This window comes from Vibrio barjaei (assembly GCF_001639065.2).
GTDB lineage: Bacteria > Pseudomonadota > Gammaproteobacteria > Enterobacterales > Vibrionaceae > Vibrio > Vibrio barjaei.
The window spans coordinates 1-57,671 of record NZ_LQXO02000013.1 but is presented as its reverse complement, the minus strand read 5'-3'; the positions used below and the strand labels follow the sequence as shown (position 1 = coordinate 57,671).

Genomic DNA, 57,671 nt, shown 5'->3' with positions numbered 1-57,671 from the left:
TACAAAACTCACTATCACTGCCCTTCTTTGCTAAATCTTTGAGTCAGTTTCTTTTTCTTCGCTAATTGGCCAAATTTTATATAGGAATCACGCTTTACCAATAGAAAGCTCCTCGCCATAAAAGGAGCGCAATGACTATCAAAAGGAAACCTACATGAGCATCAATTTTAACCCTCTCGGTACCGACGGATTTGAGTTTGTGGAATACACCGCAGCAGACGACAACGGCATCAACGACCTCAAACGTCTATTTGACTCCTTGGGGTTTGCAGAAATTGCTAAGCATCGTTCCAAGGAAGCTTGGCTATACCGCCAAGGTGACGTTAACTTTATCGTCAATGCACAACCTCACAGCCAAGCAGAGGGATTCGCTAGAGTGCATGGTCCTTCTGTGTGTGGAATGGCCTTTCGTGTAGAAGATGCAGGTAAAGCCATGGCTCACGCTTTGGAAAATGGTGGTCAACAATACGTGACCGAAATTGGTCCAATGGAACTCAGTATTCCCGCCATCTATGGTATCGGCGAAAGCTTACTGTATTTTGTCGATCGTTATGGCAGCAGCAGTATTTACGATGTTGATTTCAAATTCTATCCCGATGCCGACAAGCGATTGGCTGAACAAGACGTGGGGTTATATGAACTCGACCACCTGACCCATAATGTTAAGCAAGGACACATGGATGTGTGGTCAGGATTTTACGAGCGTATTGGTAACTTCAGAGAAATTCGTTACTTCGACATTGAAGGCAAACTGACGGGTCTTGTCAGCCGAGCTATGACCGCGCCTTGCGGAAAAATCCGAATTCCAATTAACGAGTCCTCTGACGATAAATCACAAATTGAAGAGTTCATTCGTGAGTACAACGGTGAAGGGATTCAGCACATCGCTCTGACAACCGATGATATCTACCAAACAGTGCAAACGCTTCGCGACCGTGGGATGGACTTTATGCCCACACCCGATACCTATTACGAAAAGGTTAACGATCGTGTGGTAGGCCATAGTGAAGATGTTGCTCGCCTCCAAGACTTGAGAATCCTCATCGATGGCGCTCCAATGAAAGATGGCATCTTGCTGCAAATTTTTACGCAAACCGTTATTGGTCCAGTGTTCTTTGAAATCATTCAGCGTAAAGGCAATGAAGGATTCGGCGAGGGCAACTTTAAAGCGCTGTTTGAGTCCATTGAAGAAGACCAAATTCGTCGCGGGGTACTAAATGATGCGTAAATGGCCAACGTTCCCTCATAGAGAGGGAACCTACTCCAAACAGGCGCACGCCGATTTACCTGAAGAAGCCATCTACGAGCGGGAGGCGGGTCGCGAGGGGTTCTTTGGTCCCGCAACCCACTTCCATCACCAACATGCTCCTACTGGCTGGACAGAATGGGAAGGCGAGCTCAAACCGCGTGCTTTTAACCTCAACAATATAGAGGGTGCGCAGCAGACATCGCCATGGTCGATACCCACCGTACTGGAAAATAACGAATGTAAAATTCGAGTCTGGCGGCTGCGAGAGAACATGCCCCACCTAGTTCGCAATGCTGACGGGGATGATCTGTTGTTCATCCATCAAGGCAGTGCCGACTTATATTGCGACTATGGTCATTTACAGGTGTCTGACGGGGATTACGTCATGATTCCCCGCTCCACCAATTGGCGCTTAGAACCCCACAGTCCCATGTTCTTGCTGATGATCGAAAACACAGGTTCAGCTTATGCTTTGCCTGACAAAGGCATCGTAGGTCAACACGCGGTGTTCGATCCGGCCGTCCTTGAGCCACCAGCAATTAATGACAAGTTCAAAGCTCAATACAGCGAAAATCAAACTCTAGTACAGCTAAAACGTGGTGGAAAAGTTAACGTCATCACCTACCCGTTCAACCCTCTGGATGCGATTGGTTGGCACGGTGATCTGTCGGTACTTAAACTCAACTGGCGAGATATCAGACCCTTGATGTCGCACCGTTATCACCTTCCTCCGTCAGCGCACACCACCTTTGTTGGAAACGGCTTTGTGGTCTGCACTTTTGTCCCTAGGCCGATTGAAAGCGATCCCGGCGCGCTGAAAGTACCGTTTTATCACAACAACGATGACTACGACGAAGTGCTGTTCTATCACGCGGGAGATTTCTTTAGCCGTGACAATATTGAAGCTGGGATGATGACGTTCCACCCAGCAGGCTTTACTCACGGGCCACACCCTAAAGCCTTTCAGGCAGGAAGAGAGGCCAAGAAAACCTTTACTGATGAAGTGGCAGTGATGATCGATACCCGCAACGCGCTGCATCATAGCCTCGAAGCGGCAAACGTTGAAAATAACCAGTACGTATATAGCTGGAAAACAGGAAAATAATATGAAGTTAGCCACATTAAAAGACGCCTCCCGTGATGGTCAGCTCGTGGTTGTGAGCCGTGACTTATCACAATGTATTGCGGTTCCTGACATCGCACACACACTGCAATTCGCACTCGACAACTGGCAACAAACCAAGCCTTTACTAGAAGAAGTGTACTTGGGACTCAATCAGGGGATATTGCTCCAAGCTATACCATTCGACCAAAACCAATGTGAATCACCATTGCCGAGAGCCTATCAATGGGCGGATGGTTCAGCCTATGTCAATCATGTCGAACTGGTTCGTAAAGCACGAGGCGCGGAAATACCAGACAGCTTTTGGACCGACCCGTTAATGTACCAAGGCGGTTCGGACACATTTCTCGCCCCAAGAGCTCCCATCGTCATGGCAAGCGAACAATGGGGCATAGACTTTGAAGGCGAAGTCGCAGTTGTGACCGGCGATGTACCAATGGGTTGCTCGACCGCACAAGCCTCTGACGCTATTCAATTGCTGATGCTGGTCAACGATGTTTCGCTTCGCGGCCTTATCCCACAAGAGCTCGCCAAAGGGTTTGGTTTCTTTCAATCGAAACCGTCATCGGCGTTCTCGCCCGTTGCGGTCACACCTGATGAATTAGCAGAGGCGTGGCAAGATAACAAAGTGCATTTACCGCTTGTTTCTGTCTACAACCGTGAACCTTTTGGACATCCTAATGCAGGGATCGACATGACATTCGACTTTGCCCAATTGGTCGCCCATGCAGCTAAGACTCGTCCTTTGTCAGCTGGCACTATCGTTGGCTCTGGCACAGTATCGAATAAACAAGGGACGGAATATGGTACCTCTATCGAAGAAGGCGGCGTCGGCTATTCATGCATCGCAGAGCGACGAATGATTGAGACCATAAGAGATGGTAAACCAAGCACGTCGTTTATGCATTTTGGTGACACCATTAAGTTGGAAATGTTCGATAAGAATGACCACTCCATCTTCGGTTCCATTGAGCAGGTGGTAGAAGCATACAAGGATTAACCATGACTCAATTTGTTCTGTATGAATATTGGCGTTCGTCCGCCTCTTATCGGGTAAGAATTGCTTTAAACTTGAAGCAGTTACCTTACCTATCTATGCCTATTCACCTGCTTAAAGATGGCGGAGAGCAACATCAAACCATGTATGCAGAGCTCAATGCCAATGAGTTAGTCCCAACTCTGGTCGATAATGATTTTGATGGGGAAAAACTGGTGCTTAATCAGTCTCTCACCATCATAGATTACCTAGACGAGCGCTTTCCTCAACCGCGATTAACGCCCATTTCAGGTCGCGAACGTTATCTCGTTACTGCATTGGCTCAAGATATCGCTATCGATTTGCATCCCATCAATAATCTGCGCGTTATCCAAAAGCTCAGTCGAGACTTTGATTTTAGTGAGGCCAGTAAAACCGAATGGATGCAATATTGGATTGAACTTGGTTTTCATGCACTAGAGAAAAAGCTCGTCGATGTGCATGGAGAGTATTGCGTCGGTGATAGCATCAGCTTAGTGGATGTTTGTCTCGTCCCTCAGTTCTACAACGCAGAGCGGTTTGGTGTAGACATGAGCCCGTTTCCAACCATTACGTCAATTTGCTCTAAACTTCGTGAACATCCTGCTTTTGTTGCCGCAGAGCCAGAAAGGCAACCGGATGCTAGTTAATGAAAAAGACCAGCTCTTGAGGCTGGTCTTTTAATTGCCATTCAATAAATTAGGCCAGATTAGATGGCGGCCAAGGGCGATGTTGCTCAGAGTCCACCCACTCCTGTACCCATTGCGGCGTCTCGTTGTCTGCTGGACTCACGCCAGCGGCATCCACTACATCAAGCGGTGCAACAATGCCTTGCTTTGATGTGACGCCTGCTCGAATCAAAACCGATGAGCAGGGCTCTCCTTTCACCCACATGGATTGCTCTAGGTAAAACCATTTGTCATCCGTAGCAACACACTGGGTCTTCATTGTGATTTTATCGAACATATGAATGCGCTTTCGATAACGTACTGAACTGCCTGCAACGACTAGCCCCCAACATTTTTTCTTTAACGTCGACATCAAGCCACATTTTACAGATAACGCCGTACGTCCAAGATCATACAAGGTTAGTATGCGGCCATTGTTGAGCTCAAGAAACAGGTCAATATCCCATGGATGGCAGCGAAATTGGATTTCATCTTGTTGTGTGTAGGAAAGTGTTGGCTGCTTTTTTGATTGAATAATGGTTTTTGCCAACCGGAAAAAAGGGTACATAGGGTTACTCATATTACTGATTGACCTATAAACATAGACCTAATTTGGGGGTTTTACTCTAATATTTATTATTTATGTGCACATAACATTAACTATAGAGATCAATCCCTGTAACATTAGCGTTTTACCACTCATGGATTGAACAATGTCGATATCGCCTATTGCAGTGCGCCTCACTCGCGGAGCTGATTTGAAACAAGCATTGCATAAGCTGGTTGCTGAACACCAGATCCAAGCGGGTTCCATTGCCTCATGCGTCGGTTGCCTGTCACAAATATCTATGCGTTTAGCAGGAGCAGAGCACACTCTTAAACGCTCTGAGCCGTTTGAAATTGTCTCTTTGATGGGAACACTAACGCCTGAGCATCAACATGTACACATTTCTGTCGCTGACAGCAAAGGCAATGTATTGGGAGGGCATCTCTTAGAGGAAAGCATCGTTGATACTACAGCAGAACTCATTGTGCATCATTATCCAGAGCTGGTGTTCGAACGTGAGATAGACAAATCAACGGGGTATACCGAACTTCACGTTATTTCAAAGGATTAACCGTAAAAGCTACATCCAACGTAATATCCATTGGTGGATTATACTAAGGCAAAGCTTTACTAAGATTGAGTCAAATATAAGGAACATTCATGATCGCTAAAATCATTATCACGCTACTGGTTGTACTCGTTGGATACATGTTTTACAAAAACAGTAATGCGCCCTCTTACCTCGGTATACACAATGGCAAATTCGCCCCTATGCCTTCCACACCTAATGCAGTCTCATCACAAACTGATGACCCTGAAAAATCAGTGGATGCACTGAGCTTCAAAGACCTAGGCTCAGCCAAACAAAAAGTAGTCTCGGTGCTAAGCACTATGGGCGGTAATAAGATCGAAGAAGACGACGGCAACTACCTGCATGTTGTTTTCACCACACCGACGATGAAGTACAACGACGACGTCGAACTGTATTTCGACACGAATAGTGGTCTTTTACATTACCGTTCTCAATCACGAACAGGATACAGCGACAAGGGATTGAATCGAGAGCGTTACAATCAGTTTAGTGCTCTCTACAACCAGTAGTCCTACTGTAAGGTAGCCTCTAGTAAAAGTTTGCTGCATCGCACAGCCGAATTTCTAAAATATGTTAGGATGCGATTACATTTAGATTTGGGGCATTAACAATTTGAACAATAAAGTAAAAGTCCTATTTGTCGCTCTCGCTTTAGGCGCAGGTTTTTTTATTCCTAACCTGCTAAAACACGAACCTTCTGCTGATGTTGATCTCACGGATTACTGCATGCTTTCACAACAAGTGTGCGAACAGCAGGGAGTCAAAATGAAAGTCGACGCACCGCGTGTCACACCTCTAACACCTATTACGGTCGAAGTATTTTGGCCAGAGTCTGAAGCGCCTAATTTGAACATCTCATTACAAGGAAAAGAGATGAACATGGGAGTGGTAAAGTTTCAGCTAGAAATGATCAAGCCTGATGTGTACCAAGGCGAAATCATCTTGCCCGTCTGTGCTGAAGATTCAATGACATGGTATGGCACCGTCTCCAACGGTGATAGCGATATTAAGGCAGCGGTAAGGATGACGGCACGATGAAAAAACTCTGGATTGGCGCACTAGTTGGGGCATTTGCTTTAGGTTTTGGTGCTAAATTACTGGTGGACAAGCATAATGAGTCATTACTGCATCAAGCTGAATTGGATCAGTTGGCGCAAGTGTCTGAGTCCGTACTTTTTGGAGAAGGTGGCAAACCTGTCGCCATCTTTGATCAAGCTGATCCTAGAACTCGCATTGTGTACTTTGGCTTTACTCGTTGTCCCGATGTATGCCCTACCTCGCTCGCCATGCTCGCTGGAGCGTTGAATCAAATCGACGATGAAACCAAACAAACACTCAGACCCATGTTTGTTTCCCTTGACCCGGAGCGGGATGCGGCAGAAGCCTCTGCTGAATATGCGCAGTATTTCCATCCGATGATTGAAGGGTTGTCAGCACCTTTAGAGGTCACTAAACCACTCGCTCACAAATATGGGGTCATCTTTCGCAAAACAGAGCTGGAAGATTCCAAACTAGGCTATACCCTCGACCATAGCTCATATTTCTATTTTCTAAGCCCAGACGGTACGCTTATTGAAAAAGTACCGCATACTTTAACTCCTGCTCCTATCGTTGAAGCCATCAAACGCATCAATGCTCAGGGATAAACTAACGACAACAATGGACTAAACCATGAAGCTCAACAAATTGATACTTCCTCTACTTGCTCTAGCACCGCTATCTATGGCTCACGCAGCTATTGACGTCAACAACGCATATGCACGTGCAACGCCACCAAACGCCACCACCAGCGCCGTGTTTGCTACCATCGAGAATACTGGCGATAAAGATCGCATTATTGTAGAAGCGGCGTCACAAGCTTCATCTGTCGTGGAACTGCACGATGTTATTATGGACGGCGACGTCATGAAGATGCGTCAAGTGAAGAGTATTACTGTACCTGCAAACGGTCAGACCATCCTTAAGCCAGGCAGCTTGCATATAATGCTGCTAGACGTTGAGAAACCAATGAAGGAAGGTGAGACCATTAATGTTGAGCTGACCTTTGCTAATGGTGAAGTTCAAGTATTAACCGTGCCAGTTAAGAAAGTCATGTCAGGCATGAAGAAACACGCCCATCACTAATAACTAAAAGGCCAACGCCACGAGAGGGTTGGCCTTCATTCTGATAAATTAATGCCCCTTCTTTGCGCTCACTAAACTAGACACCACTACAGCCATATAGAACACACCCGTAATCGCCTGTAAGTATACCGCGACCTCTGCAAGTGGACTGTTAGGGCTATAGTCGCCATAACCCAGTGTGGTTAATGTGACAAAGCTAAAGTAAGTCACTACTGAGAAGTTACTTCCCCATTTATCTGAGTGCTCAATCCCATTGATTGCTGTTGGGTTAAAATTAATCAGCAACAAATAAATCGCTGCCCAACCAAGCCCCATCACTAAGAACAAGGCAATGGAACCCACTAACTTATTGTTGTCAATCTCGGAAGAAAGCAAAATCTGATGAGCAGTCGACTGAAAAACACCATAGAAAAACGCCAACATCAGTACTAACATCGCAACATTTGCGTGTCCGCTATCAAAGAAGGTGTGAGTTAGGATCGCAATAAGCATCATGATACTGACGCTAACCAAGTATATATACCAACCTTTTGAAAACTTCATACTAATCAAACAAATAACAAAACTGTTTAACACTACAGGCTTCAACAAAAAGTCAAGATCATCGCCGGGGAGCTCACGCGAAAGAGCACCTATAATCAGAATAAGAATGAGAGAAAGAGTGAAGAAAATGAAGTTGTTAGATTCATTGATTGATCGCATGGCTACCCCAATATGATTGTCTAAATCGTCATCAGCACTATTCAGTGAATAGCAAGCTAATATTTTTTGTAAATAACTGAATATTGGTACTAATCTAAAGAATGTCCCCTAACAAATTAGAATAGTAATAAGCAAACGGAGTTGCCAATACGTCTACCAATTATATTGGTGTTAACAGCGCTTGTCGTTGGGTGTAGCAGCAGTCCCCACGACAGTACCATTCGTGTTAATGAATCAAACTATTTACAGGCGAAAATCGGCCCCAGAGATGAAGCCGTCAGCCTTATTAATGAACCATATCGCATTTGGGGAGACCAAATACCCAAAAACCTTAAAGTACTAAAGGAGAATTACGACGATAAAGGTAACCTCGACCTTTTGAAGAACGCACCAGATGCGCCAAAAGTGATTGGTGATCGTTTCAATGTTCTCGTACTTTCCGGTGGTGGTCCTAGAGGTGCCTATGGTGCTGGCGTGATTAATGGCTTGAAAGATAAAGGGGAACTACCTGAGTTTTCTCTGATTACGGGAGTTAGTGCTGGCGCCTTAATTGCTCCATTTGTTTTCGTTGGCGGTGACAAGTACGACGAACTCAAAACGGTCATGTTAGGCCTGAACGATGACATGATGTTAGGTGGAACCAGTATTTTTAAGATTCTGTTTGGAGACGCATTCTCTGAGGGAGACAACTTCTACAAAATGGTTCAGAAAACCTTTGATGATGAATTTATAGAGGAAATTGCAAAAGCGCACCAATCGGGCAAACGTATGTTGATTGGTACTACTCACTTTGACTCTGGCAGACAGATGATCTGGAACATAGGACGTATCGCTACCAGTGATCTACCCAATAAAAAAGACATTATTCATCAGGTTCTTGCTGCTAGTTCATCCATACCTGGAGTCTTTCCCCCACAGTTCATTCCTGTTAAGTACAACGGTCAGTCTTTAGAAGAGATGCATGTGGATGGTGGCTTATCCAGTCAACTATTCTTCGACCCAGTGGGCTTTGATTTCACCAAGGTGACCAAGGCACTCGGATATGCAAAACCTCCGCATATTTACATCATCCGTAACGGACGATTAAGAACTGAGTTCAAGTTCATCGAGGACGATACTGTCAGTTTGGCAGCTCGCAGTGTAGATAATTTAATACTCGCCCAAACTAGAGGTGATGTGTTTAGGGAAATGTACATCTCCAAAAAAATAGGCGCAAAGTTGTTCTTAACTTTTGTCGATGAGGATTACACTCAAAAGCCTCAGGACGGTAAGTTTTTCGACCCTGAATTTCTTAAATCTTTATACGACTATGGTTACGAAAAAGCGACCAGCGAAAACGTTTGGGTTAATGAAATCCCATTGATTCGCCAATCTCCTTAGTATTTTATCACTTAAAAAAAACCGCTCTTATCGAGCGGTTTTTTTGTTATTCCTCAGAAGCTTTAGTGTGGTTACGCTTATGAGTGTTATGGTGCGCCGTTTTATGATGGTGGTGCGTGGGTTTATGCACATTGTGGCCACCATGAAGATGACGATGCTCATTGCTTTCTTTATCTTGGAAAGCTAAATGATCTTTGTTGTGTTTGTGCTCGACTTCGTTTCCGTACTCGCGCATCATTTTTTCATGTGTCGCTGATTTTGTGTGTTGCATTGACATGGCTAACCTCTTCTAAAAATTATTTATATTCGACAACGCGAGCAACGTAATCTGTGATTTCAATGTCACCGATGCTGTTCTGATATAGGTCTACAGAAAAGAAATCAGGAGCATCTTTAGATACTTGACTCTCTACTTTTTTAATTAGGTTCTCAAAGTTTGCTTCGCTGTATACAGTGAATGTTTTTACTTTTTCTAAGTTGTTGGCTTTCGCTTGATCTGCCGTAATGTAGGTATCACGATACTTTGCAGAAAGTTCATCCACACTGTCAGTAATGGTAAAGCCATTCTGAGTATTACTTACAATATATACATCATCAGAAAGCTTAACTTCTTGGATGCCTTTCATTGCTGTCGCCATTTCTTGTTTGTTATGGTTCACATCAGACATGTGCTGAAGTGATTCTGCGTAGACGCCAGATGAAAAAACGACTAAAACAGGTAGTAGATATTTAAACATAATAAGTTCTCTTGTGGTCATGTTGTGCGATGAGATTAATTTCTCATGCTTTGTTCTCACTTAACAGTGAAGGTTCTTTAAACGTCAATTAAGCCTTGTTTAACTGAGTTTAAAAATAATGTCTCACCCCTAAGGTGAAGGCGATATCTGTAGAGTTATCCATATTAAACAAGTTCTCGGTGCCCGATATTTCTAATATGGTATTATCCCAATAATAACGATAACCTAGGGTCGCTTCATTGACGTTTTCTGAAAAAGCCGTCTGGTTTAACGCACCTTGATATAAATGATATTCTGCAATAATTTCATGGTTAGAAAGGAATCGATAACCATAACCAATTGCACCTTCCCAAGTGAATTCTTTGAAATACAGATCATCATCAATATTTTTATCGGCATGATGAACTACTCCTAACGTCGAATAAATAGAGTGTCCACTTTTTGCGTATGACCAATTCAATTGTAAGTTTTGTTCAAAGCCACCTGATGAGAATTCGTAATCACTTTTATTGTTGTAATATAGCGACCCACCGATTGCCAATGCCTGATGTTCAGATTCATAAAGTGAATACTGAAGATACAGCGACACGGCGCTTTCCAGCGTATCGCCTTCAAAGTTGTTGTTATGAACACCATAGGTATCACTATCGACGTTGAAGCTATCGTCTTCTACTTCGTCACGCCCATCAAGCTTCAGTCCAGCAGCATTATGGAATGACTTGACCAAACTATCTAAATGGTTGTTATGGGCCCAAGCAAACTGATAGCGTAGCTCAAGCTGTATCTTATCTGCGGGTGACCATTGCACTCCCGTCGTTATTCTATTTTGGTAGTAATCCATTTGGATATCATCACTGGTGATCCAGACGCTGCCGAAATTGTACGTTGCAAACAGTTCGGTTTTATCATTAGTAAAACCGCTACGAAGTTGTGTTGCTAGCCCTAATGACTGTACTGGAGCTTGAGCATCTACTTTTAATGGCGATGATTTAATATCTTCTGCCATTGCATAATTGGTACCTAATAATGTCCATATCACTAGGCCTATGAGAATATTTTTCATCATAACCTCTGATATATATAGTTCTCAGAAAATTAACTGAGAAATTAAAATGATAGTTAATTTATATTTTTGCTAATGACCTTGAGCTTTCAAAGCATTATATCTATCGCACAGAACGAACCAACGGTAATTGTGTTTTGCAGCTGTTGTCGCCTTATAGTCCATCAAGTTTGAGAATATTTGATTACTTCCCAGGTCGAAGAATTTTTTATCAATTGAGGAAAGAAGAATTTCTCGCTCTTCAGGTTCAAGCTCTTCATGGTTAATGACACTCTGTAGCGCTTTTAGATATAACAGTCTATTAATACTCACTAAATCTGAAATGCTAATTAAGTAAGCGTAGGATGCTAGGATCCAGTTACTTACATTCAAAGACTTTCTCTTTTCTATATCGGTCACTTTGAATTTATTAACAAATCGATTCAGTTCTTTCTTGATCACTGTGGCTGTCGTACGTGCAGGGATTAAATAGAACGCCCCCCACAAAATCAGCAATGCAGTGATATTACCGACGATAGAATTAAGAAAGTTCTCAAAATCGTAACTTGGGGCACTGGTTAACGGAACAAGGCTCGTCCATGAAAACAACGAAACCATACACACCACTTTCAGTAGTGACTTGCTCTGCCAAAACCAATAAGCCGCCAAATACACGCCAGTAAAGCCGACTACTGCAACTATCCAAGGCGAGCCAATTGGCATGGCCCCAAATGTCAGAATAAACGCAAAACCACCAGCTAAGAATTGTGCATATATATTTGGACTTTGTGCCTGCTCTGAACCTGGATTTGCAGCGTACACCGAGATGATCATTCCAGCCATGATCATTGCCGACATACCACTATCCCATTGCAGCTCAATCCACATAAATGAAAGCGTGAACAGCGTGATGGTTGCTCTCACCATATTGTTGAGCACTACGTAACCATCGGTAAAGCGTCCTATATCGTTGGCATAATCTTTATTGGTGTAGTCAAATACACTGTTTTCGCTCTTGTATAAATCCAGTTGTGTGGCAAATAAAGCGACCTGCTCATTAAACACCTCGACCAGGTCAATATCTTCAATTCCCCACCTTTCAATCCATGATTCATTGATATCAACGCGAAAATTAGCTTTACACAACTCCTCCCACGCCTCATTAGGAATGGCTATGGCCTCACCAAGCTTTTTTAACTCGATGGCTTTGATACCAATATTGATAGAGTCATAAAAAGCAGTACGACTGTTGAGTTTTTCTTCCTTAGCACTTCGGCTTCCATATATCTCATCATCAACCAACTGCCACTTTTTGCTCACAAATACCAAAAACGCACGTGTCAGTTTGGTAGCATTATCTTCATCAGTAACAAACAGATTGCTTAGGAAGTTCTCTGTATAACTTTTGACAGAAAACAACTCATGCTGGTCATCTTTATAAGGAATGATCATAGCCGCGACCATTGCCATTAAAATACCAAATGAGATACCAACACAACGAAGCTGTACGTGATCAAATAAATTGGTCATGTCAGGGTTCGCAGCCAATGGGAAACCCACTAGAGACAAGGTAATACCCATCACGGCAAACATGTATGACACACGTCCATGAAAATATGATGCGATACCTAAACTTGTTACCACTCCAAATATAATGAATGAGTTAAACAACCAAGAGTCAATAAGCGTAGCGCTGGCCACAAAAAGCACATATGCACCGCCAGTAAATGTCCCGATAAGACGTGCCGCCGCTTTTTTGATACTCGCTCCGCGACTGCCAGTGATTTGAATAATCGCGGCTGTTGCCATAGAAGTACTCGTGGCCGAAGAATCCATTAACAGCGATAAACCCCATGTCATCAATACAGCCAGGCAAAACCGCAAAGCAAATGCCACCGATTCTGGATTTGTCCATTGTCGAGCAATCGTCGCTAACATCACTGAATATCCACTGAAACCGTTGTGCCAGCAATCAGTCTCTCACTTTCAAGGACTTCTTTAGGGATGCTAATACGCACCGGTACGCGTTGCGCGAGACGGACCCAAGGCACTGTTGGGTTAACGTTTGATATTAGTCCGGAATTATCGGCACTCTGATCAATAATCGCACGACCAATACCTTCAATTTTGCCGACAAATGTTTTATCGGATGAAAATGGACGAATGTTAGCTTTCGCCCCTTCAACCAAGCCTTTTACTTTTGTCTCGGTGAAATAGGCCAAAATGTAATAGGTGTCACTCTCGACTAATGCAACAAAGGTTTCACCTTTATTGATGTAGTTCCCTTGGCGTTGGTTAAGATTCGTTACATAACCATCTTGCGGTGCGACCACTTTAGTACGACCTAAATCTAATTCTGCTTTAGCCAAGCTACTTTTTGCTTGCTCTAAAGCGGCTTTATTAGCTGCTACGGCGAGCTTCTCCGAGATCACTTGCTCTTCAGAGACTAGTTTTTTACTCAACAATCTTGAATCACGACGGTAAGAGTTCTTCGATTGCTCTAGCTCGGCCTCCGCCTTCAACATTGCATACTTAGCTTGGGAAACACTGTTTTTGTAATCCGCATCATCAATAGCAAAGAGTAAATCACCAGCATTAACAAACTGGTTGTCATGTACAGCTACGGTAACTATCTCTCCCGAAACTTTTGGCGCTACTTCTGCAATTTCAACGTGAACTTTAGCATCGCGAGTCCAAAGAGATTGGGTGTAGGCGACCCAAGACGTATAACAAGTCGCCCCCGCAGCGATCACTAATGCAGTCGGTAATAGAACACGAAATAACTTCATTTAGCTCACCTTTATTAGTAGTAATTGTCCAGTAACAATAATTACTAAACAAAGTTCTGTTAATGAAGGATTCATGATCTTTCCTTTTCTCAATAGTCCACCTAGTGTGTATTTGACTACAATTAGTATTGCAATTGCCGCTGCTACCAACACCATAAAACCGGGTATGTAGAAGTAGTCAAATATAATATGATCATTCATTTTTACACCATTATAGTTTTTAGAATTAACCTAAATAATTTTACTTTCTGATATAGATAAACAATGAAAGCAGCGGTAATAGCTAAGATTAAATCTATAAGCACTTTCATTAATCAACTTGGTGTTCATTTTAATATCCACTGAAGATAAATTAATCCACAGCCAATAAAATTCACATAAAAACAATCTACATATAAATCTCAAACCATTGATTTTCATAAGATTAAGCCCAAAAAACCAACCATTTCAGACCATGCGGACCGTATCAAAATTAACTAGTATTAGCCGTAAATCAATGATTGGACTTCACACAGCGGCTCTAGTAAGAGACAAATAAAAAGGATATTTTGTGCAACAATTTATTTATAACACGATGATTATTGTCTTTTTATTTTCTATTGATGGTTTTATTCATTTAATTGGTAATAATTCAATTCGACTTAAGCGAGACAGCTTTTTCAAAAACCAAACGCAGTGATATTACTGTTCTATCCAATTAAATAAATCTGGAGCTATATAATGCCTTTTGAAGAAAAGAATAATGCAGCTATCGATGATGTTTTTGCAAACAAACTATTAGACAAAACCATCGATAAATATACTTTCCCTAATGACGAATCAAATCCTGATGCTGCATACCAGCTAGTATCTGATGAGCTTATTCTTGATGGTAACTCTCGTCAAAACCTAGCAACTTTTTGCCAAACTTGGGTAGACGGTAACATCCACAAAATCATGGACGAGTGCATCGACAAAAACATGATCGACAAAGATGAGTACCCACAAACAGCAGAAATCGAGAACCGTTGCGTTCATATGCTTGCTGATCTTTGGAACTCTCCAGATCCTGAAAACACGATGGGCTGTTCAACAACAGGTTCAAGTGAAGCGGCCATGCTTGGCGGTATGGCAATGAAATGGCGCTGGCGCGAGAAGCGTCGCAAGGAAGGTAAGCCAACTGACAAACCAAACCTAATTTGCGGTCCAGTACAAGTATGCTGGCACAAATTCGCTAAGTACTGGGATATCGAACTACGCGAAATTCCTATGGAAGGCGACCGTCTACTAATGACTCCAGAAGAAGTTCTAGCCCGTGTTGACGAAAACACTATCGGTGTTGTTCCTACTCTTGGCGTAACGTTCACTTGTCAGTATGAACCTGTAAAAGCGATTGCTGATGCACTAGACAAACTGCAAGAAGAAACTGGCCTTGATGTACCAATGCACGTTGATGGCGCAAGTGGCGCATTCATCGCACCGTTCTGCGACCCTGAACTAGAGTGGGATTTCCGTATTCCTCGTGTTAAGTCAATCAACGCATCTGGCCACAAATATGGTCTTGCACCTCTTGGTGTGGGCTGGGTTGTCTTCCGCGAAGCAAGCGATCTTCCTGAAGATCTGATCTTCCGTGTTAACTACCTTGGTGGTGACATGCCAACATTCGCACTGAACTTCTCTCGCCCTGGCGGTCAGATCGTTGCTCAGTACTACAACTTCTTACGTTTGGGTAAAGAAGGTTATAAGCGTATCCACGACGCTTGCTACAACTCAGCTCAATACCTAGCTGATGAAGTAAGCAAAATGGGCTTATTCGACATCATTTACGATGGCCGCGGTGGTATTCCAGCTATGAGCTTTAGCTTAAAAGCGGACGTAGATGCAGGCTTTAACTTGTTTGACCTAAGTGACGCTATCCGCGCTCGTGGTTGGCAAATTGCCGCATATTCCATGCCTTCAAACCGCGAAGATTTGGTCATTATGCGCATCCTAGTTCGTCACGGTGTGAGTCACGACATGGTTGATCTACTCGTTCAAGATCTAAAACGCACAATCGAGAAATTTGAGAAATTCCCAATCGTTAACTCTGTTGACGAAGAAAGCTCAAGCACGTTTAACCACGGTTAATCATCTCAAGCAAAGAGGGGCTAGTAGCCCTAGTCCCTCGCACTCTAATCACAATAATTATTGCGTACCAAAGCAGTCTGGTTCTTGTTCCGGGCTCTGGAGTTCTTTGGTTTGCATTTAGGAATCTAAGTAATCAGAGGTTAAAATGGCAACTCTAATGAGGCTATCTCCTTCTAAATATATTAAGCATATTTTTCTAAGTATGTTGGCAGTATTTATGCTGGCAGGAAATATCACTACAGATACAAATAGCGGCGTATCTGGCTTTGACATGTTCAATAATGTTCAAGCTCAAGAACAAACTACAGACCATGCTGCTGTTCAACATTCAACTACAAGCATCAAAGCTCCAGCAAAAGCAGAGCCTATGTGGGTGGTAAAAGTGTTCCGTGAACACCAAGCACTCGCCATATTTATAACTCTTGGCTTGGGTTACTGGTTAGGGGCGATCAAATTCGGTCACTTCAGCTTGGGGGCGGTAACAGGCACGCTAATCGCGGGTGTTATCATCGGTCAGCTTGATATCTCGATCTCTTCACAAGTTAAGTCAATGTTCTTCACGATGTTCCTATTCGCTGTAGGTTATGGTGTTGGTCCACAATTTGTTCGAGGTGTTGCCAAAAACGGTGCGCCACAAGCGATATTCGCAGTCGTCATTTCCGTTTTATGTTTCGCAGTCACTTATGCTGGCGCAAAGATTGCCGGCTATGATGTTGGCCTTGCTGCTGGTCTGTGGGCTGGAGCACAAACCATCTCAGCTTCTATCGGCCTCGCAACCGACGCAATCAACTCATCAGGTGTGAGTAATACTAAGGAGCTACTTGACCAAATTCCGGTGGCTTACGCTATCTGTTATCTGTTCGGTACTATTGGTACTGGTATGATCCTAGCTTATGTTGGCCCTACTCTCATCGGCGTAAACCTTGAAGAAGCTTGTAAAGACTACGAAAAAGAGATGTCTGCTGGTACACCAGAAGATGGTATTTCACGTGTTTGGCATCGCTCTGAATCTCGTACTTATGAGATCTCTGACGATATCAACGGTATGACAGTGGCTGAATTCGAATCTCAACACCACGCAGAACGGCTATTCATTGAGAAGTTGAAACGCAATGGTGAAGTAGTGGATGTCGAGCCAACTATGGCGCTAGCGGCAAAAGACATTATTGCATTAACAGGTCATACCGACGCACTCGTGCACGCTCAACAGTACTTAACCGAAGTAGCGGACGAGGAGCTTGATAACCTGCCATTAGAAACCGTAGACCTAGTTGTTACCAACAAAAAGTTCGCAAACCGCACATTGGTCTCACTAGCAGATGAAGATTACACTCGTGGCGTGTTCCTAAACAAAATCAGTCGTGGTGCAGCAAGTCAAGAAGTACCCCTACTAGCACAAACTGAAATTCATCGTGGTGACGTACTAAGTATTACTGGTACTAAAACGCATACATCTCGTCTGGAAAAAGAAGTAGGCCATGTCGATAGAACGACAACTGAAACGGATATGGTTTGGGTTGGTCTCTTTATCGTAGTATTCGGTTTACTAGGCGCACTAGCTGTTAATATCGATGGCGCACCCGTTACTCTTTCTGTATCTGGTGGTGTTCTAATCGGTGGTTTGGTATTAGGTTGGTTACGCTCAATTCACCCAACATTTGCTCGACTCCCAGAGCCAACACAGTGGTTTATGAACTCCGTCGGTCTTAACGTCTTTATTGCTATCGTAGGTATTTCTGCAGGTCCTGGCTTTGTGGCTGGTCTTGAAAACGTAGGTCCAGAACTGTTCTTAATCGGTGCGGCAGCAACGGCTATTCCAATGCTATTAGCTCCACTTATTGGTAAGTATATCTTTAAATTCCACCCAGCTATAAACCTAGGTGTTTGTGGTGGCGCACGTACGAGTACTGCTTCAGTCGCTATGGTAGGTGAGAAAGCGAAAAGCAACATCCCTATGCTTGGTTACACTGTACCTTATGCGGTATCCAATACCCTATTGACCTTAATGGGTATGTTTATGGTGTTATTCTACTAATAGGTAGCAGTCATGAACAATTACCACCCTCGATAATCAATTAAGCCCCTTACTTTTGTAAGGGGCTTTTTTATGCGAGTTATTCCTCAATAAAACCACTAACAAAAATAGCGGTTTTTTCTTTCTATAACTCTCTGATTTAAAAACCATATCCAACCGTCCTTAAAGATAATGAAAATAAAATATGAAAATATTTCTTATTTTTCTTGAATTCCAATATTGGGTGACCCTACCTATGAATTGTCGATAATTGATTTAGGTATTAAAAGTGAAAAAGACAGCATTAACATTACTTCTTCTTACACCAATGATGAGCTATGCCAATACTGGAAAAAAAGTGGGGATCGGTATGGCATTTGACCAAGGTCTAAGCGTAGTCGTTGACTTTAATCAGCAAATAAAGTTCATCGCAGGCGATGATGGATTAGCTCTAGATTATTCATTTTTAAAGGGAAACCTAGCTGCAGAAGCTCCTTTGAGTTGGTATGTGGCTGGCGGTGCGTACTACGACTGGAATAATGATTTTGGCGTTCGTATTCCTATTGGCATGAATTTAAACTTTGCAAAAGATTGGAAACTTTATGCACAGATCCATCCCGAATTAAATATGAATCATGGCTTAGATTTGGATATTGGCGCTGCATTAGGCGTTACTTATAGCTTCTAATTCTAGTCGCTAAATTTAAACATTAACAAATAGAGAACTTAATAATGAACAAGACATTTCTACGTACTTTGCCTTTGCTATTATTACCACTAGCATCGGTTTCTTCTGCAGAACCTTATATTGGTGCTGGTTACTTATACTCTAGTTACGATGACATTAACGTATCTGGTTCTAATAATGGCTACACTATTTACGGCGGCTACAATTTTGCAAAACTCTTCTCTGCCGAATTAGCATACGCGGATTTTGTTGATACGAACTCCCCAATTGACAACTCGTCTATCTACTCAAATGCATGGCTAGCAAGTGGTAAGGTCACGTTACCAATTGCAATTTTCGATGTGTATGGTCGTCTTGGTATGGGTAGATTCTCTAACAGCATCAATACATCTACAGACGTATTCGGTGGTATTGGTGCAGGCGTTTCTTTAGGCCCAGCTCGAGTTGCTTTGGAGTACACTAAGTATGACACTGCGATTGTCAAAGATAGCGTAAACCTTTTAGTTGAATTCCACTTCTAATCACTCAACACTACCAGAGAAAACCAAAGCCAGTTCGCTTTGGTTTTTTTATACCCGCTGTGAACATCTAATCATAAAAAAACCGACCGCTGGTAATCGCGGTCGGTTATTGTGGACTCTATGGCTGAATGTGCGTCAACAAATCTTTAAGCCTCTCAAGTGTCATCAATTCAATTTGCCTGACTCTCTCTGCTGAAACCCTATGCCTCTCAGCAAGTTCGTTCAATGTTACTTTTTCTGATAACAGCCAACGACTTACGATAATATCTCGGCTTCGAGCATCTAATTTAGCCAAACCTGCATTCAATTCATCGTTAATGTGCCTATCCCAATCTTGAGTTTCATATTCAATCGCCACATCGAGTTGTGGCTCGGCAAACACTTCACCAGTCGATATGACTTGGTCTTCATCTTCACCTATTTTCGGGTCAATATAGGAATCTCTTGCAGATAGTCGCCCATCCATAGACAGCACATCTTTCTTGCTGACTTTCAACTTACTGGCTAAATTTTCAGCCTCACTCTCACTCATCCACTCTTGAGATTGCTTGTATTTTTTCAGATTAAAAAATAGTTTTCGCTGTGACTTCGTTGTGGCGATTTTTACAATGCTCCAGTTTTTTATAATAAAGTCGGTAATTTCTGATTTTATCCAATGAACAGCAAAGGATACCAACCTGAAGCCCAGTTCTGGGTTAAATTTCTTAACTGCCTTAAGCAAACCGATATTACCAGACTGAATCATATCGACTAACGGTAGACCATACCCGGCGAACCCCTTGGCGATGTAAACAACGTATCGCAGATGAGGCAATACTAATTTTGATATTACATCTTCATTATTGTTGTAGTATAGGTCGTTAGCTAATTGTCGCTCTTCACACTCTTTTAATATTGAGTGCGAATTGACATATTGCATATAGTAAGAAAGGTTTTGGCTATTGTTGAACGAAATAGCAGCATTTGAATGAGACATCATTTCTCCGATATATAGTAGTTTTTATGTAGACTTAAATCGGCGCGAATACTATTGATGTGATAAATCAATATAATAATGAGTTCATAATCTTGAGATAAAGTAAATATAACACATTAAAAACAATGACTTATGATAGTGTTTTGTATATTTTCAAACTTGACTTTGCAATAAAAATTACTGGTGATTAATTAAAATTCACAAACAGTTATCGTTTCTTTATTGTCATATTATGTATAGCAATTTCCCAAAAAGTAATATCTTCCTCGCTCTGTAAGTAGGTTATCAACGCAACACCTTTATATGTTTCATATTTAGATAAGTTACTTACGCAAATCAAACTAACTATTATAGAGAAAGTCATAATGTGTAATCAGAAACCAGCAAATGTAACCATCAATGTAGAAGCAAACCATGATTCTTTGATGTTAAAGCTGAAGCCAACTGGAAAATTAACAAAGGAAGTGGTTACTCAAGTAGCCAATTTGATTGAAACTAGTATTAAGGAAAATGAGGACAAGAAGATTAACCTTCTTGTTGATGCTACTGCTTTCTCTGGTTGGGAATATGAAGCATTTGTGGAAGATATTAAGCTGAGTATTAAGCACCGTAACGACATAAACAAAATCGCATTATTTGGCGATCAAAAATGGCTTGAAATAGCGGCTACATTGGCGTCATTCGCAACCAGTTCAGAGGTGAAGTACTTTACTAACAATCAAGAAGCACAAGGTTGGATTAAACACTAATTGCGCAACTATCCTGTACTGAAACGTGTCAGCCAGTTTGGCTACCACGTTTCAGTAGTACCAGTAACATTATTGGTAATCTTGTCTCTAATATCAGATAGATCACTATAAAAGAATAGCGTTTCGGACAAGTTTAATACCTGTACCGTCGATGCTTCCAAGATCGCATGATAGTAAAACTCTTCCGCCGCAGATGTATTCCCTGTTGATTCCGCTACCTTGGCACTAATTATGTAAAACATGATACTACGCCTGTCGTAAGGGATGGCTGTAAGATACTGCTTCGCTTTGTATGGCTCATCTTTACTCATCTCCATCATAGACATCGCTTCCAATAACCTAGGTGTAAGCTGCTGATCCTGAGAAAACTGGTTGATGGACTGCTGCATTTTCTGATTAAGCTGTTCTATTTGATTGATGTTATTGCCATCAGGTTTGATATACATCTTCGATAGAATAAACATATAAGCCGTTGCGATGGTGTATTGATTTTCGGGTGCTTGTTGGGCCGCTAACTCTATCAGTTGTAATGCTTTTTCCTCATGATTCACCTGAAAAGCTGCACCTAATGACTCCAATATAGAAGAAACTGCATTCTCATCATCAGGCAACTCATCCACCAGACTGGCGACCTGAGATTTTCCGACCGAGATATTGAAAGACTCAAGTAGGTCAGTCAGCGATTTTTTTATTGCGGCTTTCACATGCCCTTGTGAAATCTTGTACCGTCGATCTAGGTGTTTATCACCCGATACTCGATTAAAGTACTCAATTTCTAGATATTGATGACCACCTCGTTCAATCGACGAAAAACGCAACTCGTTGGCCGCGACTTTTGCAGCAGGCCCATCATAGATGATCCTATAATCTCGATAGATCTTTAAATAATCCAACAACTTACGAGCCATCCCCACTTTAAGGTGGTCGCTTAGGAACTCCTCGTTAGCTTTTACATAAATATATCGAGGTTCAAAAGACAAATAACTAGGTGCTATCGTTGAAGCTGGATGCGCCTCTTTTTCCACACCATTGATGAATACCAGATATATTATTCCTGGAACTAGGCAAAGCAACAGAACAGACGCTATGGCCCAGTGCTTTAAATAGGTGGGCTTTTGTGTCCCACTAAGTCGCATAGGTCTTAATGAACGAGCATTATCAGTATCACTCGTTTTACCTGCTTGTGATGATATTGTCTTATCTTTGTATAGGGGATTCTCTGACTTACTTGGTGCTCCGGCACCTACCCTCCCGCCATCGACTGGTGCGGGGGTTTCGACTTTTCTTTCAACATCCGCATCTAACTTGTAACCTCTTTTAGGAACAGTAACAATATACCCAAATGGATGACTACCGTGCTGTTTGAGAATTTTTCTTAACTCAAATATCGCCTGAGTAATGACTTGATCAGTTAAGATCGAGCCATTCCAGACTTCATTTATTAATTCATCTCTAGAAAAGACGGTATAGGGATTATCACACAGAAAATGGAACAATCTAGATAGTCGATGATCGATAATAAACTCTTCGTCATCCAAGATAAATTTGTCTTCACTTGGAATAAAAACCCAATCATCAATAGTAAATTGTATCTTCTGGTTCTTCATAGGTTAGTATTAAGTAACTGTAACTTATAAAGAAGTATTGGATACTATTTAGGATAATTCAAAAAAATCCGCCTTACACGGCACGAAAATGACGCACAAAGCGGACCCCGAAAAATCCTGACGTATCGCTTAGAGAATATCTGTTAGTAGAACCCCGACGCCAATACGCTTGTTGTTGTAATTGTAATCGATCAAACTTTCACCATACCCTTGGTAATATTGAACATAACCACGAACTCTCCCTATAAGAGGGAAGCTCATACCTGCCTCAAAGCCACCATAACCGGTACGGAAGTTATAACGAGCTACTCCACTGAACTCTACTGCTTGGTATTTATAAGCAGCGGTTAGTTCAAAGTGTCCCATGTAGTCTTCTATATCGGGGTTATCATCATCACTGTCAGGGATGCGGTACCAAGGCTCCAAATAAACCATGAGGTCATCTTCAGCATATCCAATACCACCATAAATTCGATTCCAACTGCGACTCAACTCTTGAGTTCGTCCATTAGATTCATGTTCAAAACCAACTCGTGTAAACCACACACCTTCCGAACTATCTATTGGCAAAGGAGATTCATAGAAAATCTCTGGTCGATAGTTAGTTTCACGGAAAGGTGCTGATATCTCCGAAGAATATGCCTGCCAAAATGACTTTAACGTAAAACCAAAGTAAATCTGATCTTCTTCGTTAAAAATACCATCTTCGACAAGAGGCATTTTAAAACTGATCTGGAACTTGATTTCCTCATCTTTAAGTTCATCAGACTTTCCTTCAAAAATGTCTGATGTGTAAGGCGCCGTATTTACCTGGCTCATTTCGGTAATAGGCAAAATGTAGTTTTGCCTATAGGGAGTAATGACAAACGGGTTATTCTCCGTCTCTTTTTCTAATGAGTGTCGAGTTGGAGAGACATGTTCTGTCGACGCTTGCACTTCATTCAAGCACTGTGCCTTGATCTCATCGAGGTTATCATGTTCAACATCCATGTGAATCTCACGCAACAAACAATTATCAAAGCGTGTGTCGAAACTGGCATCGTTTTCTTGCGCCAAAGCATGCATAGGCCCGAAGGCCACAAGTAGCGCTAGGATTTGAGAATGTCGAACAGATAACTTCATAACTCAACCCTTACATGTACATAGCGTGAAGAATGAAGTCGACGCTTTGCTCAGTAATTCGATTCACGTTCGCATCTAAGATTTTTTGTGTGATCTTCGACTTATCATTCTCAAGTACGCCATTGTTGTTTACGACAAAAATACGACGAGCAAGTAAGTGGCCGTCATCTTTATCTTTAATATCAACATCCACAAGTAATCTTACTGAACGATCACGAGTACCAGCCGCCTCTTTTGCTAAGGCAACGATTGCACCAATTGGGATAATTTCTCGTGCTTTTACATCTTCACCGATGTCTTCAACTTTAATGATGTTGACGTCAACAATAGCTTGGTGTTGGCTCGCCGCATCTGTTGGGAACAGTTTCGAGCTCTTTCAGACAAAGTGCCTTTAAGTTCTTGCTTAAAGTTCTCTACTGTTTGGTCTGTTAGCAAACGGTCTATCGTTTTACTAACGTGTACATTAACATCGTGAACGATAATATTCTGATATTCGTCTTTTTTAAGGTCGCTCGAGTGCCAAACATATCCATCTTCATGGGAGTTATATTTTTGTTCTTCGTATGTACGTCCATCATTTAACGTCACCATTTCTTCTTTATCTGGTAGTGAACCTGCACACCCAGATAGAACCGTAATAATAGATAGTAGTAGTATTTTAGCTTTCATTTCTTTCTCCAGACCTTATTAGTCAATCTTGCTTTAAGAACAATAAATATGTTCAAGTGAATTTCGCTAACAATTATGATTAGCAAAATTAAAAAGTGAATAAACTAATCAGCATACTTCTATTAATGTTAAATTCTCTATTATTTATTGATATAAAAAACCTGAATAAAACCAATGATGGCGTATAAAATAAAAATAAAATCCTTAATAAACAAAAACCTAAAAACCTAAAAACCATTCATAGTAATAACCCTAACCCGAAAACAATTAAAAACCGCAAGTTTAGATATAAAACCACCTTTGAATAGATAAATCTAAAACAAAAATACAGAACTAAGAATATTTATTATTTACCATACAATTAGAGCCTTATTATTTCATCATTTTATGTAGCAGTTAAAATTAACATCGAAATCTGGCCTGATTAAATCATCAGGCATATATAAGCTCAACCAACGCCATTTAGGCGTCAATTAATAAGGTATTTAAAATGTTGAAATATGTACTTCCTCTTTGTGTTCTAGCTTCTGCATCGGTAATGGCAGATGACTTTAATCCATCAATTGTTGCCAGTGACGGCTCTCAAGAGCAGAACCAACTAAGCGTTGATGCAGCAATGAGCTCACTTCAAACTGACACAATTCGCGCTAACGAATTCGACTATGTTTTAGTGACTGACGATAGTGTTACTACACAGTTTGATACTTACTTAGATTCTATCTATCGCCAAACTTACATCACTCAAGAAGAAGCTAAAGAAATGGACCTTAAGCCGGGTTATTCTTTCCACGTTTACGACTTTGATTCTGTTCAAGATCTAGAGAAGAAAATCGCGGAGCGTATCAACCAAGATAAACCGATTTACTTCACTGTTGACTACTATCAACACCCTGTAAACCAATCAGAACGTACTGAATACACAGCGAAAGTAACGCTATACTAATTTTTGTCCCCGATATTGATTCAATATCGGGGATTTTTTTATCTTTCCTACCTGTTTCCTCATTTCCGCTTTCTATCCTCCACGAATGAAAAGCTTCGTCAGTAGTTCATCGTTCAATTCATCCATTGCCAACCAGTCAACAAGCAAAGGCCCAACTCGGTTATAGTGGTGAAAAAGCGATATCAATTGTGTCAAAGAGTATTGTCTTGGAGTGTGTTAGCTCGAAGGGTTATTAGCTTGAAGAAGTGATGGAACACTTTGAGAAAATAGGAACTTATTAGTGAGGTGCCAGAAAGAGGCATACAAACGTACCTATATTTGCATGCCTAAATTGAGGTTATTGAGATTTGCTTTCTGATATTGGAGCGTTCTTGTTGTCATACACCATACATCCGCTGTCGGGATTACAGTTGACTAAATACACCACTTTTTTACCACAGCCGGACACTCCAACTTGATACTGAGGTACTTCATAACGATAAAGATCGATCGTTTTTTTGTTTAGTACTGTTGTTTGCACAGTTTGGCAGCTTAGTTCAAACTTCGCACGATTCATTGCCGCTTCCGTTGCCATAGATTGGTTTTCATTTAGAAATTCTTGAGTGCTAGTACAGCCCATCATAAAAATAGACGTTAACGTACTGATTAATAATAATTTAGTCTTCATTTGTTTTCTCTAATTGATTGTGTAATGTATATTTGAGGCGTATTAGAACGCCTCGGTAAAGGTGAGATAAAAACCTTTGTCGTTATTACTTCCTATCCCCAAATCCACGCGAACGTTCATTCGCGGTTGAATTTCATACCGATAGCCGACGCCGTAGCTATAGAGAAAGTTCGAGTACAGCTCATCCAATGAACTATCGACGGAACCTACTCCAGCCCAAAATGTCACACCGTGCTTAGTCAAGTGGTCTTGACCGTCTCTCAGGGTCCATCGATATTCCAATGTGTTTTCGATGGCAATGTTGTCGCGATAGCGACCTTGATAGATGCCTCGCATAGAGTCTTGCCCGCCCAAGGTCGGCATGTCGTAAAATGGAACATCACCTTGACTCCATTGGAGCTTATTGAATAACGCTAACACCTTGCCTTTTGACAGGGCGTAGTAGTATCGATAATCCACAGACGCTTTTGAGTAGTCGTTGTCACTGCCAATGAATGAGTTGTAATCGACAAACTCAATTCCAAGGAAACTCCCTTGCCAGGCATTAACCGTTACATCGCGAGTATCGTATTGCACTGTAAAACCTGCACCGATTGAAAATGGCTTATCACGATAAGTTTGGAAGTTGTCATCGTTTAAGGCACTCGTGGGTAAATCATCATTGCTAGGATCGTAGTAGCGAACGCGAAGAACAGGACCTACGTACCAATGTTGATTTGTTCTAAAGGTCAGATTGGCATCGTAGTTAACAAACTTGTAGTCCAACGACATATCATCACTTGCATCGACTACCTTTCCCTTGTCATAGCCTGTTCCCCAGTAGAACTGGCTTTGATTGCCAAAGCTCAGACTACCTACATAACGAATATCGTTATTCTGGAAAAACAAATTCTGTTTCGAACGTAAACCAAAGCCGATACCAGACTCCATCTCGTTACCAATTGCCACGAGACTGACACTAGAACGTTGTAAGTTGTCACTGTCGCGGTCGGTGCTAAAAGAATAGAGCCCTCCTAACGCGAGCATAAGCCCTGTTTCCGGCATATAGCCAGGGCCTCCTAATATTGAAACCAGTGGTAATCGATTGGTTTCTATAAATGCCTTTTTTTCTTTTTTCAGCCTTGCTTCTTCCCTCTCAAGCACAGCACAGTTGTTAACACACTCCTTCTGAAGCTGTTGATTGGCATCGATTTTTCTATCAAACTCAGCCAATTGAGCTTCTGCTTTCCGAGTATTTTCAACAAATACTGGTTTAGACAGAGAGACTATTGAACTTTGTTCACCTCGCCCTGTATTGGCGTAGCTCTGACTCAACGGCATCACAAATAAAAAGCAAGAGGCTGCAAAAAAAGAAAGCACCATCCTTGGTGCTTTTTGATTGGTTTTCTTCACTATTGTTGCTCTTCTACAAGCTTAGTGTTGGTATCCTCAGTAGATTCACCTGAGTGGTCATCAGCCAGGAATGTATAAACCGTAGGGACGACAAATAAGGTAAACAGAGTACCTACTGTCATGCCCACAGTAATTACTAGACCGATAGAGAAGCGGCTTTGCGCGCCAGCACCAGCTGCTGTCAGTAGTGGTACGACACCAATTACCATTGCTGCTGTTGTCATCAATACTGGACGTAAACGTTCCGCTGCTGCTTTCTTCACTGCGGCAATCTTATCGCCTGCGAATTCCGGCTGGATTTGGTTCGCAAACTCCACGATCAAAATACCGTGCTTACTGATCAGACCGATAAGCGTTACAAGGCCAACCTCAGTGTAGATATTGAGCGTATCGATACCCAAGTACAAAGGAATCATGGCTCCGAATATCGACAACGGAACACTGGTCAATACGATCAATGGATCTTTGAAACTTTCAAACTGAGCCGCTAGCACCAAATAAATGATAATAAGCGCAAGAGCAAAGGTTGAAACCAAGGAAGCTCCTTCTTGGACGTACTGACGTAATTGACCAGATGAGTCTGTTGCGTACGACGTTGGAAGAATTTGTTTTGCACCTTCCTGCATCACTTCATAAGCTTCACCAATACTAACGCCTGGCATCATCTTCGCTTCGATAGTCGCGCTGTTCAATTGCTGGAACTGATCCACGGCTGATGGCTGCACACTTTGCTTGATATCAATAAGCGCTGATAGCGGAACCATAGTGCCGTTATTTGAGCGCACGTAATATTGGTCGATATCATTCCAAGAACTACGGTCAGAGCGTTCTACTTGAGTGATTACCTGATAGCTGCGCTCATCTAATGCGAAATAGTTAATAAAGCCTTCACTCACGTAGCGAGTTAACACATTACCAATTTCTTGCGCGTTCACATTCATCAATGCTGCTTTGTCACGATTAATGGTAATTTCTACCTGAGGCTTATTGAACTCTAAGTCATTCTGAACATAGATAAACTTGCCACTATTGACCGCATACTCTTTCATTTTTTCTGCGTACTGGTAGAGCTCCTCATAGCTTCCCGTCGGCGTTTTCAATACCATTTGGAACGGCAGACCTTGCGATGTACCAGGTAGATCTGGAGGTGAAATAGTAAACACCTGCAATCCTGGGAAATTGACTATGTCGTTCTGGAATCTTGTCATGATGTCTTTCACTGACGCTTCACGAGAATCCCAATCTTTAAGTACACCTAATCCGAAGAACTTATTGTCTTTTTGGTAACCATTTACCATCATCGACATTTCAGTTTCAGGATAACTGCTGATCGTTTTATCCAACGCTTGAGTGAAATTGCCAAGGTAGTCGGTATTAGCTTGCGATGGGCCTTGACCCATCATGATTACAACACCTTGGTCTTCTTGCGGAGCCAATTCACTCGCAGTGTGAGTAAACATGAACACCAACGACACAAGGAAAGTCAGAACTAATGGCCACACCAACAGACGGTTGTTGAGTACGGTCGTTAGGATGTTTTCATAATGATGTGTAACACCAGAAATAACATTATCAATTTTCTTAACCATTGCGCCTTCTAGAATCTGCTTGTTGAGCATTTTAGAAGTCATCATTGGTGTGAGAGTTAGTGCGATAAATCCAGAGATCAATACAGAACCAGCAAGAGTAAACGCAAACTCTGTAAACAGTTTCCCCGTTAGACCACCCATAAAGCCGATCGGAGCATATACGGCAGCCAACGTAATCGTCATAGCGATGACAGGACCAGCGATCTCTCGTGCACTTTCAATCGCCGCTTGTACTGGTGTTGCCCCTTCCTCAAGGTGACGGAAGGTGTTTTCTACAACAACGATGGCATCGTCAACAACTAGGGAGATAGCCAATACCATTGCCAGTAGCGTCAACAGGTTGATACTAAAGCCCATAGACATCATCAAGAACAACGAACCGATGAGTGACAATGGAATAGTAACCAAAGGAATGACCATGGCACGCATTGAGCCCAAGAACGCTAAGATGACGATAATTACGATCACCGCAGCCTCTACAAGAGTCTTGGTTACTTCTTCAATCGAGCTATCGATAAATTTCGTTGAGTCATAAACCACTTCCGCTTTCATACCTAGCGGCAAGCTGTCTTTAATCGCTGGAAGAACGTCGTACAGCCCTTTAACAACCGTTAGCGGGTTTGATGTCGAGGTATTGCTGATTGCTGTTGTGATCGAGCTTGTACCGTTAAACAGTACGCGCGAGTCGTAAGTGTTCGCACCAAGCTCTACCGTTGCTACGTCTTCTAGGTGAATTAATTGACCATTCGCAGCTTTAAGCACCATGTTTTTAAATTCATCAACGGATGATGCATCGGTGTGTGCATTAATATCAATCTCGATATAGTCCGCTTTCAATTTACCCGCAGCACTCACAGAGTTACTGCCCTGAATTGCAGCCTGTACATCGGCAGCCGTTAGACCAAATGCCGCCATTTTGGTTGGGTTCAACCAAATACGCATTGCAAAGTCACTCTGTCCTAGTAGGTCGATCTTTGATACGCCATCTACAGTTGAGAATGTTGGCTTAACCACGCGACTCACATAGTCAGAAATCTGTTGTGTTGCCAGGCGGTCACTTGAAAACGAAACATAAAGGATTGGCGACTGTGATGTCGATTTCAAGATGCTCGGATCCTGCGTACCTGCTGGTAAGCGATATTTCACTTGTTGAACCAGCGACAAGATTTCGGTTAGTGCTTTATCCGTTGGATAATCCAGTTTCAGATTCACCGTAATTAAAGACTTACCTAAGCTACTTTCTGATGTCATGTAGTCAATTCCCTCAGCTTGCGCGATTTGCGCCTGCAGAGGTTGGGTAACATAACCCTGGACACTGGTCGAACTTGCGCCTGGATAGGTCGTCGTAACCGTAATCACACCCGTTTCAATTTCTGGGTATTGACGAACCTGAAGCTCCGAAAAAGCTTTGAGCCCCAGCACCAATAACACCAAGCTCAACACTGTTGCTAGAACAGGTCTCTTTATAAATATGTCGGTAAAATTCATAATTTTGCCTATTTATTACTTAAATGTTTTAGGAAACGGAGTTGAGTTATTGATCTTAACCACGGTTCCTTTCTTAAGTTGTTGTTGGTTGGAAGTCACAACGATTTCGCCTCGCTCTAAGCCTGACACAATACCGACTAAGTCATCTTTGCGAGGGCCAATTTCGACTAACTTCTGCTCGACAACTTGTTGACCATTTTCATTTTTCACGACAAAGACGCTGTCGCCATAAAGAGAGTAAGAGATAGCAACTTTTGGTACGGGAACAATCGCAACTTCACTGCCTAACGTTATTTTTGCGTTGATGTACATGCCACTCACAAGTTGGTTTCCATCGCCTTCTACTTCTGCACGCACACTGATGTTGTGTGACTGCTCATCTGATGATGGCTGGATAGCAGAAACAATCGCAGAGAATGTTTTGTCTCCATAGGCATCATTGGTAAAAGTCACCTTTTGTCCTAATGCAAGCTGTGGCTGAAAGTCTTCTGAAACTGAGATATCGATGAAGTTGTCGTTAATACTTTCTAACTCAACAATAAGTGCACCTGGATTGATGTAATCACCAAGATCGATGGTGCGAATACCTAATTTGCCAGCAAACGGGGCTTTGATGCTCATAAAGTCAATTTGCGACTTAATGTAAGCAAGGTCTGCCGACTCTGCGTCATATTGAGCTTGCGCTTTATCTACCGAGTTTTTTGCTGTGCTTTTGGTTTTAAGAAGTTTCACCTGACGTTGAAGTTCGATCTTTGCCAATTTCTGCTTTGCAAGTTGGCTACGGTATTTTGCTTGTAGTAATGAGTCATCAAGTTGAACGATAACATCACCCTTATTTACCGTTTGACCGGAATTAAAGTTGATTGCTTTAACCTGACCGGAAATTTGACTGGTAACTTCTGTAGATTGTTTAGATGTAATTTGACCTACTGCTTGGATGTTTTGTTCCCAGCTATCTTTTTTAGATGTAATAGCAGTTACAGAAACAGCAGGTGCTTTATACTCGCTAATTTTTTTAGCGATCATATGATTTTTAAAACTATTAAATCCGAAAACAAATAGCAGTATTAATACTACTACAGCTAGGACTATTGATATTGCTTTCTTAGACATAACCTTCACTTAATAATGTTTAACGTTGAGAACACATTTAATCTACCGTGATAGAAAGAGAATTTAATAACTCTTGGATAATCAATGCATAATGTTCAATAAACAAAATATAAACATTAAAAATCAACACCTTACAATAAACAGAGAACGAATAAAATATAAAACAATGATGGTAATTTCATGTTTTATCAAAGGGGAAAGATTAAAGTATCCGGGTACTTAATTAGGAGTAAGACTATGTCAGAAAAAATGCAACATACAAAACACACCACCTCAGAGAAGATGAAAAGAATCTATGGTGATGTAGAGCACAAACACAATAAAGACCACTTGGAATTTGAAGATAAAGTTAAAACTCATCCTCACCAAAAACATGGTGGTAAAAACGAAGGCCATAAACATTTAGTTAATCACCACTCAGATGGTCATCATGACAAACATCACCATGATAAAAAGCACAGCCACAAAACTTCTTCTAGAACTCATCATAAAACAAGTTCTAAGTAAGAGAATTAATATATCCCTAGCGTAATAACTGCGCTTATAAAATAATATTTGGAATCGAAAATGAATCGTAATGACGAAAAACAGCTAGAAACGCTTAGCCCATTTGAAGTAAAAGATACACTGATGAAGCTTGCTGCTGAAAACAAAGATCACGCTATGATAAATGCTGGTCGAGGCAACCCAAACTGGGTAGCGACAGTGCCAAGAGACGCATTTTTCCAGTTAGGTATGTTTGCTCTACAAGAATCTAAAGCAACCTACTCTCAATACCCTGGTTTTGGCGGCATGAGTGAAAAAGACAATATCTCAACGCGCTTTCTGTCATTCTGTGAAGACCATGAACAGAATGAAGGCGTTCGTTTTCTTCTAAATGCATTTAGCTTCTTAACAACTGAACACAAACTTGATGCGGATGAGCTCATCTATGAATGGGTAGAAGGCATTCTGGGCGATAACTACCCTGTACCTGATCGCATGCTTAAAAACTGCGAGTTCATTTCTCGTAAATACATTGAACAAGAGATGGGCAGCAAAGCTGGTTTACCAGACTCTCACTTTGATTTGTTTGCTGTCGAAGGCGGCACTGCTGCGATGGTATATATCTTCAACACATTGAAAACCAACCGTCTTCTAAATAAAGGAGATAACATTGCCATTGGTGCACCAGTGTTTACACCTTATCTAGAAATGCCAGAGCTTGAAGACTACAGCTTAAACAAAGTAGAGATAATGGCGTCAGAAGAGACACAATGGCAAATCCCAGATAGCGAACTAGAAAAGCTTCGTGACCCTAAAATCAAAGCCTTCTTCCTCGTTAACCCAAGTAACCCAGCTTCAGTTAAACTGAGCGATGAAACACTGCAGAAAATTGCAGATATCGCCAATGAGCGCCCAGAGCTGATCGTGCTGACTGATGATGTGTACGGTACGTTCACCGATAACTTCACCTCATTGGCAATGTTAGCACCCAAAAATACTATTCTGGTGTACTCATACTCGAAATACTTCGGTGCAACTGGTTGGCGTTTGGGCGTTATTGCCCTAAATGAAGACAACAATCTTGATAAGATGATTCAGGATCTACCAGAATCTACACGTCAAGAACTGACTCAACGCTATAGTGGTATCAGTCTTGATCCTGCAAATATCAAGTTCATCGACCGACTTGTTGCTGATAGCCGTGCAGTTGCTCTAAACCACACTGCTGGACTGTCTACTCCACAACAAATCCAAATGGCACTGTTTTCTCTGCTTGCTCTTCTAGAAGGTGGTAAAGAGTACCAAGATAACGCGAAACGCATAGTACGTGCTCGCTATCACACACTCATGGAAAAATCGCTGACTGAGCCAACCATCGCTGAAGACAACAGTAATGGCGCTTTCTATTACGTTGAGATTAATATCCAAGACCTAGCAACATCTGCGTACAGCAGTGATTTCTTTGCCTGGATGCAAGAAGGCTATGAACCGCTAGACTTCCTAGTTCGCCTAGCCGAAGAAAGTAGTATTGTGGTCATGCCTGGTGGTGGTTTTGATGCTCCAGAATGGTCACTACGTGTCTCTCTCGCTAACTTGCCACAGTCGGCTTATGCGACAATTTCAACAGCAATCAATGCCGTTTTAGAAAGCTACTATCAAACTTATTTGAACAATCGATAGTCAATTCTTAGCGCTGAAAGCCTCGTTACAAAAATGTATCGAGGTTTTTTTTGTATTTTCACCAATACTATCCAATACTTCTTTATTAGATACAGTAAGTTATGAATGGTCTATGAAAAATCAAAAAGTACAATTTAAAATAGATGATTGGGTGTTTTATCCATACGAAGACAAATTCGTTTTACATGGAGAAGATATCGTCATTGATAACAGGCTATCCAAGCTTTTTCACTTCTTATGTGAAAATCCCGACACCGTGTTCTCAAGAGACGAACTTATTAACGAAGTGTGGAACGGGTCAATCCTAACAGACCAAGTTATCACTCAAGCTATTTTTGAGCTAAGGAAGATACTCAAACAGCACGGCAACCACCCATATGGCTACATTGTCACGGTTCCAAAACGTGGATATAAGCTCGATGCGACTGTTGAAAAAGTCATAGAAACACCTCAACCTGTCATCGAAACCACTGATTCTGTCTCTGAAAAAATTGATGTTTTGCGAGACGAGTCGGCACCTGAAACAACCGATATTGTTCTCCCTGAAGCAGGAGCAAGCACGGAAGTCGAAGCCTCAGCGGCTGAGCCAGTACGTCAACGCCCCGCCATGCAAACTGCAACAAAGAAAACTGGTTTTAGGAAGCGCTGGATTGCAACCGCGGCATTACTCGTTATCGGCATAGGTGTGGGTGCAAGCTATCTGCACGTAAAGCAAAATGATCGAGCCGCTGCAAAAGTCATCGAGCCCATTGCCACACCAAGTTACCTATCTCTTGAACCTCGTTATATTCACGTCATTCTTGAAGATGGAGTCCTACGCGATGATCTGAAAGTAGGGTTTACCAAAAAGCTTTTGGAACTGCTTAAAACCTATAAGGATTATCGTGTCATCTATGACGGTCCAGCATCTAAAGTAGCGGCAAATGAACTTAAATTTGCAGCATCCAAACGCGATAACCAAGACTACATTGAAATTGAATACGTGAATCGCATATCTGGCCATAAACATCTTGATCGCAAATATCGAGTTACAGAAGACATGCTGAAGCCGTCTTTGAAAAAGTCGTTAGACGATTTGTTGGATTCATTTAATATCGAAATTGAAAAGTCACTAATCGCGGATTTGGTCGATGAACTTCCTAACGAAGCTGCATCAATTGAGTCAGCTTTGACGTCTATTGGCGCGTCTTATCATGACTATACTCATACCAGAGCCATTGAGCTCATTGAAGAGGCCAAAAAACTTTCGCCAGACAACCCTTACGTTGTCGCTACCGGCTATATTTTTAACGTATCCAGAATGTACCTTGATCCGCCACACAACATGGCACAATATCTAGAGCAGTTAAACACAGAGACTTTGCTGAAGTTTGAACAGTTTGCTAGCGCCAATCAAACTACGCCAAGAGTTCTTGAAGCTAGTGCTATGATGGCGTTGACCAACGATGAACCATTGCAAGCGAAGACCATATTACAAACCATTCCTCATGAACGGCGCACTGTGTTTTTCTATATTTTAAATGCGAAAGCCTCAGAACTAACAGGCAATAGAGACGCGGCTGAAGAGTTCTATTACCACGCTGTCCTAGAGTCCTCAACTATTCAAGTTCTAAATCTATCTGAAGTGTTGTTCTTCAATAGCGACCTTTCCGATATCAAGAAAAAGGTAGAAACAAGCTTAAGCGAGAATGACGCAGTATAAGTCAAAAAGGGCAGCGTGGTTAATACCACACTGCCCTTCTATTTACGGAGGATTTGGAACAATCACTACCATCGATAGGTCAACATAGCCATTACGCTTTTTCGACCTTCACCAATATTAGCCTCAGCGGAGACACCATAGCTTCTCGCTAAGTTCCAGTTAAAGCCAACAATGCCTGACCAATCATTCGTATTGTACTGATCAATGCTGTAACTCAAGCCTTGGATATCTAACGCATCTGTTTCACTTGTTGTACCGGTGTTATTCATATACGAAACACCAATGTATGGACTAAATAGACCCCAGTTTTCAATGTGATAAGACCGTCCTACACGAGGGCTCACAGCAATGGTTTGACTCGATGTACGACCATCATCAGTTTGAGACCATGTATAACTGATTGGTAACACACCAAAGTATTCTCCAAAACCAGCAACAAAGTTCGTCGATATTCCATAGTTCCAACCCTTAAATTCTGGAGAAAAAGATAGAGAGGGTAGGTTGTTCAATGCATTCGATAACTTGTCACCACAGTAGTCATTGAAGCGGTTACACGTCACTTTAGAATTCGCTAACTTGTCAGATAACGTACCAGGGAACACCGAGCCAGGTATTGTTACATTAAGGCCCGTATTACCATCAAAACGCCCTACATGGGCACCTACTTGCATGAATGGAAATAACCAAGCGGCTGCTCTTAGTTGCAATGTCGCAGTTTTGACATCAGGATTGCCAAAGTCGATTTGGTTTAAATCAACCACATCACCTAATGACACATTGCCTACATTAACATTTAGATTATTAAAGCCAATATTCTGCTCAGTATAAGTAGGAATAATCGACAATGAAAAAGGCAACGGTAAATCAAAGCCCAGGTCAATTGCATTCTGAGCGTAAAATGGAAGCGCATGTTGCCATTTCCTATCGAGCTTTTTCTGTTCTGTTAGCTCTTTAGTTGCTACAACATCACCAGTTCGTGTTGCATTTCTCGCTTCTCTTCGTGCCTGCTTAATATCCTCTCTCGATTGCAACCAAATATCTTCATTATTTGGCATTGTGCTATCCGCATAACTCGGTGAAGAAATAATGGCGAGAAGAAGTGTCGACAATACTGCCTTTTTCATTCTGATTACTCTTATAATGGTTAATATATCGTGATCATGTATGTTATTTAGTACTCACAAATATATTGAAAACTGAGATTAGTTAAGAATTGTGTAACCACGCTCTTTCATACAATTGCGCATAACGGTATCTTTCTCACTTTGGTAATTCGCTTCAGCTTGTTGTTTTTCAGCAGAACTGCCTAATACACCTGTTACTAAACCAATTCCTGCGCCAATTCCTGCGCCTTCTGAACCAGAACCACCACCAATTGCGGCTGCACCAGCACCTAAGGCAGCAGCACGTCCCATATGTTTAATCGTAGTGCGTCCTGTACCTTCAACATTTTGCTGTTGTACTTGGTCACTTAATTGTTGACATTGATACATATCTGCACTGTATTTCTCTTGGTCAATACCTTTTGTATCGATGATTAGATTATCGGCAAATACTTGAGGAGAAATAATTAAACCGATAAGGAGAGTTAGCTTTAGACTTTTCATGTTAATTCCAGCTTGTTGGTTGATTTACAACTACTCTAACTGAAAATTCCGCTACAAAAATCAACGTAAAATAAAGGTTAAATAATAGCTTTTTAAACCTCATAAAAATCATAAATCAGCTAGATAAAACCTCATAAAGAGGCGATAAAATCCCAATAAAAACACATAGTAATCCATTGTTTTATATGTAAAAAATAAAATGTAGCAGAGTCTAATTTATCCATGATTACAAGTGGTAACTCATGACATAAACTTCTCGAAAATTCTAATTCAACAAATACATCGGAGAAGAAATGTCAGCTTCATCATATTTCACCAATGCAGAGTCTAAAGATAGTCTCTCGCACTATTTAGGCTCTATTAGCAAGTATCCATTACTTAGTGAAGAAAAAGAAAGAACACTAGCTAATAAAGTAGTTACAGAAAATTGCTCACAATCGTTAAATGAGCTGATACTGCCTCATTTAAGATATGTTGCTTACATTGCCAAAAATTTCGTTGGCTACGGTATGTCTACTTTAGACATTATTCAAGCCGGCAATGTTGGACTAATAAAAGCAATAAAGAAGTTCAACCCTACTCGAGGAATTCGATTGGTTTCTTTCGCTATTCACTGGATAAAGTCAGAAATTAACGAATACATAATCAAGAATTGGAGCATGGTAAAAGTTGCAACAACGAAAGAACAGAGAAAATTATTTTTTAACTTGAGAAAGCACAAAAATGATTCTGGCTGGGTAAGTGAAGAACAAGCGAAAGATATTGCGAAGAATCTAAAAGTACGAGTGAGGGATGTATTTGTAATGGATGGACGACTATCTAATAAAGATAAACAGTTAGAAAGTCATAATTATGATGAAGAATTTCACTGCCCATATACTGAAGACAATTATTTTCGCGAGCATCGCGACGATTTCGCAGACAATCATGAAGAAGAAAATTGGAGTAACCACCTATCTTCTGAGCTAAAGATTGCAATACAAAAGTTAGATGAGCGCAGCAAAGATATTATTTTTCATCGATGGCTAACCAACGAAAAAGCCACACTCTCAGAGTTAGCAGACAAGCACCAACTATCCGCTGAGCGAATTCGTCAAATTGAAGTCGCCACGTTAGCAAAGCTAAAGAACCTAATGGGTCACATACCGATGGCTAACGCAGCCTAACACTGTCATTACAACAATATTAACTACCTTTACGGCATTAGAATGAAAAACACATTTAAAATTACACCGCTTATTTTATTAGCCATAGCTAGCTCGGTAAAAGCGGATACTTTGACTGAAATCTACGACTTAGCTAAGCAAAACGATCCTCAGTTACTTAAAGCTTCTGCAGAAAGAGACTCTGCCTTTGAAGCTATTAACTCTACTCGAAGTGCACTACTACCTCAGATCGACCTAACAGCAGGCTACGCGTATCAAGATAGCGATCGTCACACAACCGACGGAAGCACCACGGATCTGAGCTTAGGATTGTCCCAATCCATTTATGATCGCAGCAGCTGGATAGCCCTCACTATCTCGGAGAAAAGTGCCCGTGAAGCCGATGCACGCTATGCGTCTACACAGCAACAAGTCATCTATAACGTCGCCGAGGCGTATTTTAATGTATTGCGTGCCGAAGATGACCTGCGGTTTATTCAAGCCGAGAAACAGGCCGTGGCAAAGCAACTAATGCAAACCGAACAGCGTTTTGATGTTGGTATTGCTCCAATCACCGATGTACAAGATGCACGAGCGCAATATGACAGTGTTCTAGCTCAGGAAATCCAAGCCAAAAACAATGTCGAGAACGAATATGAAGAGTTGCGAGCCATTACAGGACAACAAGCGAGTAATTTGGCTGTGTTAGATACTGCTCGATTCTCTACTTCGTTACCAAGTAAAAACGCTGATCAGCTCGTCGCACAGGCGACAAATGAGAACTTAGATCTTTTGGCAAATCGCATTCAAAAAGATGTTGCCAAGGAACAGATCTCTCTCGCTCAATCTGGCCATCTACCGACTATTTCACTGACATCGAACTATAGCTATACAAAAAACTATAACGAACCTAATGACCCAGTGACGGGTGCACAAATGGATGACGATGAAAACCTATTTAACCTAGGAATTTCGATCGATTTACCAGTGTACTCTGGTGGACGCATCACATCTGAAGTCAAGCAGGCTGAATATCAATTTGTTTCTGCGAGCCAAGATTTGGAATCGACGTTCAGAGAAGTACAGAAAGATGTTCGAGCCATTAATAATAATATTCGTTCTTCCATCGGTTCTATCCAAGCCTATAAACAGTCAGTTATCTCCGCGGAATCAGCCCTTACCGCCACTCAAGAAGGCTTTAATGTTGGCACCCGCACTATCGTCGATGTTCTAGAGAGCACTCAGAACGTCTATCAAGCAAATAAAAACCTGTCTGACGCACGCTACCAATACATTTTATCGCAAGTGCAGCTCAAACAAGCGATAGGAACTTTGAGCGAGCAAGATATCGTAGACATCAATGCTGGACTAAAGAAGGTCAACTAAAGCAGTTCCTTCATCAATTACGCCCATCCATTGACTGGTATGGGCATGTTTTCTACAAGGAACATGAACAAAACTTCGGATTAACAATGAAAATAACAAGTAAAAACGTGCAGCTCCCACCAAAACGACATCACTTATTGCAGATAAATATCAACACTTAGTAGACCGTAATTTAGACCTACTCTTTAGTCGTTGTGAGGTCGTCTTTCATAATGGTTTTGGCGATTATGAGGTGTCGTTAAAGGTGCACTTAGAAACACAATCTTTCTATGTCCTTCGCACTGATTTGCTACTCGATAATGCTATTGAAGACGCTTTTCTGTCGCTATATTACAAAATCGAAAAATATGAAAACAAGTTAGCCGCTAAACAGTTTTTTCGTTCTAAACTTCAGAAAATTCTACGATTTTTGAGTAGCGGCAAGGCGAGGCGTTCAGCAAAAATTACTTACTAACGTTGGGTTGGATTATGCAAGAAAGATGGATGTAAATGAGCTGGGTGGTTTATGGATAGGAAGAGTCGGCATTATTGGATTGATGTTTCCGATAGCCTCGCATCCTGCGAGGCCGATGATCGACTTAGCTGCCAATTAAGTTGAATAAACTCGCATCATATGCCGCTAACATCTTTTCAAACAGTCCAATCGGGACTGCGTAGTAGACTAACGTATTCTTGGACAATACAGCAATTGCATTACCATCACATTCATTCAATACTTCAGTGGGCTCACTGTTCATTCTTTTAGTACACGTGCAGTAATCACCTAAGATTATATGTTCATCAACGCCCACTTCGCTCGACATATCTTTACCTCTTTACATTGTATTTAGAGCAATTGTTCTAATAATTTTCTCAATACATTTAACTTCATGATAGTTAATGTTTTTCCACAAATGACTGCCATTTTGAGAACTCAACCAAACCAACGCCGAATGATGTCTCCATAAGCATAAGACAGATGACATGCTGCTTTTCCATATGGCTGAAGTCGACAGAAGCAAGAACAGGCGTTGATCAGTGGCTCACCGCATTTTTATCAATGAGTTAAAACATGCGGCAAATTAAACCTAAGAAACGAGCAACACATCTAAACCTGCTACGCTTCGCATGCTTCTTTCTAACGTTCCTTCCATGTTGACCACACTATGATGCTTGCCCAGTATAATCAGATCAGCGTCCACAATTTCGATTACAGCATGCATCTCCCGGCTAACATCACCGTTTTTTATGTAGATATTTTCCTTCGAGATCGGGTAGGCACTCACAATAAATTCCAGCTCCTTTGTATCGTGTTTTTGCTCAAGTTCAGCAACAAACTCTCTATAAATATCTCCCCAGTATGCTAAAGAATATGGGTTGTATTCCACATTTGGGTGAACGTAAACCAGACTGATTGTCGCTCCTAAGCTAAATGCTAGGTCAGTGGCATTTTTGATGAGCTCAGCGTCACTATGCTCGAAGTCTATCGCTAAAAGTATATTTTTGTATTTCATATTACCTCAAGAATTTTCAATCTATTGATTGGTGAATTTTTAATCCAAACATTCTTTAAGTTAATACGAGGAAGAATCTAATAAATAAGATAGCGATAATATCCCGATAGTATTTCCACTGGAAAGAACTGTTTTTTTAATAAAACCTAAAAAACCAAAACAAAAGCTAAACTCCCATCAACAAGACCACATAACCAACTGTTTTAAAATGAATATTTTTAATTTATACAGTGTTTACCTACTAATGATTTAGAGGTAAGCGGTTTGTTTTAATATTTTGCCTCACCTAAAAACACTAATACTCACGTATCTATTTTAATGGGAAATATAAATGCAAATCACATCTATGCACGTTGATATCACTCCATCTATGAAAACACTTATCGAAGAGAAGTTTGCTCATATTCAAGGGCACTTTCATTCTATCGATCAAGAAAAATGCCATATTATCTATCATGAGAGTTATCGTCTGTTCGAAGTTGAGCTTACTGTACATCTCGATCATGAACAGTTCTTCACCAAAAAGTCTAACGCGACATTCGCAATTGCTCTGCAAGAAGCGACCCAAGCAGTTTTACACTCATTAGAAAAACACAAGACTAAGCTGTCTGCTAAACATCAGAACCATCACCACAACGAACCAATGTAACGGTCTGCCAATGATAGAAAAATACCAAACATATCATTGCAACCTGTGTGGCAATGAAGTCGAAGTGACATGTGTTGGCGGTGGTCAATTGACGTGTTGCCAGCAGTCAATGCAAGTGAAAGAGATGGATAGCGTCTCTATCTATCTTAAGAAAGCCTTTGAAGGCGAGGCAGTGGCGTTTACGAAGTATAACTTATACTCGAAGCTCGCGCGAAAGTCAGGCTATCACCATATCGCTGATCAGCTTGCACATATTGCCGCCAATGAACTGGTACACGCCAAACTTCATTTCAAACATATAGAACAACGCACGTTAGGAGCTCGCTTAACCGATATTGCCGCTGCGTTAAAAGACAGCATCGATGGCGAAAGTTTTGAATCTGTCGCGTTTTATCCTGAGTTGTCTGAACTCTGCAACTCGCACAGTGATTCAGTAGTCGCGGATCACTTTCTTAATATAGGGGCGATTGAGAAAACGCATGATGAGCGTTTATCTAATTTACTCTATCGACTTGAGTCAGGTTTTGAATTCGAGAGCCTAATACCAACTGAATGGATTTGTGAAAAGTGTGGTCACACACACATCAGCCCCAAGGCATTCGATGAGTGTCCCGTTTGTCACCATGATAAAACTTATCAAAGACGAATGGCGGAAACTAGCCACCGGATTGCGATTTTATAGCCAGGAGTAATTTTGAGTAAACGTATAAAAAAACTCGTTTTTGAGGGAGTCGTAGGCTTGTTTTCTCTGGTTACGATTTTGGCTTATGCCGCAAACGCTCAGCCAGAAAACACTGGTGAAATGACACTTTCACAGCCAATTGCTACAGCTAGTTTTGAGTCTACTATGACGTGTTCAGAGTTCCTCGAATTAGACTACGACCTGATGCCTGTAACGTTAGGTTACCTAGTTGCATGGAATCATAAATCCAATAATGAAGTGCAAGTGTTCGATATCACTCAATTAGATGCTATTGAAATTGATGAAATCGTCGACCAATGCCACAAAGCTCCTGCTGCACGAGTACACAAAGTTGTCGCAAAGCAGCTCGCTGATGCTAAATCGGAACAAATCGAAAAATTACTATAGGTATCAATGATGAATAATTCTAACGTTGTCGCAATTGCACACACACATCTGGATGCAAAACATATTGTAACCACCTTAGTCGACCAGGGATTTCCTATAGAGTGCATATCTATCATTGGGAAGGGCTATGAAACGGAAGAGCACGCTACCGGTTTCTACAACACAGGCGACCGCGTCAAAAACTGGGGGAAAACAGGTGCCTTCTGGGGCGGGATTTGGGGCGCACTTGTGGGCTCTGGCTTATTTTGGTTACCGGGTATCGGGGCGGTTGTTGCCGCTGGCCCCATTGTGGCTGCTGTTGCAGGTGCTGTTGAAGGCGCTGCAATAACAGGTGGAGTAACAGCCATCGGTGGAGCATTAGCCAGTATTGGTATTCCAAAAGACACCATTGTCAAATATGAAACCGCCATCAAAACTGACAAGTACTTAGTCGTATTCGATGGTGAAAGTGAACAACTAAAAAAAGCACGCAACTTTGTCCAAAACCACAAAGGCAGCACACTTTAATCCAATCGGCACATGGATGTGCACCTCCTATATATTAGCTATAGTCATCTGATATGTTTCATTTTATTTTTTTGTTATTTAAATTATAAATGACTTACCACCATTTGATGCCTTTGCTCTAAGACAAAGTTACACTCTCTCCCGTACTGAAACGGGTTGAGAACCATCATTAGGTAGCCGTGATTTCTACTTAATGATGGTTTGACACCTTTCTAATTGAAGTCACAATTTTACTCCAACCATACCCACTGCATTATCAACTACTAGCCTTTTCTGATGTTAGTGCTATCATCGCTTACGATGACACCTAACCAAACACTATCTGGAGGAATTTGATGATTGTAATGCGTACCCACTTGGTAAAGTTGGTTTAATAAAGCGAACTAAGTAACAAACAACACTCTCATTTCGTTTAGAAATCGACCATACTTTACCCGGTGTTCCTTTACCGGGGTCTTAGTGCACCCGCACACACTTACATCGGTAAGTACCTGACCCTATTTAAAATTGCATATTTTGTGTATTTTTTTAGGTACTAACAATGAGTTCTATTTTTACCCATCCAATCTCAATTAACGAACTTGGTTGGAAAACATTTTTTCAACAGCAACTGACATTAGAAGAATACGGCGGTATCGTCCCAGGGCGCGTCATTGCGCATCATCGCAGCGGATATGTTGTCTGCACGGAACAACAAGAGTTCCATCTAGAACATCACATTCATTATCCTCAGATGACGGTTGGTGACTGGATTTTACTCGATGAACAACATCGATTGCTTCGCCTTCTTGATCGCCGCTCTTTGTTCAGTCGCAAAGCGCCTGGTTCAAAAGTAGATGAGCAATTCATTGCCGCCAACGTAGACACGGTTTTTATTGTTTGTTCGCTCAATTACGACTTCAATCTAAGTCGGATAGAGCGTTACCTCACTCTGGTGAATGAAGCGAGATCCGAAGCGGTTATCGTGCTAACCAAAGCAGATCTCTGTAACGATGTAGATGACAAGCGACAACAAGTACAAGCTCTTGACCCATTCTTGATCATTGAAACAGTGAACGCACTGGATAGCGATACGTTACAAGGATTGCGCTCTTGGTGTGGCAAAGGGCAAACCGTCGCCTTCATGGGTTCATCTGGTGTAGGTAAATCCACCTTGGTTAACACCCTGATGGACGGCCAAACACAGGCAACTGGGTCAATTCGTGAGGATGATAGCAAAGGTCGTCATACTACGACGTCTCGCTCGATGCACAAGATGCCAGAAGGTGGCTTGTTACTAGATACCCCAGGAATGAGGGAAATTCAGCTAACCGCGAGTGAAGAGGGATTAGCAGAAACGTTTAGTGACGTTGAACTTTTGGTCGAGCAGTGTCGATTTAGTGATTGCCAACACACCAATGAACCCGGCTGCGCGGTGCGTAAAGCACTTGAGAATAGAGATATCGACGCAAGGCGCGTAGACAACTACTTTAAACTCATGCGAGAACAAGCTAGAAACAGCGCTTCATTAGCGGAGAAAAGAAGTAACGATAAACAGCTTGGCAAGTTTTATCGTTCTGTTCAAAGCGAGAGTCGACATCGTAAAAAAGGCTATTAGCACTCCTCATTTAACGTTGTAAATATGAATCAAAAGACCGCTTATACGCGGTCTTTTTTTAATAGCGCTTTACTATGCGCTTTCTAATTTCATATCAGTAATACACGTATTATCCATAATACTTGTTCCTATCACTTTGGTTGCCTTCTTGCCTTTATAGTTCACTATAATCTCAAGGTGTTCTCGGTCCCTAGGTAACCATAAGTCAATGAATCCGTTAGGATTGGTTTTAGCCATTTTGAATAAGAGCTGCCGATGACTATCCTTATCATAAACGGTGACACCCATTTTCTCGTTTTGCAGCTCACCTGTACACCCCGTCGGTAAGTGCATATCACACGGGTGCATTTTGTTTAGATAAGGTGCAATTGAGACTAGGAACTCCTTCTCAAATGGCACAGCCCCAAGGCTGCCATCTTTAAACTGCCCAACAATCTTTGTTGGTTTCACTTGAATTGAAGCTTCACCAGTACGAAACATAGCATTCGCCTCGTCTAGCGCTTCATGAGGTGTCAGTTTGGAAAACTCTGAACCTTGACTCGCAAACACACCAAAACTCGCCAGCATTGAAGCAACTAAGATTAATCTACGCATAGTAGTCACCCAAAAAAGTAAGCAAGAGCGAATACAACCACCCCAATGATCGCAATATATTTAAGTGCAGTGCCCATACTTGCTCCGCCACCTGCTGGCGCTTTATTACAACATCCCATGATGTTCCCCTTCTGTCGTTAGCCTACAGACCAAACTAACCTTTACCCTAAGGGGAGGGTCAATAAAGAATATTGATAAAAATTCATATAAAACAATCCAATAGCCGATAAATAACATTCCAATCATTATCATTTCGAATGGATCGGCCTTAGAACTGGACAGATGAGACACACAACAGTCCCTCTAGAACTTTCATTACCACGCTGATTTTTTGAACATTGCGTTGTACAAAAACATCAAATCAATAACATTTAGCAAAACAATAAACTATAAATTGCAACAAATACCACAAATTTTATCTAAAAATAAATTATATGTAGACACATTAATTTGCATGGATAATATAAAACGCGCAAACACACTTTTTTACAAAATAAAGCCGACCAATCTTCGTTGAAAACTCTTATCTAAACGAATAGGAGTCGTCAAACGACATTAGGTCCGGTACCACTTATACAGGGATAAAAAATGCAAAGTTCTAGCTTGTTAGCTCGCTATGCCAATGGCAACCTGGTTCTCCAGATCCTAGCGGGTATCGTTTTTGGTGTTATCCTCGCACTCGCTTCTCCTTCAACTGCTCAAAGCTTCGGAATGCTTGGTAGCCTGTTTGTTGGAGCATTGAAAGCTGTTGCCCCAATTTTAGTCTTCATTCTTGTTGCAGCTTCTATTGCTAATCAAAAGAAAAACCAAACCACTCACATGCGCCCAATCGTGGTGTTATATCTAATTGGTACTTTCTCCGCGTCTTTGACTGCGGTATTACTAAGCTTCCTTTTCCCAACGGAGCTTACGCTCGTTGCTGGTGCGGAAGGTGCAACACCACCTCAAGGTATTGCAGAAGTTCTTCACACGCTGTTGTTTAAACTTGTAGATAACCCGGTCAGTGCGTTAATGAACGCGAACTATATTGGTATTCTGGCTTGGGCTATTGGTCTAGGTTTAGCACTACACCACGCATCTGATACGACAAAAGCAGTGTTCGAAGACCTGAGTCATGGTGTTTCACAGATCGTGCGCTTTATTATCCGTCTGGCGCCATTTGGTATCTTTGGTCTTGTAGCTAATACATTTGCAACAACGGGCTTTTCGGCACTTGCTGGTTACGCGCAACTGCTATTCGTTCTACTTACTGCAATGGCGATCATCGCGCTTGTTGTGAACCCAATCATCGTTTATGTAAAAACCAAAGAGAATCCATATCCACTTGTATTCCAATGCCTTCGTGAAAGTGGCGTAACGGCTTTCTTCACTCGTTCAAGTGCGGCAAACATTCCAGTCAACATGACACTCTGTGAAAAATTGGACCTAGATGAAGATACCTATTCAGTCTCTATTCCACTAGGCGCAACCATTAACATGGCTGGTGCTGCGATTACAATTACTGTGCTAACACTAGCAGCAGTTCATACTATGGGCATTGAAATTGATATCCTGACAGCATTGCTACTTAGTATTGTTGCTGCTGTATCAGCATGTGGCGCGTCAGGCGTGGCAGGTGGTTCTCTACTGCTCATCCCTCTAGCATGTGGTCTATTCGGTATTTCGAACGATGTGGCGATGCAAGTGGTTGCTGTTGGCTTTATTATCGGCGTGATTCAAGATTCAGCAGAAACAGCCCTGAACAGCTCAACAGACGTAGTGTTCACTGCGGCGGTTTGTAAAGCAGAGCAGAACAAATTGAGCTAACATTGTACTCATCCAAAAAACAAAGGGCTGCGCATCGCGCAGCCCTTTTTCGTTCTATAACGACCCGTCTCTACGGGTCTACCTTAATGATGCTCAAGTGGTCTAGCTGATTCAGTAACTCTGACTGATGATTTCCTTGATCAGTCATTACATTACTATCGGCAATACCCAAGTCATTCCACCCAATACCCTCAAGAGTAATATCCGTTTGCTCACCATTGTTGGTGACACTGATAACTGTTGTCGCAGGATCAGTGTTGTCGTTCGGATCATCATTAACCGTGATGGTAATGTTTCCTAGCAAATCACCTAAATTGTCGTGATCTGGCAACAAGTCAGAGATATCCAACTTATCATCGCCAATATGGAAATCCGTTACGGTTTGCTCTGCAGGGTTGGTGGTGGTGCCAGCACCTTCCTCAGTAAACAAGAATAAATCAAAGCCATCTCCACCGGTAAGAATATCATTACCGCCACCGCCGTAGATAATGTCACTCTCATCAGTACCAATTAACGTCTCAGATGCTCCTGTACCAATGTGAATTTGGTCGGGTAGCGTGAGCTGCTCAGATTGATGTAGTGCCAGTAGCACCTCAGTTGGCGTCATACTGTCCACTTCCTGTTGAGACACACCTAGAAGCGATGTCAGTGTCACACCTTCCAATACAATAGACTGTAACACTGCCCCACTATCACTGATAGCAATAACTGTATCACCAGACTGCTCTGACACACTCAACTGATCTGTTAATTGCTGGTCCGCTTTAAAGTCGACTGCAGTTAGGTCAACCACATCATGTTTCACGGTTGGGTCAGTGGCTGCAAAGTCACGTACATCAAAGTCTTTGATCGTATCCGTTCCAGCGAGGCTCGCCGTTTCCCAACGGAAAGTATCTTGCGAATCGGTGTCCCCACTAATACCGCCGCCAGTAGGAATAGAATTACCAAATAGCCATTCATCACCTGAGGTAGCGGTAAGAATGTCGTCAATCGAACTATCGCCAATCTGACCTTTATTCCCCGTCACTGTGATAGTGATTGGCTGTACGCTATCACCACCAGGAGCACCATCTGTGGCTTCAATATAGAACGTCTCGGTAGCAGTTTGGTCTCCGGTGAGTGCATTACTGCTGCCAGTAAGTAATACGTACGCCCACACGCCAGTCGTCACGTTGAATGTAAGCGTCCCATACTGGCCTGTCGCAGTAAATGTATCACCACTCAATGTCCCGTTACGCAACGAGCGAGTCACCGAGGCACTATCCACATCAGTGATGTTCACTGTACCGGACACAGAATCAGTCACGCCTTCTTGAACACCTTTGGCAAAATCACCAGTGATGCTTGGTGCATCATTGGTGCCTTGGATGGTTACTTTGACTGTCGATACGGTGCCATCCACAGATTTCACGTTAAAGGTATCATCGACCGATTGGCCCACATTTAAACTATTGAATGACTCGTCTGCAATATACGTCCAGTTTCCATCAGCATCGATAGAGAACGTACCATGGTTACCAGCGACATTGGTCTGTTCCTGGAACTTATTATCAGGGTTATCGATATCTGAAGAGGTTAATGTGCCACTTGTACTCAGCACCGCGTCTGTTTCCTGCAAGGTCACATCTGCACTGCTCACTGTGGCAGCATCATTAGTACCCGTGATGACTATCTTCACCTCAGAGGTCGTGCCATCAATAGAAGTCACCGTAAAGCTCTCTTCTGCTTTCTGACCTTCTGCTAGGTTATCGAAATTACTCTTGGCGGTGAATGTCCACACGCCCGCTGCCGTCAGGGTAAACGTACCTAAGTTGCCCACTGTCCCATTTTGAGCAACAAATACGTTATTTGGATTATCAGGGTCATCTGCCGTCAGCGTCCCGTTAGCCGTTAGTATGCTGTTACTTTCTGTAAGGTTCTCAGTAGCAGCACTAATGTCTGCAGCATCGTTGGTACCGTTGATTTTCACCGTAACAGTCGATGGCGTGCCATCAACAGAGGTGACATCAAACGTTTCTGAGACGCTTTGACCGACGTTTAAATGGTCAAATGACTCTTTGGCAACAAATGTCCAAACACCATTGGCATCAATACTGAACGTACCGTACGTCCCTACTTTGCTGCTAGGCGTAAAGGTATTATCCGCGTTATCAACATCACTAGACGTTAAGGTATCTGTAATTGTCAATGGAGCATCCGTTTCATCTCGCTCCACAGAGCCAACACTTACCGTAGCGGCATCATTGGTACCCTCGATCTTCACCGTCACACTCGTTGGCGTTCCATCGATAGTAGTAACAGCAAAGGTTTCTTCAACACTTTGACCAACATTCAAAGAATTGAATGCTTGGTTAGCCACAAACGTCCATTCGCCGTTGGCATCGATGCTAAACGTACCGTATGTGCCTTGCTTATTGTTTTGAACCGTAAATGTATCGTCAGGGTTATCGACATCCGTCGAGTTGAGATTGCCTGACATCTGCAGCGGTGCATCGGTTTCGGCATGAGTTTGAGACTCTGGCGCAACTATCGCTGCGTCGTTACGGCCTTCGACCGTGACTTCAATTGTCTGCTTGATTGCATCGCCTTGAGCTACACCACCAACCAAGCTCTCAATAAATAGGTCAAAGTTTTCAGTGACTGGACCATCGTTAAGACTGTTGGCTTTATCTTGGTCTAATACATACTCCCACTTGACACTTTCCGGTGTATCTCCTGCAATTAGCTTAAGCGTACCGTACGTACCTTGGATTTCCGTCACCATACCGGAGTTACTCAAGCTATAGCTGTGAGTGTCGTTATGATCAACGTCAGCTATCGTCACCACACCATTAGCCGTGCCAGATTCTACTCCTGCCGGATCTTCATGTACGGTTCCTGTGGCAACAGTATTTGCAGCGACAATGGTTGGAGCATCGTTGGTACCTGTCACTTGGAAATTGACAGTAATAGTATCTGAGGCACCGTGTTCATCCGTGACTTTCACTTGATAGCTCAACGGGCTAGACAGCGTTTCACCTTCTGATAAATATTCAAAATCACCAGTCAGATTGAAGGTCCAAGCACCAGTCACCGGATCGACTGTCAGCTCGCCTCTTGGATCACCAGAGACTACTTGCCAGTGATGACTATCCGCCACATTAACAGTATCAACATCACCAGAGTCAAAGTTACCAGTAAGCTGCGTCGTGGTGTTTTCCGTCGCCATTTGTTCGCCAATATCCACAATTTGCGGTGCATCGTTGGTACCGACAATAGTGATATTAATGACATGCTCGTTGGACTCTTCTGTTGTCGTTACGCCAGAACTGTCTGTTGCGACAACACTCACTTGAATAGTTTTAGTCTGCCCTTTAGCTAACGCATTAATCTCTGGATTGTTCTCGTCAACCACGAACTTCCAGTTACCGTTGTTATCGACAGTGAACGTACCAAGATTTGAGTCTTGTTTTACAGAGAAGGTATGAGTATCACCAACGTCAACATCGGAGACCGTGACTTTACCTGCCGCGGTGCTACCCAAAGCATCACTTACTGAGCCGGAAGCCGAGCCTGATACGGTTGGTTGATCGTTAGAGCCGACGACCGTCACTTCTACTTTTTGAGTCACTTCAGCACCGAATTGATCGGTTGCGCGTATTGTGAACTCTTCCGTTACCGTGACGCCTTCACCTAATGATTGAACGTGAGGCTTGTCGTTGAATAGAACGTATTTCCAAGTATTTGTAGATGGGTCAACGGTAAAGTGACCATAAGTACCATCCAAATTAGTAGGGTCTAACGTAACAGTATCGTTAGTATCAAGATCATCTAATACAATAGCCTTAGTTACTGATACTGTCGTTCCACCGCTATCGATGACATCTTCAGTCACAGCTCCATCAACAGTCGTCATCGTAGGTGCTTGGTTTTCACCTTGAATGTTAATGGTTAGAGTTTGTGTAGCTGTTGCACCTTTCGGGTCAGTAACGACGACTGTCCAAGTTTGCTCAATAGTTTCATTAGCCCCCAACGCAATAATGTCTGGGTTATTTGGATCCACTTTATAAGACCATGTGCCATCAGCATTAAACACCAACGTACCATAGGCATTATCAACGTTGTTAGGAGTTGCAACCCATGTATGATGCCCTTGATCTTGAGTATCAATATCAGTCACTGCGAGTTTTCCGGATATTGTTTGATCAACATCATCGGCAACTATGGTTTCTTCAACATTAGCCTTGAGCGTTGGCGCATCATTTTGACCATTCACATCAATAACTATCTCGAGTGTTTGTGGCAAACCATTGTCATCAACAATAGTTTTTCCGTATTGGTCTACAGCGTAAACCTCAAAAACATCGTGCTTGGTTTCTCCCTCTTGGAGTGATTGCACAGCTCGACTGTCGTTATCTAAAGTAAAGACCCAAGAACCATCATCATTAACGACAATACTGCCGTACGTTCCATTGCCATCAACTAAAGTCCAGGTAATCTGACTTCCAAGCTCAATGTTCGGATCTAGTACCAAAGGCCCACCTGCGTTATCCGAGCTAATGACAATCTCAGAAGGACCTGTACCTGTTTCATTACTATCGCTATTGTCTTCATTGGCAGTGATAGTCTTGACGATATATTTTTCATCATTCGGGTTAGGGTTTTCGAAGTTTTCGGCTGACCCTATTACCTTCACTTGGACTTCTCGGCGATCCGATTTAGTACTCGCTCCCTCACCAGCTTCAGTATCAGTCACGGTTACGTAGAATGTATCAAACACCTCTTTTTCGGCAGGAAGCTCTTTTGATGGATCTAGTACGTACGTCCATTTACCAGTATCAGGGTCGATAGTTAACGTACCATATTCACCCTGTATATCTTCTACTGCCCATACATGTGAATCACCTAGATCAGCATCATCTACACCCAGTACACCCGATATAGAATCTGTCACATCTTCATGTGCTTCTCCGAGCAACACCGTATCATCTTGGGGTTTTGTAATGTCCGTGTTGTAAGTAATTTCTGGTTTATCCGCAGAACCATTAATCGTGACATTGACGTCTATGTAGAACGGACCAACAACAATTCGCCATGACTCAGTTGCTGTCTCACCTTCATCAAGGCCTTGAACAAGCACAGAATCGTTGTCCAATTCATATTTCCAACCGCCAGTTGCCGTTCTAACAAGCTGTCCATAAACACCACCGTTTACGGGTATAAAATTCGCACCTGGTGGAATAGGGAAAATGAAAGAGTCTCTATCAACCAATTGTTGATCTTCCGTGACTTCTAGTTCGGAGACGTCAACAGGAATGATACCGCCGCTACCAGAACCATCACCTGGATCTTGTTGACCTATAACATCAATTACAATTTCTTGACGGTTTGAAACCCCGCCGTCGTTATCCGTCGCAACAACATAGAATTTTTCTTGTACCGTTTCACCCGCAATCAATGCTTGCGTCGCTGGTAATGAATTATCAAGAACGTAAGTCCATTTACCGTCATTGCCAAGAGTCAAGGTCCCATAAGTGCCAAGACCCGAAGGAGCGCTACCCGATGCACCACTACTCTCTATTGACCAACTTACAATAGAACTGTTGTTGTCTACATCAACGGCAGACAATTGGCCATCAGTTCGCGTAAGATCGACACCAAACTGCGCTGCCGTGCCATCTTCCACTACGGTACCTGTTGATTCACCTGAAATAACTGGTACATCATTCCGGCCTTCAATCGTAATCGTAATATCTTGGGTAACTGTTGCACCATTTCTATCTGTCACCAAAATGGTAAAGACTTCAGTCTCGGTTTCACCCTCGGCAAGCGATTGTAAAACATCATTTTTCGGTACAAATGACCATTTACCATCTTTATCGATTGAGAGCTCACCACTTAAACCGTTATAGACGTTGTGACTTTGTCCTGAAGAGATAACCACTTCGGCTTTATCATCATTATCATAATCAGTGAGAACTAATTGTCCCTCAATTGGTGTAGAATCATCGCTGGTATCATCTGTTCCATTGTCCTCTACATAAGTAGCGGACACGTCTCCTGTGACAACTGGTGCGTCATTCTGGCCTTCAATTTGAATCGTAACGGTTTCAACAGAAGTAGCGCCTTGACTATCCGTTACTTTCACTTCAAATTCATCGGTGACAATCTGCCCAGGTTTCAATGCTCGGATTTCAGAAAGCTTGCTTTGTTGGTCATAGGTAAACGTCCACTTGCCATTCGAGTCCATTGTAAGCGTGCCATACTCACCACGACCGTTGTTCGAATCACTGATTTCCCACTGATGAACATCGTCCGCATCAACATCACCAGAACTTAATTGACCCGATGTTGTATATTGACCCGCTTCTATAGCATCTTCAAAAATAACCTTATTTTGAGCGCCAGTGATGTTCGGTGCGTCATTTTCACCTTCGATGACAATCTTGATTTCTTGAATCGACTCAACACCATACTTATCTCTAACCCGTACCTGAACCGTGTCACCACCTGGTAATATGTCTCCCTTATCAAGCGAGTCCACAACTGGATGGTTATTGTTCAGCACATAAGTCCATGTACCTGTTGCTTCATCAATACTGAAAGTACCGTACTGACCACTTTGCAATACACTCCAAGAGACGATTTCACCCTGATCTGGATCACCACCACCGATAACATTGTTATCTAGTTGATCTTGGGTCGGAATACCCGCAATGATCGTTCCACTCAAGGCGGCTCCATCTTCTATAACGGTATATTCAGGTTTAACAACAATTTCTGGTTCACTGTTGGTGCCCGCAACGGATACCGTAACAGTAATCGTGTCTGTTAAACCGCCAGCGTCCGTTACAACAACTTGGAAAGTATCTGTTACCGTCATACCTGGTGGTATTGAGCGAGTAGCCAGTGAGTCACTGTCTAGCTCATAGGTCCACTTACCATTATCATCAACCGACAGCTGACCGTAGGTGCCCGTCGCTTTTCCATTGACTGGATTCTCACCCTGAACCTGCCAAGAATGAGAATCAGTAGAATCAATGTCAGATACGGCAAGGTTACCCGTCGCCACTTCACGTCCTGGAGTATCTTCGATAACGCTACCAGTTGTGGTTCCCGCAAGTTCTGGCGCATCATTCGTTCCAGAAATATTGATAGTAATGGTTTGAGTATCAGAACCATTGGATTGACCTGAGCTGTCTTTAACCGTGACGGTAAAGGTTTCCGTTAGCGGTGTATCTCCCGGTCTTAATGCTTGCACAGATGGGTTGCTATTATTGAGGGTGTAAGTCCATTCACCAGTCACTGGATCGATAGAAATGGTACCAAACTGTCCTTTCCCGGTATTCAAAGACCATGAATGTGTGTCATTTGTATCGACATCTCCTGGATCAAGCTGGCCGACAAATTTGATTGGCTGAGAGGGGTCATTGTTAGGGAAATCATCTTCGGTAACACTACCTACAAAGTCTCCATTAATGACTGGCTGATCGTTGGTCCCCGTGATATTTAGCGTGATGGTTTTTTCATTAACCGCACCGAACTCATCGGTCACTTTGATGGTAAATGTTTCCGTGACTACTTCACCATGAGCCAATGCTTGCACTTTACCACTTTGAGCGGTGGATGCTTCTAGATCGTATCGCCATTTGGTGACACCATTGGCATTCTCAAAAATAGTCAGAGTGCCGTATTCACCAACACCACCGTTACTATCAGTAATTTCCCAAGTATGGTCGTCGTTAGCATCAGGATCTTGGTCTCTCAAGTTTCCAGAACGAGATTCGACTCCATCTTCTACTAGGTTTTGGTTGCCAGTGATCTTGATATTTGGTGCATCATTAGTGCCCGTAATATCGATGGTTACAACTTCTGTACTCACTGCTCCGAACTCGTCGGTCACTTTAACATTGAAAGAGAGCTCTTTAGTTTCACCTTCTCTTAAAGCTTGAGTTGCACTTGAGCGATTATTTAGAGTAAATCGCCACTCACCGTTTGGCTGAACTACCAGGTTACCATATGGTGTCGAACCGTTGTCGACAGAGAAAGTCAACTGTGCATCTGCATCGATATCAGTACCGTGCAATGTACCAGTGGCAATTCGTGTACCAGCGACAAAAGTTCCGTCATCTAAATTTCCGGCCTCGACCACCGAACCACTTAAGTCACTTGCATTGGTAAACGTAGGTTGATCGTTAGTACCTTTTACCGAAATAGTAATGACTTCAGTATTTAGCGCACCCAACTCATCTCTTACCGTAACGGTAAAGTGAATATCCTGAGTTTGTCCCTCTTTGAGCGCCTGAGTTTCGGGAGAGTTATTATCTAATGTAAAGGTCCATTGACCATCTGGTAAAACAACTAAGTTGCCAAAGTCACTACTACCATCATTAACGTAGTACGTTAGATTACTGCCGGCATCTGCATCAGAGCCAACCAGCGTACCTGTCGCTTGAGTGACTCCGGAAACAATCGTACCGTCATCATTATTTCCGGCCTCAATTACAGTGCCGGTCAGATTGCTAGCGCTCGTGATCTGTGGTTGATCATTGGTCCCTGTAATATTGATTTTGACGACTTCAGTATTTACTGCGCCAAACTCATCAGTGACCTTAACCGTAAATGAAAGCTCTTTAGTTTCATTTTCTCTCAGTGCTTGTGTATGTACGGAGTTGTTGTCTAATGTGAACTTCCATTGGCCATTTTCCTGAACCACCAATTCGCCATAATCATTGCTTCCATTATCCACGGAGAACTTAAGCTGAGCATCCGCATCAACATCTGTCGCAGTCAATGTTCCAGCGGCAACGGCGACACCCGCAACAACCGTTCCGTCATCTAAGTGTCCGGCCTCTGTGACAGCCCCATTAAGAACACTAGAACTAGTAAATGTCGGTTGGTCATTCGTGCCCTTAACTGTAATGGTGACGGTTTCAGTGTTAATCGCGCCTAATTCATCCCGTACTTTCACAGTGAAAGTAACATCGTGGCTCTGACCTTCTTTCAAAGATTGCACCTGAGAAGACGTATTATCTAGAGTAAACTTCCAGTCACCATCATCGTCGACAACCAATGTGCCATAGTCACTGCTGCCATCATCGATTGAGAAAGTGAGGCTTGAGCCCGCATCTACGTCAGCACCAATCAGCGTGCCTTCAACCTCTGCAGTACCAGTAACTGGCGTGCCATCATCTTGATGTCCTGCTTCTTTTACATCGCCAGACAGATCACTTGATTGGGTTATCGTTGGCTTATCATTAGTACCTGTGATGGTAATTTTGACGACTTCAGTATCAGTCGCGCCAAATTCATCTGTTACTTTTACGGTAAACGACAACTCTTTGGTTTCATTTTCTCTTAGCGCCTGAGTTAGCGAAGAGTTATTGTCTAGTGCAAATGTCCATTGGCCATTTGGTTGAACCACTAAATTGCCATAACCCGTTGCTCCATTTTCAACAGAGAAGGTTAACTTAGCATCTGCATCAATATCTTCTGCATGCAGCTGACCAGATGCCGATGGAGTTCCTGGAACAGCGGTTCCATTGTCCAAATGCCCTGATTCAACAACATTGCCCGATAGCTCGCTCGAGTCAACAAAGGTTGGTTTGTCATTGGTACCTTTGATAGAAATGGTCACCACTTCAGTATTAATAGCACCGTGCTCATCGCGAACCGTCACTGTAAAGTTGACGTCTTTTGTCTGCCCCTCTTTCAGTGCTTGAGTTTGCTCTGAATCATTGTTCAGCGTAAAGGTCCATCGACCATCCGGCAACACAACCATGTTTCCATAATCGCTATTACCATTCTCGATGTAATATGTCAGCGTGCTATCTGCGTCAACATCAGTACCAACTAGCGTCCCAGTTGCGACATCCGTTCCAGGTACCGTAGCACCAGAGTCCGTATGCCCAGCTTCAGTAACGGTAGCCGCGAGAGTAGTGCTTGAAGTAAAGGTTGGTTGATCATTGGTACCCGTTATAGTGATGGTCACCGTTTCGGTGCTCACCGCACCAAACTCATCGGTCACTTTGACCGTAAAGCTAACGTCTTTAGTTTCACCTTCTTTGAGTGCTTGCGTTTCAGTCGTGGTGTTATCTAGCGTAAAGGTCCATTGACCGCCTTCTTGCACCACAAGTTTGCCGTAAGGACTGTCGCCATTGTCCACAGCAAACTTCAACTGTGCATCAGCGTCTACATCATCCGCAATCAAGGTACCGGTAGCCGTTGGTGTACCTGATATAACATTGCCATCGTCATCGTGGCCCGCTTCAGTCACAGCACCAACAAGCTTACTGTTGGCATTAAATGTTGGCTGGTCGTTAGTACCCGTAATGGTGA

The 57,671-nt window shown here is 42.3% G+C and carries 49 protein-coding genes; 27 read left to right on the top strand and 22 right to left on the bottom strand.

The features are described 5' to 3' along the window. Positions 1-154 precede the first annotated feature (154 nt). From hppD to maiA, 4 genes are read left to right on the top strand one after another with little or no spacing between them, the layout of a single operon-like run. The gene (hppD, locus tag AWH66_RS08505; RefSeq protein ID WP_063604678.1) at positions 155-1,228 is read left to right on the top strand and encodes a 4-hydroxyphenylpyruvate dioxygenase; all 1,074 of its coding nucleotides are present in this window, start codon (positions 155-157) and stop codon (positions 1,226-1,228) included. After that, positions 1,221-2,354 carry a homogentisate 1,2-dioxygenase gene (locus AWH66_RS08500; protein WP_063604677.1) on the top strand — a complete coding sequence of 378 codons (1,134 nt, stop codon included), beginning with the start codon at positions 1,221-1,223 and terminating at the stop codon, positions 2,352-2,354. The genes hppD and AWH66_RS08500 overlap by 8 nt, the downstream gene beginning before the upstream one ends. Position 2,355: 1 nt before the next feature. After that, a complete protein-coding gene (locus AWH66_RS08495) occupies positions 2,356-3,372 on the top strand; it encodes a fumarylacetoacetate hydrolase family protein (RefSeq protein WP_083399981.1) in 1,017 nt (338 codons plus the stop codon). Positions 3,373-3,374: 2 nt separating this feature from the next. Further along, positions 3,375-4,037: a maleylacetoacetate isomerase gene (gene maiA, locus AWH66_RS08490; protein ID WP_063604675.1), complete on the top strand. Its 663-nt coding sequence runs from the start codon at positions 3,375-3,377 to the stop codon at positions 4,035-4,037. A 49-nt stretch (positions 4,038-4,086) separates the two neighbouring features. On the opposite strand, the gene AWH66_RS08485 is transcribed toward maiA, so the two are convergent. Beyond that, entirely contained in the window at positions 4,087-4,635 is a 549-nt protein-coding gene (locus AWH66_RS08485; RefSeq protein ID WP_240495604.1) for an acyl-CoA thioesterase, read from the bottom strand. Positions 4,636-4,768: 133 nt separating this feature from the next. Between AWH66_RS08485 and AWH66_RS08480 the strand changes: the two genes are divergently transcribed. From AWH66_RS08480 to AWH66_RS08460, 5 genes are all read left to right on the top strand, one after another. Then, positions 4,769-5,173: a PPC domain-containing DNA-binding protein gene (locus AWH66_RS08480; RefSeq protein WP_063604673.1), complete on the top strand. Its 405-nt coding sequence runs from the start codon at positions 4,769-4,771 to the stop codon at positions 5,171-5,173. An 89-nt stretch (positions 5,174-5,262) separates the two neighbouring features. After that, the gene (locus AWH66_RS08475; protein ID WP_083399980.1) at positions 5,263-5,703 is read left to right on the top strand and encodes a DUF1499 domain-containing protein; all 441 of its coding nucleotides are present in this window, start codon (positions 5,263-5,265) and stop codon (positions 5,701-5,703) included. Between the two features lie 103 nt (positions 5,704-5,806). Further along, a complete protein-coding gene (locus tag AWH66_RS08470; RefSeq protein WP_063604672.1) occupies positions 5,807-6,232 on the top strand; it encodes a hypothetical protein in 426 nt (141 codons plus the stop codon). Further along, on the top strand, positions 6,229-6,840 hold the full coding sequence (locus AWH66_RS08465; RefSeq protein ID WP_006070200.1) for an SCO family protein: 612 nt from the start codon (positions 6,229-6,231) through the stop codon (positions 6,838-6,840). Before AWH66_RS08470 ends, AWH66_RS08465 begins: the two co-directional genes overlap by 4 nt. A 25-nt stretch (positions 6,841-6,865) precedes the next feature. After that, positions 6,866-7,318 carry a copper chaperone PCu(A)C gene (locus tag AWH66_RS08460; RefSeq protein WP_063604671.1) on the top strand — a complete coding sequence of 151 codons (453 nt, stop codon included), beginning with the start codon at positions 6,866-6,868 and terminating at the stop codon, positions 7,316-7,318. Positions 7,319-7,366: 48 nt separating this feature from the next. Here AWH66_RS08460 and AWH66_RS08455 read toward each other — a convergent pair whose 3' ends face one another. After that, positions 7,367-8,020, bottom strand: a complete 654-nt coding sequence (locus AWH66_RS08455) for a potassium channel family protein (protein WP_006070202.1) — start codon at positions 8,018-8,020, stop codon at positions 7,367-7,369. A gap of 141 nt (positions 8,021-8,161) precedes the next feature. Between AWH66_RS08455 and AWH66_RS08450 the strand changes: the two genes are divergently transcribed. Continuing rightward, positions 8,162-9,400: a patatin family protein gene (locus tag AWH66_RS08450; protein WP_063604670.1), complete on the top strand. Its 1,239-nt coding sequence runs from the start codon at positions 8,162-8,164 to the stop codon at positions 9,398-9,400. Between the two features lie 46 nt (positions 9,401-9,446). On the opposite strand, the gene AWH66_RS08445 is transcribed toward AWH66_RS08450, so the two are convergent. The 5 genes from AWH66_RS08445 to AWH66_RS08425 form a co-directional block, all read right to left on the bottom strand. Beyond that, positions 9,447-9,677, bottom strand: coding sequence for a hypothetical protein (locus tag AWH66_RS08445; protein ID WP_063604669.1), 231 nt, complete (start codon positions 9,675-9,677; stop codon positions 9,447-9,449). Between the two features lie 19 nt (positions 9,678-9,696). Continuing rightward, positions 9,697-10,137 (bottom strand): hypothetical protein, encoded by a 441-nt coding sequence (locus AWH66_RS08440; RefSeq protein WP_051868401.1) that lies wholly within the window; start codon positions 10,135-10,137, stop codon positions 9,697-9,699. Between the two features lie 109 nt (positions 10,138-10,246). Further along, complete coding sequence (locus AWH66_RS08435; protein WP_081411530.1) at positions 10,247-11,203, bottom strand: DUF3187 family protein; 957 nt, start codon at positions 11,201-11,203, stop codon at positions 10,247-10,249. 69 nt (positions 11,204-11,272) lie between these two features. After that, positions 11,273-13,117 (bottom strand): FUSC family protein, encoded by a 1,845-nt coding sequence (locus tag AWH66_RS08430; protein ID WP_063604668.1) that lies wholly within the window; start codon positions 13,115-13,117, stop codon positions 11,273-11,275. After that, positions 13,117-13,968: an efflux RND transporter periplasmic adaptor subunit gene (locus tag AWH66_RS08425; RefSeq protein ID WP_063604667.1), complete on the bottom strand. Its 852-nt coding sequence runs from the start codon at positions 13,966-13,968 to the stop codon at positions 13,117-13,119. Before AWH66_RS08425 ends, AWH66_RS08430 begins: the two co-directional genes overlap by 1 nt. Positions 13,969-14,688: 720 nt before the next feature. On the opposite strand from AWH66_RS08425, the gene gad reads away from it, so the two are divergent. From gad to AWH66_RS08400, 4 genes are all read left to right on the top strand, one after another. Further along, positions 14,689-16,074, top strand: a complete 1,386-nt coding sequence (gene gad / locus AWH66_RS08415) for a glutamate decarboxylase (RefSeq protein WP_006070210.1) — start codon at positions 14,689-14,691, stop codon at positions 16,072-16,074. A gap of 145 nt (positions 16,075-16,219) precedes the next feature. Further along, positions 16,220-18,109 (top strand): aspartate-alanine antiporter, encoded by a 1,890-nt coding sequence (gene aspT, locus AWH66_RS08410; protein WP_083399979.1) that lies wholly within the window; start codon positions 16,220-16,222, stop codon positions 18,107-18,109. A gap of 268 nt (positions 18,110-18,377) precedes the next feature. Then, complete coding sequence (locus tag AWH66_RS08405; RefSeq protein ID WP_006070212.1) at positions 18,378-18,776, top strand: hypothetical protein; 399 nt, start codon at positions 18,378-18,380, stop codon at positions 18,774-18,776. 44 nt (positions 18,777-18,820) lie between these two features. Beyond that, on the top strand, positions 18,821-19,297 hold the full coding sequence (locus tag AWH66_RS08400; RefSeq protein WP_006070213.1) for an outer membrane beta-barrel protein: 477 nt from the start codon (positions 18,821-18,823) through the stop codon (positions 19,295-19,297). A gap of 118 nt (positions 19,298-19,415) precedes the next feature. Here the strand turns inward: AWH66_RS08400 and AWH66_RS08395 are convergent, their stop codons facing one another. Continuing rightward, positions 19,416-20,276 carry an RNA polymerase factor sigma-32 gene (locus AWH66_RS08395; protein ID WP_240495603.1) on the bottom strand — a complete coding sequence of 287 codons (861 nt, stop codon included), beginning with the start codon at positions 20,274-20,276 and terminating at the stop codon, positions 19,416-19,418. Between the two features lie 362 nt (positions 20,277-20,638). Here AWH66_RS08395 and AWH66_RS08390 point away from each other — a divergent pair, with 362 nt between their 5' ends. Then, entirely contained in the window at positions 20,639-21,022 is a 384-nt protein-coding gene (locus AWH66_RS08390; protein ID WP_006070215.1) for a SpoIIAA family protein, read from the top strand. A gap of 41 nt (positions 21,023-21,063) precedes the next feature. Here AWH66_RS08390 and AWH66_RS08385 read toward each other — a convergent pair whose 3' ends face one another. The 4 genes from AWH66_RS08385 to AWH66_RS08370 form a co-directional block, all read right to left on the bottom strand. Then, positions 21,064-22,629, bottom strand: a complete 1,566-nt coding sequence (locus AWH66_RS08385) for a winged helix-turn-helix domain-containing protein (protein WP_063604665.1) — start codon at positions 22,627-22,629, stop codon at positions 21,064-21,066. 129 nt (positions 22,630-22,758) lie between these two features. Next, positions 22,759-23,751 (bottom strand): phospholipase A, encoded by a 993-nt coding sequence (locus AWH66_RS08380; protein ID WP_063604664.1) that lies wholly within the window; start codon positions 23,749-23,751, stop codon positions 22,759-22,761. A 10-nt stretch (positions 23,752-23,761) separates the two neighbouring features. After that, the gene (locus AWH66_RS08375) at positions 23,762-23,944 is read right to left on the bottom strand and encodes a hypothetical protein (protein ID WP_063604663.1); all 183 of its coding nucleotides are present in this window, start codon (positions 23,942-23,944) and stop codon (positions 23,762-23,764) included. An 86-nt stretch (positions 23,945-24,030) separates the two neighbouring features. Beyond that, positions 24,031-24,420 carry a DUF3313 family protein gene (locus tag AWH66_RS08370; protein WP_063604662.1) on the bottom strand — a complete coding sequence of 130 codons (390 nt, stop codon included), beginning with the start codon at positions 24,418-24,420 and terminating at the stop codon, positions 24,031-24,033. A gap of 490 nt (positions 24,421-24,910) precedes the next feature. On the opposite strand from AWH66_RS08370, the gene AWH66_RS08365 reads away from it, so the two are divergent. After that, positions 24,911-25,363: a DUF2536 family protein gene (locus tag AWH66_RS08365; RefSeq protein WP_006070219.1), complete on the top strand. Its 453-nt coding sequence runs from the start codon at positions 24,911-24,913 to the stop codon at positions 25,361-25,363. 337 nt (positions 25,364-25,700) lie between these two features. On the opposite strand, the gene AWH66_RS08360 is transcribed toward AWH66_RS08365, so the two are convergent. The 4 genes from AWH66_RS08360 to AWH66_RS08345 are packed head-to-tail and all read right to left on the bottom strand — an operon-like array spanning position 25,701 to position 31,612. Then, complete coding sequence (locus AWH66_RS08360) at positions 25,701-26,030, bottom strand: hypothetical protein (protein WP_006070220.1); 330 nt, start codon at positions 26,028-26,030, stop codon at positions 25,701-25,703. 42 nt (positions 26,031-26,072) lie between these two features. Beyond that, positions 26,073-27,422, bottom strand: a complete 1,350-nt coding sequence (locus AWH66_RS08355; RefSeq protein WP_206360044.1) for a BamA/TamA family outer membrane protein — start codon at positions 27,420-27,422, stop codon at positions 26,073-26,075. Next, the gene (locus tag AWH66_RS08350) at positions 27,422-30,499 is read right to left on the bottom strand and encodes an efflux RND transporter permease subunit (RefSeq protein ID WP_063604661.1); all 3,078 of its coding nucleotides are present in this window, start codon (positions 30,497-30,499) and stop codon (positions 27,422-27,424) included. The genes AWH66_RS08355 and AWH66_RS08350 overlap by 1 nt, the downstream gene beginning before the upstream one ends. Before the next feature lie 15 nt (positions 30,500-30,514). Continuing rightward, the gene (locus AWH66_RS08345; protein WP_038221943.1) at positions 30,515-31,612 is read right to left on the bottom strand and encodes an efflux RND transporter periplasmic adaptor subunit; all 1,098 of its coding nucleotides are present in this window, start codon (positions 31,610-31,612) and stop codon (positions 30,515-30,517) included. Positions 31,613-31,849: 237 nt separating this feature from the next. Here AWH66_RS08345 and AWH66_RS08340 point away from each other — a divergent pair, with 237 nt between their 5' ends. The 3 genes from AWH66_RS08340 to AWH66_RS08330 all read left to right on the top strand — a co-directional run bounded on the left by AWH66_RS08340 (position 31,850) and on the right by AWH66_RS08330 (position 35,480). Continuing rightward, complete coding sequence (locus AWH66_RS08340) at positions 31,850-32,119, top strand: hypothetical protein (RefSeq protein ID WP_006070224.1); 270 nt, start codon at positions 31,850-31,852, stop codon at positions 32,117-32,119. A 60-nt stretch (positions 32,120-32,179) separates the two neighbouring features. Then, the gene (locus AWH66_RS08335; protein ID WP_063604660.1) at positions 32,180-33,778 is read left to right on the top strand and encodes a bifunctional aspartate transaminase/aspartate 4-decarboxylase; all 1,599 of its coding nucleotides are present in this window, start codon (positions 32,180-32,182) and stop codon (positions 33,776-33,778) included. Positions 33,779-33,890: 112 nt separating this feature from the next. After that, positions 33,891-35,480 carry a winged helix-turn-helix domain-containing protein gene (locus AWH66_RS08330; RefSeq protein ID WP_006070226.1) on the top strand — a complete coding sequence of 530 codons (1,590 nt, stop codon included), beginning with the start codon at positions 33,891-33,893 and terminating at the stop codon, positions 35,478-35,480. Between the two features lie 65 nt (positions 35,481-35,545). On the opposite strand, the gene AWH66_RS08325 is transcribed toward AWH66_RS08330, so the two are convergent. Both AWH66_RS08325 and AWH66_RS08320 read right to left on the bottom strand, forming a co-directional pair. After that, entirely contained in the window at positions 35,546-36,604 is a 1,059-nt protein-coding gene (locus tag AWH66_RS08325; RefSeq protein WP_063604659.1) for a hypothetical protein, read from the bottom strand. Positions 36,605-36,682: 78 nt separating this feature from the next. Further along, the gene (locus AWH66_RS08320; RefSeq protein WP_006070228.1) at positions 36,683-37,087 is read right to left on the bottom strand and encodes a hypothetical protein; all 405 of its coding nucleotides are present in this window, start codon (positions 37,085-37,087) and stop codon (positions 36,683-36,685) included. A 293-nt stretch (positions 37,088-37,380) separates the two neighbouring features. On the opposite strand from AWH66_RS08320, the gene AWH66_RS08315 reads away from it, so the two are divergent. Together AWH66_RS08315 and tolC are read left to right on the top strand one after the other, a co-directional pair. After that, on the top strand, positions 37,381-38,253 hold the full coding sequence (locus tag AWH66_RS08315; RefSeq protein ID WP_063604658.1) for an RNA polymerase factor sigma-32: 873 nt from the start codon (positions 37,381-37,383) through the stop codon (positions 38,251-38,253). Positions 38,254-38,295: 42 nt separating this feature from the next. Continuing rightward, positions 38,296-39,618, top strand: a complete 1,323-nt coding sequence (gene tolC, locus AWH66_RS08310) for an outer membrane channel protein TolC (RefSeq protein ID WP_063604657.1) — start codon at positions 38,296-38,298, stop codon at positions 39,616-39,618. A 578-nt stretch (positions 39,619-40,196) separates the two neighbouring features. Here the strand turns inward: tolC and AWH66_RS08300 are convergent. Both AWH66_RS08300 and AWH66_RS08295 read right to left on the bottom strand, forming a co-directional pair. Then, entirely contained in the window at positions 40,197-40,421 is a 225-nt protein-coding gene (locus AWH66_RS08300) for a hypothetical protein (RefSeq protein ID WP_006070232.1), read from the bottom strand. 264 nt (positions 40,422-40,685) lie between these two features. After that, positions 40,686-41,111 (bottom strand): universal stress protein, encoded by a 426-nt coding sequence (locus tag AWH66_RS08295; RefSeq protein WP_006070233.1) that lies wholly within the window; start codon positions 41,109-41,111, stop codon positions 40,686-40,688. Positions 41,112-41,442: 331 nt separating this feature from the next. Between AWH66_RS08295 and AWH66_RS08290 the strand changes: the two genes are divergently transcribed. The 5 genes from AWH66_RS08290 to rsgA all read left to right on the top strand — a co-directional run bounded on the left by AWH66_RS08290 (position 41,443) and on the right by rsgA (position 44,954). Continuing rightward, complete coding sequence (locus AWH66_RS08290) at positions 41,443-41,760, top strand: HPF/RaiA family ribosome-associated protein (protein WP_038230859.1); 318 nt, start codon at positions 41,443-41,445, stop codon at positions 41,758-41,760. Between the two features lie 10 nt (positions 41,761-41,770). Then, positions 41,771-42,442 carry a ferritin family protein gene (locus AWH66_RS08285; protein ID WP_083399978.1) on the top strand — a complete coding sequence of 224 codons (672 nt, stop codon included), beginning with the start codon at positions 41,771-41,773 and terminating at the stop codon, positions 42,440-42,442. Positions 42,443-42,454: 12 nt separating this feature from the next. After that, positions 42,455-42,850, top strand: coding sequence for an HdeA/HdeB family chaperone (locus AWH66_RS08280; RefSeq protein ID WP_063604655.1), 396 nt, complete (start codon positions 42,455-42,457; stop codon positions 42,848-42,850). 6 nt (positions 42,851-42,856) lie between these two features. Further along, positions 42,857-43,357 carry a DUF1269 domain-containing protein gene (locus AWH66_RS08275; protein WP_239922308.1) on the top strand — a complete coding sequence of 167 codons (501 nt, stop codon included), beginning with the start codon at positions 42,857-42,859 and terminating at the stop codon, positions 43,355-43,357. A gap of 541 nt (positions 43,358-43,898) precedes the next feature. Beyond that, positions 43,899-44,954 (top strand): ribosome small subunit-dependent GTPase A, encoded by a 1,056-nt coding sequence (gene rsgA, locus AWH66_RS08270; protein WP_063604654.1) that lies wholly within the window; start codon positions 43,899-43,901, stop codon positions 44,952-44,954. Between the two features lie 72 nt (positions 44,955-45,026). On the opposite strand, the gene AWH66_RS08265 is transcribed toward rsgA, so the two are convergent. Further along, positions 45,027-45,548: a CueP family metal-binding protein gene (locus AWH66_RS08265; protein WP_063604653.1), complete on the bottom strand. Its 522-nt coding sequence runs from the start codon at positions 45,546-45,548 to the stop codon at positions 45,027-45,029. 588 nt (positions 45,549-46,136) lie between these two features. Between AWH66_RS08265 and sstT the strand changes: the two genes are divergently transcribed. Next, positions 46,137-47,354, top strand: a complete 1,218-nt coding sequence (gene sstT / locus AWH66_RS08260) for a serine/threonine transporter SstT (RefSeq protein ID WP_006070241.1) — start codon at positions 46,137-46,139, stop codon at positions 47,352-47,354. Between the two features lie 70 nt (positions 47,355-47,424). Here the strand turns inward: sstT and AWH66_RS25655 are convergent, their stop codons facing one another. Continuing rightward, positions 47,425-57,609: a VCBS domain-containing protein gene (locus AWH66_RS25655; RefSeq protein WP_240495602.1), complete on the bottom strand. Its 10,185-nt coding sequence runs from the start codon at positions 57,607-57,609 to the stop codon at positions 47,425-47,427. Between the last annotated feature and the right edge of the window lie 62 nt (positions 57,610-57,671).

Bases quoted from the DNA above. Each gene is read 5' to 3' on its own strand.
- AWH66_RS08365 (WP_006070219.1), top strand. From the start codon at position 24,911: ATGTTGAAATATGTACTTCCTCTTTGTGTTCTAGCTTCTGCATCGGTA.
- AWH66_RS08435 (WP_081411530.1), bottom strand. From the start codon at position 11,203: ATGATGAAAAATATTCTCATAGGCCTAGTGATATGGACATTATTAGGT.
- AWH66_RS08370 (WP_063604662.1), bottom strand. From the start codon at position 24,420: ATGAAAGCTAAAATACTACTACTATCTATTATTACGGTTCTATCTGGG.
- AWH66_RS08395 (WP_240495603.1), bottom strand. From the start codon at position 20,276: ATGATGTCTCATTCAAATGCTGCTATTTCGTTCAACAATAGCCAAAAC.
- AWH66_RS08485 (WP_240495604.1), bottom strand. From the start codon at position 4,635: ATGAGTAACCCTATGTACCCTTTTTTCCGGTTGGCAAAAACCATTATT.
- AWH66_RS08295 (WP_006070233.1), bottom strand. From the start codon at position 41,111: ATGAAATACAAAAATATACTTTTAGCGATAGACTTCGAGCATAGTGAC.
- aspT (WP_083399979.1), top strand. From the start codon at position 16,220: ATGGCAACTCTAATGAGGCTATCTCCTTCTAAATATATTAAGCATATT.
- AWH66_RS08300 (WP_006070232.1), bottom strand. From the start codon at position 40,421: ATGTCGAGCGAAGTGGGCGTTGATGAACATATAATCTTAGGTGATTAC.
- AWH66_RS08275 (WP_239922308.1), top strand. From the start codon at position 42,857: ATGATGAATAATTCTAACGTTGTCGCAATTGCACACACACATCTGGAT.
- AWH66_RS08425 (WP_063604667.1), bottom strand. From the start codon at position 13,968: ATGAAGTTATTTCGTGTTCTATTACCGACTGCATTAGTGATCGCTGCG.
- AWH66_RS08455 (WP_006070202.1), bottom strand. From the start codon at position 8,020: ATGCGATCAATCAATGAATCTAACAACTTCATTTTCTTCACTCTTTCT.
- AWH66_RS08400 (WP_006070213.1), top strand. From the start codon at position 18,821: ATGAACAAGACATTTCTACGTACTTTGCCTTTGCTATTATTACCACTA.
- AWH66_RS08385 (WP_063604665.1), bottom strand. From the start codon at position 22,629: ATGAAGAACCAGAAGATACAATTTACTATTGATGATTGGGTTTTTATT.
- AWH66_RS08445 (WP_063604669.1), bottom strand. From the start codon at position 9,677: ATGTCAATGCAACACACAAAATCAGCGACACATGAAAAAATGATGCGC.
- AWH66_RS08335 (WP_063604660.1), top strand. From the start codon at position 32,180: ATGAATCGTAATGACGAAAAACAGCTAGAAACGCTTAGCCCATTTGAA.
- AWH66_RS08320 (WP_006070228.1), bottom strand. From the start codon at position 37,087: ATGAAAAGTCTAAAGCTAACTCTCCTTATCGGTTTAATTATTTCTCCT.
- AWH66_RS08265 (WP_063604653.1), bottom strand. From the start codon at position 45,548: ATGCGTAGATTAATCTTAGTTGCTTCAATGCTGGCGAGTTTTGGTGTG.
- AWH66_RS08330 (WP_006070226.1), top strand. From the start codon at position 33,891: ATGAAAAATCAAAAAGTACAATTTAAAATAGATGATTGGGTGTTTTAT.
- AWH66_RS08285 (WP_083399978.1), top strand. From the start codon at position 41,771: ATGATAGAAAAATACCAAACATATCATTGCAACCTGTGTGGCAATGAA.
- AWH66_RS08430 (WP_063604668.1), bottom strand. From the start codon at position 13,117: ATGTTAGCGACGATTGCTCGACAATGGACAAATCCAGAATCGGTGGCA.
- AWH66_RS08440 (WP_051868401.1), bottom strand. From the start codon at position 10,137: ATGTTTAAATATCTACTACCTGTTTTAGTCGTTTTTTCATCTGGCGTC.
- AWH66_RS08460 (WP_063604671.1), top strand. From the start codon at position 6,866: ATGAAGCTCAACAAATTGATACTTCCTCTACTTGCTCTAGCACCGCTA.
- AWH66_RS08475 (WP_083399980.1), top strand. From the start codon at position 5,263: ATGATCGCTAAAATCATTATCACGCTACTGGTTGTACTCGTTGGATAC.
- maiA (WP_063604675.1), top strand. From the start codon at position 3,375: ATGACTCAATTTGTTCTGTATGAATATTGGCGTTCGTCCGCCTCTTAT.
- rsgA (WP_063604654.1), top strand. From the start codon at position 43,899: ATGAGTTCTATTTTTACCCATCCAATCTCAATTAACGAACTTGGTTGG.
- AWH66_RS08500 (WP_063604677.1), top strand. From the start codon at position 1,221: ATGCGTAAATGGCCAACGTTCCCTCATAGAGAGGGAACCTACTCCAAA.
- AWH66_RS08345 (WP_038221943.1), bottom strand. From the start codon at position 31,612: ATGTCTAAGAAAGCAATATCAATAGTCCTAGCTGTAGTAGTATTAATA.
- AWH66_RS08340 (WP_006070224.1), top strand. From the start codon at position 31,850: ATGTCAGAAAAAATGCAACATACAAAACACACCACCTCAGAGAAGATG.
- AWH66_RS08480 (WP_063604673.1), top strand. From the start codon at position 4,769: ATGTCGATATCGCCTATTGCAGTGCGCCTCACTCGCGGAGCTGATTTG.
- AWH66_RS08390 (WP_006070215.1), top strand. From the start codon at position 20,639: ATGTGTAATCAGAAACCAGCAAATGTAACCATCAATGTAGAAGCAAAC.
- gad (WP_006070210.1), top strand. From the start codon at position 14,689: ATGCCTTTTGAAGAAAAGAATAATGCAGCTATCGATGATGTTTTTGCA.
- hppD (WP_063604678.1), top strand. From the start codon at position 155: ATGAGCATCAATTTTAACCCTCTCGGTACCGACGGATTTGAGTTTGTG.
- AWH66_RS08495 (WP_083399981.1), top strand. From the start codon at position 2,356: ATGAAGTTAGCCACATTAAAAGACGCCTCCCGTGATGGTCAGCTCGTG.
- AWH66_RS08290 (WP_038230859.1), top strand. From the start codon at position 41,443: ATGCAAATCACATCTATGCACGTTGATATCACTCCATCTATGAAAACA.
- AWH66_RS08465 (WP_006070200.1), top strand. From the start codon at position 6,229: ATGAAAAAACTCTGGATTGGCGCACTAGTTGGGGCATTTGCTTTAGGT.
- AWH66_RS08360 (WP_006070220.1), bottom strand. From the start codon at position 26,030: ATGAAGACTAAATTATTATTAATCAGTACGTTAACGTCTATTTTTATG.
- tolC (WP_063604657.1), top strand. From the start codon at position 38,296: ATGAAAAACACATTTAAAATTACACCGCTTATTTTATTAGCCATAGCT.
- AWH66_RS08380 (WP_063604664.1), bottom strand. From the start codon at position 23,751: ATGAAGTTATCTGTTCGACATTCTCAAATCCTAGCGCTACTTGTGGCC.
- AWH66_RS08325 (WP_063604659.1), bottom strand. From the start codon at position 36,604: ATGAAAAAGGCAGTATTGTCGACACTTCTTCTCGCCATTATTTCTTCA.
- AWH66_RS08350 (WP_063604661.1), bottom strand. From the start codon at position 30,499: ATGAATTTTACCGACATATTTATAAAGAGACCTGTTCTAGCAACAGTG.
- sstT (WP_006070241.1), top strand. From the start codon at position 46,137: ATGCAAAGTTCTAGCTTGTTAGCTCGCTATGCCAATGGCAACCTGGTT.
- AWH66_RS08315 (WP_063604658.1), top strand. From the start codon at position 37,381: ATGTCAGCTTCATCATATTTCACCAATGCAGAGTCTAAAGATAGTCTC.